Genomic DNA, 55,555 nt, shown 5'->3' with positions numbered 1-55,555 from the left:
GCGCGGGCGGCGCGGTGTTCCGGCCGGGCGCCACGAGCCTGCGGGACGCCTTCAACCGGGAGCTGGCGCGGATCACCGGTGATCCGGGGCGCTATGTCCAACTGATCGGGCGCTATGGCTTCACCGAGCGCGAGGCGCCGCCGCGCACCCTGCGCACCGCCGATCTGTGCGCGGGCCGGGGAGCGGCGTGAGCGGGTTCCTGGCGGAGAACCCGGCTCCGGCGGAGAGCTCGTTCCTGGCGGAGAGCTCGTTCGGGGCCGAGCTGGAGCGGGCGCTGCCGCGGCTCGGCGAGGGGCTGCTGGTCACGATCGAGGCGACGCTGCTCGGCGCGGCGCTCGCCCTGGTGCTCGCCTACGCGCTCGGGCTGCTTTCGCGCTCGCGGCGGCTGTTCGTGCGGGGCGCGGCGCGCACGGTGGTCGAGTTCTTCCGCGGCACGTCGCTGTACGTGCAGTTGTTCTGGCTGTTCTTCGCGCTGCCGATGCTCGGGTTCCGGCTCGAACCGCTGGCCTGCGGTGTGCTGGCGTTCGGCCTCAACTACGGCGCCTACGGGGCCGAGGTGGTGCGCGGCGCGATCGCGGCGGTGCCGCGGGCGCAGTGGGAGGCGGCCGTCGCCCTGGGCATGAGCCCGGGGCAGCGGCTGCGCCGGGTGGTGCTGCCGCAGGCCCACCCGCTGATGGTGGCGCCGTTCAAGAACCTCCTGGTGCAACTGCTGAAGGCGACGCCGCTGCTTTCGCTGGTGACGGTGCCCGATCTGACCTTCGAGATCGACCAGTTGCGGTCGGCGACCGGGAACACGGCGGCGGCGTATCTGCTGCTGCTCGCGGTGTACGGGGTCCTGGCCGGGGTGCTGAGTCTGCTGATGAACGCGCTTGAGCGGGCCGCCCGGGCGCGGCTCGGCGCGGGAGGTGCGGCGTGATCTGGGACGGACAGGCCGCCGTGGACGCGCTGCCCGTGGTCCTGAAGGGCTTCGGGATCACGCTGCTCGCGACGGTCCTCGGGTTCGCGGTGGCGGCGGTGCTCGGTCTGGTGCTCGCGCTCGTGGGCCGCACCGCCCCGCGCTGGGTCGCGGCGCCGGTGAACGGCGCCGCCGCCTTCGTACGGTCGACGCCGCTGCTCGTGCAGCTGTTCGCGGCGTGGGTGGTGATCTCGTCGCTCGACGCGCTGGCGCTCGGTGTGCTCGTCCTGGGCGTGCACTACGCCGCGTACCTCTCCGAGGTGTACCGCACGGGCATCGACTCGGTGCCGAAGGGCCAGTGGGAGGCGTGCACGGCGCTCTCGCTGCCCCGCCGGCGGGTGTGGCGGGCGGTGGTGCTGCCGCAGGCGGTGCGCAACGTGCTGCCGCCGCTGGGGAACTACGCGGTCGCGATGTTCAAGGAGACACCGCTGCTCTCGGTGATCACGGTGCACGAGATGGTGCACGAGGCGAACACCTTCGGCTCCACCCATTTCGCCTATCTGGAGAGCTTCACGCTGGCCGCCGCGGTGTTCCTGCTGGCGAGCTGGCCGACGTCCGTGCTCGTACGACGACTGGAGGCACGCCTTGCAGAAGGAGCATGACCACCACCTGGACGCCGAGGCGGTGCGCTTCGACCGGGTCACCAAGCGGTTCGGGGACCACACGGTGCTCGACGGGCTGGATCTGACGGTCGGGCGGGGCGAGCGGGTCACCCTGATCGGGCCGAGCGGCTCGGGCAAGACCACGATCCTGCGGCTGCTGATGACTCTGGAGCGGGTGACGGAGGGCGTCATCCATGTGGGGGGCGAGCCGTTCTCGCACATGCCGGGGGCCGGGGCCGGCGGGCTCGTACCGGCGAGCGAGCGGTATCTCGCGGACCGGCGGCGCGGCATCGGCATGGTGTTCCAGCACTTCAACCTGTTCCCGCACATGAGCGTCCTGGAGAACGTCGTCGAGGCGCCGGTGCACGTGCTCAAGGAGGGCCGGGAGGAGGCGGCGGAGCGGGCCCGGGCGCTGCTCGGCATGGTCGGCCTCGCCGACAAGGTCGACGCCCGCCCGACCCGTCTCTCCGGCGGGCAGCAGCAGCGCGTGGCGATCGCCCGCGCGCTCGCGATGCGCCCGGAGATCCTGCTCCTGGACGAGGTGACCTCGGCGCTCGACCCGGAGCTGGTGGCGGAGGTCCTGGACGTGCTGCGGGACGTCGCGCGGGACACCGACATCACGCTGCTGTGCGTGACCCATGAGATGGGCTTCGCGCGGGACGTGTCCGACCGGATCCTGATGTTCGACCAGGGCCGGATCGTGGAGTCGGGGCGGGCCGGCGAACTGCTCGACGCGCCCCGGCACGAGCGGACGCGGGCGTTCCTCAGCGCGGTCCGCTGAGGAATGCCCGCGTCCGGGGGCCGGTCAGGTGTGTTCGGCGGGGGCCTCGGCGAGGAGTCCTTCCCGCAGCCGGGCGAGGGAGCGGGCGAGCAGCCGGGAGACGTGCATCTGGGACACGCCGAGCCGGTCGCCGATCTCGGACTGGGTCAGCTCCTCCACGAACCGCAGGTGGAGGAGAAGCCGGTCCCGCTCCTCGAGCAGTCCGACGAGCGGGGCGAGGGTGTGGAAGTCCTCGAAGAGCGCGAGCGCCGGGTCCTCCTCGCCGATGAAGTCGGCGAGCGAGGCGTCGGCGTCGTCCTCGTCGCCACCGTAGGCGGCGTCGAGGGAGGCGGTGTGGTAGCCGTTCGCGGCGATCTGCGCCTCGACGACCTCGTCCTCGGAGAGCTCCATCCGCTCGGCGAGCTCGGCGACCCGCGGCGCGCGGCCCAGCCGGGAGCTGAGCTCGTCATGGGCCCTGGCGAGCTCCACCCGGGCCTCCTGGAGGCGGCGCGGGACGTGCACGGCCCAGGTGGTGTCGCGGAAGAAGCGCTTGATCTCGCCGACGATGTACGGCACGGCGAAGGTCGCGAACTCCACCTCCCGGGCCAGGTCGAAGCGGTCGATGGCCTTGATGAGTCCGATGACGCCGACCTGGACGATGTCCTCCATCTCGTCGCCCCGGGCGCGGAAGCGCTGCGCCGCGTACCGGACGAGCGAGGTGTTCATCTCGATCAGGGTGTTGCGGACGTACTGGTGCTCCTCGGTGCCCTCCTCGCGCACCGCCAGCTCGCGGAGGAAGACCTTCGTCAGGGCGCGTGCGTCCTGGGGCGCGATCTCGCGCGGTGCCTCCAGAAAGGGCAGGTCCTCATACGTGCCGGCCGTCGTCGTCGCCTTGACCCTCTCGGTCCGCACGGGGACAACCTCCTGTTTCTCGCGGATCGTTCGTCTGTGGCGCTTCGCCTACCCCCGCTGCGCGGGGGCACGCATGGCGAGTTCGGGCGCGACGAGAACGGCGGTGACCCGCTTGCCGCACGGCGCGGGCTCGGTCACCACGTACCGGCACAGCGCGGTCACGATCTCCATGCCGTGGCCGCCGACCCGCTCGGGGTCGGGCGGCCGGAGCACCGGTCCGGCGGTGGATCCGTCGAGCACCGATATCACCAGCGTGGCGTCGCTCCGTGCGAGTTCGAGGCGGAGCGGGCCGGGGGCGTGCTTGACGGCGTTGGTGACCAGTTCGCTGACGACGAGCAGCGCCGTGTCGGTGTCCACGTCCGGGTCGGTGCCGGCACTCCCGCGCAGGAAGCGAGCGGTGGCGTCCCGCGCCACGGTGACCGTACCGACGCCCCCGTCGTACCACCACCCGGCCTCGGCGGCGTGCTCGGTCATGGCCCTTCCCGCTCCTCTCTTCCCTCGTCTCCGTCGGCGGATGCGTCGCTCCTGCCCCGCCTTTCCGTTCCCACACCTCATGCCCCGCCGGGCGGGGGAAGCCGGAGCAGGTCTGGCGGACGGCGGCCAGACGCTGCGGCGGCCAATACGGCGGCACGCTCTCCCGTACGGGCGGAGGGCGAGGTGCTGCTCGTGCTCGCCGTGGACGCCGCCGCGGCGGACGCAGTCGGGACAGACGGCTGTCTGCCATCGGTGAACACCACCCCGAGCGGGCGCAACGGTCATTACCGTCCAGTCGCATGACGACGGTCACAACCCGTACGGTCGAGTACCCGGCCGACGACCTGACGATGATCGGACACCTCGCGCTCCCGGCCGGTACCGGGCGCCGGCCCGCGGTCCTGATCGGACCCGAGGGGATGGGGCTCAGCGATGTCGAGCGCCGGCGGGCCGAGGCTCTGGCCGGGCTGGGGTACGTGGCGCTGGCATTCGACCTGCACGGCGGACGCTATTTGGGTGACCCCGAGGAGATGTTGGCCCGGTGCATGCCGCTGCTCGCCGATCCCGACCGCATGCGAGGCATCGGTCACGCCGCGCTCGACGTATTGCGTGCCGAACCACGGGCCGACCCCGGCCGGACCGCCGCCGTCGGCTACGGCACCGGGGGCGCGGTCGCACTGGAACTCGGTCGCGATGGCGTCGACCTGCGCGCGATCGGGACGGTCAACGCGCTGACCACGGGCCGACCGGGCGAGGCGGCACGCATTCGCTGCCCGGTGTGGGCCGGGGTCGGGTCGGAAGACCCGATCATGCCGCCCGCGCAACGGGAGGCGTTCGCCGCGGAGATGCAGGCCGCGGGCGTCGACTGGCGCCTCGTGGTCTACGGAGGAGCCCTTCACGCCTTCCACCATCCGCCGGTCGACCACCCCACGGTCCCCGGCGTCGGCCACCACCCACGGCACGCGGAGCGAGCCTGGCGTGACGTGGTCGCCCTGCTCGCCGAGTGCCTGCCCGTCACGGATTGATCCGATCGGCTCCTGGTACTCACTCCTGAGTCCTGCACGGTGAGCTGCCGGTTCAGCTCCTGGTGGTGCCGGTCGGTCCGGGCGGGAGGCCGCGCGGATGGCGAGTTCACGCCACGGAGGCGGGGGTTCCGCATTTCTGCGGCCTCCTCGGGCAGCACACACCCGAGCCCGCGGCCGGAACCACGGCCGCCGACACGAGGAGCGACCATGCCGAGCCGCCAACCGGCCGACGAGCCGGTCTTCATCGCCGACTTCTCCGCACCGGACCAGTGGGTGGCGGGCCGTTCGTGGGCCTATCCCGACGGCGGACCCGTCAACCCCCGGGACAACAAGCTGGACCACCTGGTCGAGGACCCCGCGTACAGCCGGTCCGGGGTCTTCCGGGCGAGCCGCCGGCGGGACGGGCTGTGGGACGCGGGGCTGCTGACCACCGAGGGCAGCCGGGAGGGCTTCGAGGTGCGGACGGGCGACGTCCTGGAGGCGCGGGTGCGGCTGCCGGAGGAGATGGGCGCCTGGCCGGCGATCTGGACCTGGCGGGACGGCGGCCAGGAGGTCGACGTCTTCGAGTACCACCCGGACAACCCGGATCTCCTCGAACTGTCCAACCATGTCCGCGGCACCCACCTCTACCACCGCTCGCCGGCGGTGCGGCCGGGCGGAACGATCCGGCTGCGCACCGAGTTCGGCGCCCGGTCGGTGGTGTGGTGGGTCGACGACGAGGAGGTCTTCGCGGACCGGCGGGGCGTCGGGCGGTCCTGGCACGCCGGTCTGATCGTCAATCTGTCGGTGTGCGCGGGCCGCTACCACCCGGCGCCCGACCCGGACGTCGACGAGATGTCGTACGAGGTGAGCGGCCTGCGGGTGTTCCGGCCGGGCGGCGCCGGTCACCACCAGTAGGCCGGGTACCTCGGCGCGCCGCGGCGCAGCCGGGAGACGGCGAACTCCATGAGGACGAGCACGATCGACGCACCCAACAGCAGCGGCACGAAACGGACCGGCGCGGGCTCCTGAAGGACGATCACGACGGCGGTCGCGCAGGCGGGCGCGTGCGGGGTGCGGGCGAGGAAGGTGAGGGCCAGGGTCACGCCGGTCGCGATCGCGGCGGCCCAGGCGGTCGGTCCGGCCAGGGCCAGGATCGCGTAGCCCACCCCGGCGGCGAGCAGATGGCCGAGGACGACGCTGCGCGGCTGCGAGAGCGGGAGCGTGGGAGCGCTGTGCACGAGCGCGGCGCTCGCGGCGAGCGGCGGTATCAGCACCGGCTCGTGGATGACCGCGCCGATCGCGACGAGCCCGAGCAGGACGACTGTCACGGCGCCGATGCTGTGGAACGCCGCCGCCGGCGCCGGGCGGGCCGGGGCCCGGGCGACGATCCGGGGCCTGGGCCGGGAGTCGGTCCCGCTCTCGGAGTCGGTCTCGGTCGTGGGTGCGGCAGTGTCGGTGCTCATGGTGACGTGTGTGGTTTCCGGGCAGGCGGCCTCGAGCCGGCGGGGAGGGCAGGGATCGGCGGGCAGGCGTACGAGACGCTGTGGTCGACAGTCGGCCCGCCCTTGCGCCCACGCCCGCATCGCCCCGATACGGGCGACACGACCACCCCGATGGTATACAAAACGTTGAAGCGCCGACGAGCCGGATCCCACGGACCGAGACAGATGCGTCGCAGGTCACAGCCCTACGTCCATCAGCATCCCCTCCATCCGCGCCCGCCCGAGCCCGGGATGGGCAGCCGCCGCCTCGACCACCTTGGGGTCTTGGTCTGCCAAAAGCACGTCGAGCAGGCCCTCCGGGAGACGTGGGTGCCGGGCCGCCTCGGCGCGTACGAAGGCCTCGGGGTCGGCGGCGAGCCGGCGGAGGTGGTCGAGCGGCAGCTCGGGGTCCCGCAGCACGACGAACCGCGCCCCCGCGCCCGGCGCGTCCACCAGGGTGCGCAGCCGGTGCCGTGGGAAACGGGGATGGTCGACGATCAGCTGCCGGGTGTGATACGCCTCGCCGTGCTCCCGGAGCAGCGCCTCCAGGACCTCCGGCGGCGCGTCGGGCCGTCGGGCGGCGATCCGCCGGACTCCGACGTCCGGGTCGGCGTCGAGGCGTCGCCACGCCTCGGCCGGCAGATCCGGGCAGGCGGCGAGGGCGCGCCGGAACCTCGCGTGGGGGCAGTCCAGGTAGGTCAGGCGCTCCCCGAGCGGGACTTCGCGCAGCCAGTCGGGCTGCGCCATGTTCCAGCAGAGCGCCACCATCGCCGGAATACTGCCCGCCGCACTCTCCGCTGCGACCAGCGCGAACAGGTGGTCCCGCGTCGCGGGGTCGACATGGCGGCTGAGGGCGAGGCTGATCCGTACGCTCGGGTCGGTCGAGTCGAGGAGCTCGGTGACCATGCCGGCGGTCAGGTACGGGTTCCCGGCCACCGTCCGTACGAGCCGCTCGTCCCCGCTGTCCACGAGCGTGGTGAAGGCTTCCCACGTCAGCGGCACGCGGCCCGCCAGGTGGCCGCGCACCGCAGGGTCGGCAAGGAACCGGTCCACGGATTCCGGCGGGACGCCCGGCTTCGCCTGCTCGGTCGCGGCGGCCCGGACCTCCGGGGCGGGGTCGGCGAGGAAGCGCTCCTGTACGTCGAGGGGGCGATCGTGCCAGCAGCGCGCGACCACCGCGCGCACGGCGGGGTCCGGGTCGACCATGAGTTCCGTCCGCGGCCGACCGTAGGCCTCCTCCAGATGATCGAAGCCGATCTGACTGCCGCCGGCCACGATGTCGCGGACAAAACTCGCGTGCGCGTCGCGGACCGCAGGGTCGGGGTGGGCGGCGATCAGGCGGCGCGTCGCCGGGGAGATGCGGTCGCCGTACATCAGGGTCGCGGCATCCGCTCCCCCGTGCCTCAGCATCGCCTCGGCTACGGCGTCCGGGAGCCGTCCTCGGCGCGACGTCAGCCCGTGCCGTCCTGCGTCGTGCGCGGCCAGGCGGACCAGCAGGTCCTCGGGGGCGGCCGGGTTGCGGCCCAGGCCGGAGAGTTCGGGGTGGCGGAGGCTCGTCATGGGTCCCAGACAAGCAGGCGCCGGTCGGCGGCGGGGCGCATCCGCGGAAGGACGGAGGAGAACGGAGGAGGGCTTCCGGATGGGGCATGCGCCACTGACATAATCCGCACATGCGTACGGGCGAGCCGATCAGTCACCGACCGGATCTGGGCCTGGTGGTGGTTCCGCCGGGCGACGCCAAGGTGTCCGTCTCGTTCGCCGTGTTCGACGACTCCGTTCCCGCGCTGCGTGCCTTCGTGCTGTCGCGCCTCGGCGGAGCCGGCGCCGTGGAGCGGGCGCCGCGCGGGGCACGGTGTACGCGGCTCGTGCCGGTGGTCGTGGGGCTCGTGCCGCGACCCGACAACACGTACAACCCGCGCGCCGTGTCGATCACCGCGTTGCCGGTGGACGGCGGTTCGGCGCACGCGCGGCACCTGGGGTACGCGTACGACAGCTTTCTGCACTTCCAGGGCGCGGACATCCACCGGCTTGCCGAGGCCTCGCCCGTGCCGATCGGCTGTCACGGGTGGATCGAGCTGGAGCCGGTCGATCCGGAAGAGGCGGCGGACCGGCAGGAGTTCGACCCGGACGGGGACGGGGCGCCGGGCCGGGACCGGCCGTTCACGCTCGCCGAGCAGATCGCGGCGGGGCACTGGATCGGGGCCGTACGGCTCAACCTGCCCGACCGGGACGAGCTGCGCGCGCTGGTCGACGCCTTCGACCCCGCCGGGTTGCCGGACGCCCGGCCCGAGCCCGAGCACGAGTCCGCCGACGCCGCACCGGGACCCGCCCCCGCACCGCTCCCCCACGACCCGGAGGCCGAGCGGCGGGTCGCGGCCTGGGCCCGTTATCGGGCGCTGCCGCACGACTTCGCCGGGCTGCGCGCGGTCAGCCGGACCGTGCACGGGCGGGAGTCGGTGCTCGTCGTGGACCGGGCGGGGCTCACGGCGGGCGAGTTCCATCTGCCGGACGGGCCGCTGACGCTGCTCGACGAGCGGGTACGGCCCGAAGCGGTGGCGGCGCTGCGCCGGCACGGGGTGCGCCCGCCCGAGGCGCCGGACACCGACGGGTTCCCGGACGCGACCGTCGTCGTCGGCAGCGGCGGACCCGGCGGCCCGGTGTGGTCGCTGCGGGTGGTCATGGACGGAGTCGCGCGCCGCGATCTGCCGGAGGCGGGCACGTACGACCCGGGTTCGGGCACGCTGACCGTGTACGCCGACGCGTACGCCGAGCCGATGGCGGCGCTCGTCCGCCGGCACGGGGCGGAGCCCCGGAGCGTGGTCCGCCGGGCGCCCGACGCCGACACCCGGGAGCACAACCGGCGCGCCGGGTCCCCGGCCACCCAGGCGGGGCCGCTGCGCAGCCCGGCCCGGCTGACGGCGAGCGCCCTCGCGCTGGTCCCGGCCCGGCACCGGCCGTGGCTGAACGCGCGGACGGTGTCCCCCGGTGAGCGCCCACCTGCGACGGCCGGCGCCGACAACTCGTACTACGTGCGCGAACTGACCGCGATGTTCGGGGCGCTCGCCGCGCCACGCCGTACCGCGCCATGCCGGCTGTGCGCCGCCCCGGCCCTGGAGACGGCGACGGGGCTCGCGTACTGCTTCGGCTGCTGCCGGCTGGCGCAGCGCGGGGTGATCAGGGACAACGACACGGACGGGCCGTGGACGGACGCGGTGATCCACGCGGTGCGCCGGCTGGCGGAGCTGGAGTTCTCCGGGCCGCCGTCGCTCGCCCAGCTGGGCCGGGTCACGGTCACCGAGCCGCGGCTCGCCGACGAGGCGATGCTGTGCCGGTTCCTGGTGCCGCGGCCGTTCGCGCGCCTCACGACCGCGCGCCCGGCGCGGCCGACCCGCGGCTGGAGCGACTGGCTCCGCCTGGCGGGCGTGCTGGACGGCGGGGTGCGGCAGGGACGGGGCACGGTGAGTGTGGCGAGCGACGGGCATCTGTGCCGGTCGCTGTTCGAGCGGCACGTCGACGACTTCTTCCATCACCACCGGGTGCCGCACGAGCCCGAACCGCACTACCCGCGGCACGAGGAGCTGAACACGACGGGCCTGCGCGCGGACTGGCTGCTCGCGGACGGCACGTACGTCGAGGCGCTGGGTCTGCTGGGGCAGGAGACGTACGCCGAGAAGGCGCGGCGGAAGGCGGAGTTGGCGCGGGTGTCCGGGATCCGGCTGGTGACCGTGACCGACCGGGACCTGGAGCGGCTCCCGGAGATCTTCGCCGAGTGGATTCCGAGTGGATTCCGTCGGCCGGCCGGCCGACGGCCTGTGGGAGGGTGAGGGCGTGACCTCGACCGAGACGAACGACCACCGGGGAGCCCAGGACGTGGACGTGGCCAAGGACGCGGATGTGGCCAAGGATGCGGACGTGGCCAAGGACGTGGACGTGGCCAGGGACACGGACGGCGGCCGGGTGCTGCTCGGCTGCATGGGCCTGGGCGGCGACTGGGACGGCGAGGGGTACTCCCCCGCCGACGTGGACGCGGCCGAGGCCGTGATCCGGGCGGCCCTGGAGAGCGGGATCACCGCCTTCGACCACGCCGACATCTACCGCCGCGGCAAGGCGGAGGCGGTGTTCGGCGAGGTGCTCGCCCGTACGCCGGGGCTGCGCGAGCGGATCACGCTCCAGTCCAAGTGCGGCATCCGGCTCGCGGACGGCGACCGGCCCGGCCTGTACGACCTGCGCGGGCCGAGCATCGTCCGCCGGGTCGAGGAGTCCCTGGCCCGGCTGCGCACCGACGCCCTCGACCTGCTCCTGCTCCACCGGCCCGACCCGCTCGCCGAGCCCGCCGAGATCGCCGCGGCCCTGGAGTCACTGCACCGGCAGGGCCTGGTGCGCCGGTTCGGCGTCTCCAACATGAACGCGGCGCAGATCGCCCGGATCCAGGACGCCCTGGACGGGCTCGGCTCGGGCCTCCGGCTGGTGGCGAACCAGCTGGAGATGAGCCTGCTGCGGCGCGACTGGCTGGAGGACGGCGTGCTCGTGAACACGCCCGCCGCGGCCGGCGTCGGCTTCCCGGCCGGCACGGTCGAGCACTGTCTGCGCCACGGGATCGCGCTGCAGGCGTGGGCACCGCTGGCGCAGGGCCGTTTCACGGGGCGTCAGGAGACGCCGGAGGAGCACGCCACCGCCAAGCTCGTCGCCGAGCTCGCCGCGGCCAAGGACACCACACCCGAGACGATCGTGCTGTGGTGGCTGCGGCGCCACCCGGCCCGGATCGTCCCGGTGATCGGCACCACCAGCCCCGGCCGGATCCGCGCCTGCCGCGACGCCGCCCTCGCCGAACCCGGCCTGGACCACGACGAGTGGTACCGGCTGTGGATCACGGCCCGCGGCGCCGCGCTGCCGTAGGGCCCGCGGGTTCGGCCCCTGCCACGCACACGACCTACGACCCACGACCCACCACCGAGGAGTCCGTCCCGATGACCGCCGACACCACTCCCGAAGGCCCCGAGGGCCCCGAGGGCCCGGCCCATGTGCTGCTCGCCGGCGCGCCGGACTCCCCGGTGCTGCTGCACGTGCCGCACTCCTCGCGCGTGGTGCCGCCGGAGGTGCGGGCCGGGATCGTGCTCGGGGACGCCGAGTTGGAGCGCGAGCTCGACCACATCACGGACTCCCACACCGAGGAGATCGCGGCCGTGGCCGCCGCGTCGGCGGGCACGGCGCCCTGGCGGTTCGTCAACCGGCTGTCGCGGCTCGTCGTCGACCCCGAGCGGTTCCCCGACGAGCGCGAGGAGATGCTGGCCGCCGGGATGGGCGCGGTGTACACGCGCACCACGCACCGCGCCGAGCTGCGCCCGGCCGGCTTCGACCCGGCGCCGCTGCTCGGGCGGTACTTCGAGCCGTACGCGGACGCCGTGACCCGGGCCGTGGACGCGCGGCTCGCGGCGACCGGCCGCGCGGTGATCGTGGACGTGCACTCGTACCCGACGGCCGCGCTCCCGTACGAACTGCACGGGGACGGGCCCCGGCCGCCGGTGTGCCTCGGCACGGACGCCTTCCACACCCCGCCGGCGCTGCTGTCGGCGGCGCGGCGGGCGTTCGCCGGGTTCGGCGGCATGGGCACGGACAGTCCGTTCGCCGGGACGTACGTGCCGCTCGCGCACTACGGGCGGGATCCGCGGGTCTCGGCGCTGATGGTGGAGATCCGCCGCGACGGCTACATGACCGAGCCGGGCGGTCCGGCCGGGCCCGGCGTGCGGGCCCTCGGCGTGGCCCTGGCGGCCCTGGTGGACGCGGTGACGGACGAGGTGCTCAGCGCGGGCCCGGGCGTTTCCTGAACCCCCCTCCGGCCCCCGCGCAGCCCGGGGCGGCCGGAAGGGCGGGATGATCGGGCGGGATCGGGCGGGATCGGGCCGGAGCCGTAAAATGGGGCGGGTGAGCGCACGCAGGTACGAGCTGGTGTTCTCCGACGGCGCGGGCGAGGCCCGTGACGTCGTGGTCGTCGAGCGGACCCCGGCGGCGGGCCCCGGAGGCCATCCGGTCTACACGGACCCGACCGGGATCATCCGGGCCGAGATCAGCGACCGCGACGAGGTGCGGATGCTCGCCTCGGGCGGGCATCAGGAGACGCCGCAGGCCGTCGTCGCGCGGCCGCTGCCGGAGGCCCCGGACACCGCGCCGCCGAATGTCGCCTAAGCTGCCGTGATGACCACTTTCGACCCCTCTTCCGCTTCCGCTTCCGCTCCCTCTCGTCACGTGCGCGTCACCATCGAGCTCATCGCCGAGATCACCGACGAGGAGGCGCTCAAGGCCGCCGCGCTCGACCAGGTCCGGGACGACGCCTACCTGGAGGACGCGGAGCGCGCCGAGGCCATCGAGGCCATCGGCATCGACCCGTCCGGCTCCCTGGCCCACTTCATCGACCCGGTCGCCCTCCTCGGCTCCGTGCCGGGCGTCGAGCTGGCCGCCGCCACCTGGGAGTCCGCGCGTACGGACTACGACCCGGACGAGGAGACCTGGGAGGAGCACGACCTGGCCTGAGGCCCGTTCCGGGGCCGGGAACCCTGGCCACGAACCGTGGCGGGGAACCGTGGAGGGCGCTCCGCCGTCCCCCACGACCGGGCGGCGCGGACTCGACCTGAGCCCCGCGCGCCTGGTAGGAGAACCCTGCACGGTTCGTACGGCGAGGGGGCACCATGAGACCGCTGGAGGCGGGGGATCCGGAATCGGTCGGGGACGGCCGGTACCGGTTGGTCGGGCGGCTCGGACAGGGCGGCATGGGGGTGGTCTATCTCGGCCGCTCCCGGTCCGGCCGGGCCGTGGCCGTGAAGGTCGTACGTCCGGAGCTGGGCACCGACCCCGAGTTTCTGCGCAGGTTCGCGCAGGAGGTCGCGGCGGCGCGGCGGGTCGGCGGCTTCCACACCGCGCCGGTGGTCGACGCGGACCCCGAGGGGCGGCCGGCCTGGCTGGTGACCGCGTACGTGCCGGGGCCGACCCTGCGCACGGTCATCGATCACGTCGGGGCGCTGCCCGAGGACACCCTGAGCGTGCTCGCCGCCGGGCTCGCGGAGGCCCTGGAGGCGATCCACCGGGCCGGGGTGGTGCACCGGGACCTCAAACCGGCGAACATCGTGGTCGCCGAGGACGGCCCCCGGGTCATCGACTTCGGCATCGCGCGGGCCCTGGACGGCTCGACCGCGCTCACCCGCACCGGGCTCCAGGTCGGCACGCCCGGCTATCTCGCGCCGGAGCAGCTGACGGGCGGGGCGATCACCCCGGCCGTGGACATGTTCGCGCTGGGGGTGGTGCTGTGCCAGGCGGCGGGCGGCTCCCCGTTCGGCGAGGCCGCCTCCTCGGCGGCGTGGCTCTACCGCGTGGTGCACGAGGAACCCGATCTGTCCGCCGTCCCCGCCGCGCTGCGCGGCCCGGTCGGCGCCTGCCTGGCGAAGGACCCGGCGCGGCGGCCGACGCCCACCGCCTTCATCGACTCCCTGACGGTCCACCACCCCGCCGACGAGGGCTGGCTCCCGGACGCGGCGACGCTGCTCCTGGCGACGGTGCCGCAGGTTCCTCAGGTGCCGGCCACCGTGGCCGCCGCCACCACGGAGGTCACGCCGGAGCCGGTGCTGGTTACGGAACCGGAGCCGGTGCCGGTACCGCAACCGGAGACGACTCCCACGCAACTGCCTGAGCCGGAACCCGAACCTCAACCAGTCCCTGAGCCGGCCCCCGAGCCGGAGCACCCGACACGGCCCTTGGACACGGATACGACCGCGGACACGGATCCGGGTACCGGTACGGGGCGGAGGCGCGGGGTCGCGCTTGCCGCCGCGCTCGTCGTGTGCGCGGCCGTCGTCGCGGGCGTGGTGGTCTGGCAGCCCTGGGATCGTCACCGGGCCGAAGGCAACAACGGCGGGGGCGGCAAGGCGTCCGCCGGCTCCTCCACTCCCTCCCCCGCCGCGCTGCCGACGGCCCCGCTGCTGGTGCGACAGGACACCGCGCCGGGCTGGCCCGGGAAATGCCACGGGGTGATCGCCGAACGTCCGGCGGCGACGGACACGCCGCGGCGGCTGCTTGCCGACTCGTCCGGTCCCGGGGACTGCGACATGCTGCCCCAGTGGGCGCCGGACCGGGCCTCGTTCGCCTTCACGCGCCGCAACTCCGAGGGCACCGCGGTGTGGACGGCGAAGGCCGACGGCTCCGGCGCGCGCCGGATCACCTCGATCGCCGGCGGCCGGGTGTCGTGGTCGCCGGACGGCACCCGGCTCGCGGTGCTGCGCGTGTCGGACGGTGTGCAGCAGCTCTACGAGGTGACGGTCGCGGACCGCTCGGTCCGCCGGCTCACCCACAGCGCCACCCGTGTCGAGGACCCGGCCTGGTCCCCCGACGGCCGCTCCATCGCGATCTGTCTGGAGGCGGGCCCCGGCAACATGCAGATCCATCTCGTCGACCCGTCCGCCCCGGAGAGCGAGCCGCGCCAGGTGACCCGGCTGCCGCACACCGCCGTGGACCCGGTCTGGTCGCCGGACGGCAAGACCTTCGCGTACACCGCGGGCACGGACCGGAGCCCGGCGAAGGGCGACATCCGGCTGGTCTCCGTCGACGGCACCGGCGACCGCCCGCTGGTGACGACGTCCGCCCACGAGATGGACCCGGCCTGGTCGGCCGACGGCCGGTGGGTGGCCTTCGTCCGCGGCCCGTACGCGACGCCCGCGATCTACGCCGTGCGCGCCGACGGCACCGGCGAGCGCCGCCTCACGACCGGCACCCTGCCGGAGGGCCACCCGGCCTGGCGCTGACGGCGGGACCATGGGCCGGGACCATGCCTTAGCCTCGGGCGCATGGGTGCGGTGCTTCCTCTCGTGGCGATCTTCGGCGGCCTGCTCGCGGTGCTCGGCGGCTGTGCGTGGCTGGCCGTCTGGGTGCGGCGGCGCGGCACGGCGGGCGGCGGCGCCCGCGCGGCGCTTGCCGCCTGGGAGGAGGCGTACCGGATCACCTCCTACGAGGCGTACCAGGAGATCACGGCCGAGGCCCGCCGCAAGACCCCGCTGCCCTCGCCGGACGGTCCGGGCGGCCCGGGCGGCCGGTGGCGCGCCCGCCTCCGGCTGACCCGGCGCGAGCGCTGAGCGAGCTCGCGCGGGGACGGCGCCCGGACCGGGACCGGTTCAGCTGGTGATGGAGAACGGGTCTCCGTAGACGCTCCAGTACAGCGGGGTGTTGAGGTCGAAGTTGTTCTCGTTGAGGAAGCGGCGCTGGGCGGTGCTGACGCGCGTGGTGTCGCTGTGTGCCTCCTCCTTGCGCATCTCCTCCTCACGGGCGTCGAGGAAGGCGTTCAGGTACGTCTTCTCGTTGCCGCCGCGCGAGGGCGGCGTCGCCCGGGACATCGCGACCGCGCGGATCGAGCGGAAGCCGTCCTCGCCGTGCATGACGGCGGCGTCGTAGTAGGCGAACTGGCCCAGCGCGCGCAGGCCGTCGGACTTCGCCTGGGAGACGGCGGGGTTGAAGTAGACCCGGTCGCGCTCCTCCTCCTGGGTCTGGGTGAAGACGGAGTCCTGGGCGGCCTGGCGCCAGGCGGAGGTGAAGCCGGGGTCGAGGCCCTCGTGGGAGTCGGTGCCGTTCACCTTGCGCAGTGCGGGCAGGTAGGGGGCGAGCGGGTTGCTCGGCTTCTTCGCGGTGTAGCGCTCGACGAGGTCGAGCATGTCGCCGGTGCCGGAGCAGAAGCCGATGATGCCGGCGGTGTAGCCGCGGCCGTCGTCGATGTCCTCGATGTAGGCGAACTGGGCGCGCCAGTCGAGGGAGGAGTTCTCGAAGGAGGAGACCAGCTTCATGGCGATCTCCTTCTTCCGCGGGTCGTCGAGGTTGGTGCCGGTCGTCGGGGGCGGGGTGGTCGAGCCGGTGCCGTAGGCCTCGACCTCCCAGAGGGAGTAGCCGTACGGGGTGGCGCGCTGGGTGCCGAAGACGCGGAGGTAGCGTCCGGTGCCGTCGACGGCGAGGTCGTCGGTGCCGCCGTCGCCGGTGGTGGTGGCGTACACCTGGCGCCAGGTGGAGCCGTCGTCGGAGAGCTCGACGCGGTACGCCTTGGCGTAGGCGGCCTCCCACTTGAGGACGACCCGCTTGACGGCGGTGCCGGCGCCGAGGTCGATCCGTATCCACTGGTTGTCCACGCCCTCGGCGCTGGCCCAGCGGGTGGTGGTGGAGCCGTCGACCGCCTTGGTGCCGGTGAGCGAACTGGTCTCGTTCGACGAGGTGGTGACCGACTTGCCCTGCGCGAGGTTCCCGGTCGCGGCGCTGGCGGACGGCAGGAGCCCGGACAGGGCGGGCAGCAGGAGGCCGGTCGCCGCGGCGGCGACGAGGGCGGCGGTGCGGTGGCGTCGGAGGGCGTTGATGGTGGGGGGCATGTGGCTCCACTTTCTCGGGGTGGTCCCGTGTTCAGGTGGACGGATTCCTGACCAAGAACAGTTAGGAAAGCTTCCTAACTTGAGGCTGGAGCGTATGGGGCGCCGTGGCGCGCCGCAAGAGGAAGGACGGCAAAGGGAGTTGAAACACCGTCACCGCACCGCGCCCAAGACCTGCGCGGCAGTCCCGGAACCCGCTTGACCTGCGCTTTCGTCCACCGCACACTGGGCCGACCCCGGAGACGGCCCCAGGAGACACCCCGGGGACGGCAAGGGAGGGGGAATCCAGGGAGGGGAATCTCATGAGCACGCTCGACGACTGGCAGGACCGCTGCGAGCAGCTGTTCGTCGCAGGAGGCCACGCGGACGTCCGGCGCGCCGCCCGGGAGGGGATCGAGGAGCTCGGGCCCCACCCCGATCTGTACTGCTGGCTGGCGCTCGGGCATGTCGCCGAGGACGAGGACGACCACGACGACGAGGCCGAGCGGACGTTCCGGACCGGGCTCGCGCTCGATCCGGACCACCTCGGGCTGCTGGCCGGCTACGCGGAACTCTGTCTGCGCGCCGACGGCTTCGACCGGCCCGGGCGGGCCGGCCGCGCCGCCGGGCTGACCCGGCGGCTCAAGGAGCTCGCGCCCGACTCGGCCGAGGCCGGCCGGGTCGAGGCCGTCGAACGCTGGACCCGGCGCGGCTACTGGGACGACATCAGGATGCGTACGGCGGCGCGCGCGGCGGAGACCGACGACCGGCGGCGCGCCACCGAGGCACAGGCCCGTACGCTCGGCGAGGACCTGTCCCGGGGCGGTGCGACGGCGCCCGTCGACCCCACCGACCGGGACGCCCTGGTACGGGCGGCGACCGTCGAGGCGCTCGCCGGGCCGTGGAACGCGCCGGTGCGCTTCCTCGGGCGTCACCGTTCGGCGGCGTGGGTGGTCTCGGTGGCGCTCTGTCTGGTCACCAACGCCGTGCTCCGGCAGACGGGTGTGGTGGACTCCTTCAGCTTCTGGGGCTACCTCTGGCTGCTCCCGGTCCTGCTCGTCGACCACCGGTTCAGGGCGGTCCGCAAGGAGGCCGAGGCCCGCCATCTCGCCGCGCTCGAGGCCTCGTTCGCCGAGCGGAGCTGATCGCCAACCTGACCGCGGACCTGACCGCGGACCGGATCAGGGGCCCATCCGCGCGGGCCGGTAGGGTCGCGACGGGGGCGCCGGACCAGGCGGTGCCGTAAGCATCAGGGGGTTGTGTGAAGCGGGCCGTGGTCATGGGCGGCAGTTACGCGGGGCTGTTCGCGGCGCGCGTGCTGAGCGAGTGGGCCGACGAGGTGATCGTCCTGGAGGCCGACGGGATCGGCGCGGACGGGACGGGCCGGCGCGCGCCGCACCGTCGGCAGCTGCACGCGCTGCTTGCCATGGGTCACGCGCAGCTGGAGCGCTGGTTCCCGGGGCTGACGGCCGAGCTGGTCGCGGCCGGCGCGTGCCTCGGCGAGGGCGACGACGTGCGGTTCTACGTGGACGGCAGGCTGAAGGCGCCGGCCGAGGGGCGGCGGATGCTCGGGGTCACCCGTCCGTTCCTGGAGGCGGCGGTGCGCCGGCGGGTCGGCGCGCTCCCCGGCGTACGCCTGGTGCACGGGCAGGCCGCCGGCCTGGTCCTGGAGGGCGGGCGGGTGCGCGGGGTGCGCACGGCCGAGGGGGACGTCCTGGACGCGGAGTTCGCGGTCGACGCGACGGGACGGTCCAGCCGGCTCGGGCACTGGCTGGCGGAGGCCGGCTGGGCGCAGGCACCGGTCGAGCGGATGCGGGTGGACCTGGGGTACGCGACCGCCGAATTCCGGCGCGGGGACGAGCTGGGCACGACGGTCGTCGCCCACAACACGCCCGGTCCGGCGAGCGACTACCAGCCCACGCTCTGCGAACCCGGCGCGCTGGCCGCGGTGGAGGGCGACCGCTGGTCGGTGGTGCTCGCGGGGTACGCCGGGTACCGGCCGGGGTCCGAACCGAAGGAGTTCCTCGCCCGGATGCGGCGCGGCATCGAGCCGCTGCGGACCGTCGCCGGCACCTGCGAGATGGCGGGTGAGGTGGCGACCTTCCACTTCCGGGAGAGCGTCCGGCGCGACTACGGGCGTCTGGACCGCTTCCCCGGCGGCCTGGTCGTGGTCGGCGACGCGCTGGCGAGCGTCAACCCGGTGTACGGGCAGGGCCTGACGCTGGCCGCCCTGCAGGCCAATTCCCTGGCCGCGCACCTTCGTTCGGGGGCGGGGGCGGACCCCGGCACGCCCGCGTGGGGGTACTTCCGGCGCGCGGGGGTCGTGGTCGACGCGGCCTGGCAGCTGTCGACCACCGCCGACCTCGCCCAGCCGCACGTCACCGGCCCCTATCCGCCCGGCTACCGGCTGCTGCGCTGGGCGGGCGACCGGCTCACGGAGGCGTCGGTCCTCGACTCCGAGGTCAACACCACCTACCTCAAGGTGGTCAACATGCTCGAGCACCCGCGCACCCTCACCCGCCCCGCCGTCCTGCTGCGCGCGGCCCGGGTGCTGCTCGCCGCGGACGGGCGCCGGTGACGCCGTACCCGTAGGCAGACGCCGAACCCGTAGCAGACTGAGGCGGGCCGCACCGGAAGGTGGTGCGGCCCGCCCGTGCGGCGCGTCCGCCGCTTCTCAGAGGCGCTGCCAGAGCGCCGGGACGTTGGGCGGTTCCCAGCCCGTCTGGGCCTGGTGGCCCTGGAGGCAGCGATAGGTCGCGCCGCCGTACGTGACGGTGTCACCGGCCGCGTAGACGGTGCCCGCCTGCCAGCTGCCGCCCGGCTCGGGGTCGCCGGGGCCGGGGTCGCCGGGGCCCGGGTCGGAGCCGGTGGTCTTCAGGGTCAGGCCGTAGTTCTGCAGGATCGGGTTGAGCGGCTGGAAGTACGTGGTGCCGCCGCTGGAGCAGTTGCCCGAGCCGCCGGAGGTGACGCCCTGGGCCTGGCTGCCGGAGATGTACGAGCCGCCGGAGTCGCCGGGCTCGGCGCAGACCGTGGTCCGGGTGACGCCGGAGACGGTGCCCTCCTGGTAGGTGACGCTGGTGTTGTGCTGCTGGATGGTGCCGCAGTGCCAGCCGGTGGTGGAGCCGGAGCGGCACACGGAGGCGCCGACGGGCTGCAGCACGGAGCCGGTGACCTGGACGTTGGCGCCGCCGGCGCCCTTGACGTACGGGGTGGCGGTCCAGCTGGAGTTGGCGGCGACCCAGGCCATGTCGTTGCCGGGGAAGATCGAGGCCTGGAAGGAGCCCTGGGCGACCTGGTTGAAGCCGGTCGTGGTGGTGCCGGCGCGGCCGCAGTGTCCGGCGGTCGCGAAGCCCTGGGTGGTGCCGCGGGTGACCGGGAAGCCGACCGAACAGCGCCCGCCGCCCATGTAGTACGCGTCGCCGCCGCGCAGGTCGTAGAGCGGGCGGGGCGCCTCGGCGGCGCGGACCACGGTGACCAGGTCGCGGGCCACGCCGGTGGCCGCGAGCAGCCGGTCGGCGGCGCCGGCCCGGGCCTCCTCGACGACGAGCCGGTTGGCGCGGACGTCGACGTAACGGACCGGCGCGTCGGCGGTCGCGGCCCGGTCGAGCGCGGCCTGGGCGCGCTCCAGATCGGTCAGGCTGTGCGCCACCAGACGGGCCTTCGCCCCGGTCGCGCGTATCGCGGGCAGGTCGGCGGCGCGGGTCGTGGCCACGGTGAGGGCGGCGGACTCGGCCCCGTCGACCCATGCACCGGCGAACGCGCCGCCGATGTCCTGCCGGACCCGGGCGGCGGTCGCCCCGGCCGCCGCCTCATGGGCCAGTCTGCTGAGCGCCTGCGGCCGGCTCAGGCCCAGGTCGCGCTCCATGGCGTCGAGGACTTCGGGCTGGGCGGCGGAGACGCCGAGGGTGTCGGCGGCGGTCTTCGCGGTGGGGGCGGATGGGGTCAGGGCCGTGGCGGGGGCGGCCTGGAGCGCGGCCAGCGCCAGTCCGGCGGCGGCCAGCACGGTGCCGGCCGCGCGGACGGAGCGTCGGAGCATGCGGATCTCCTCGGTTTCGTGGGGGAACTCCCGAAACCGTAGAAATCCCGTGGCCCGCACGGGAGTTGTCAGTCGGCCCCTGCCATCGCGTTATGGCCCGGTCGGGCCGCGGGTCGCGCTGCGCGCCAGGGCGTCGGCGTGGGCGGCGCGGGCGTGGGCGAGGACGTCGGGGGCGCGGCGGGCGGCACGGGATTCGGGGTGCCAGCCGAGGAGATGGCGCCAGATGAGCGGGGTGCCGGTCAGGGGGCGGGTGACCAGGCCGGGGGTGGCGGGGAAGGTCGCCCGGCACAGGCCGACGGCGCGGCCCACCTGGACCAGGTGGACGCAGGAGGCGGTGTCCGTCTCGTAGACGCAGCCCGGGGTGAACCCGGCCCGTACGCAGGCGGCGGCGAAGCAGTCGCCGAAGCAGCCGTCGCCGGGCACGTCGGTCCAGGCCTCGTCGGCGAGGTCGGCCAGGTCGATCTCGGCGCGGTGGGCGAGCGGGTGGCCGGCGGCGAGCATGACGTGCACGGGGTCGCGGGCGACCTCCGTCCAGGCCAGCCGTCCGGCCTCCGGCGGGCTGCTCTCGCCGCAGACTCCGACGAGGGCGAAGTCGAGCCGTCCGGCGGCCACCCCGCCGGCGATCTCCCGCTCGGACCAGGAGGTGTACGTGGTGACGGGCGCGCCCGGTCCGCCGCGGGCCAGCCGGTCGACGAGCCCGCCGAGCAGCGGCCCGTGGGTGCCGCCGAGCCGGTGTCCAGTGGCGCCCTCCCGGGCGAACCGCACCGCCTCCTCCTGCAGTTCGCACACGGCGGGCAGGACCACCCGGGCGCGTTCGAGCACCAGGTCCCCGAGCGCGGTGGCCCGGACCCCGGCCCGCCCGCGCTCGAACAGCGCGCCGCCGAGCGCCCGCTCGATCCGCTTCAACTGCGCGCTGAGCGCGGGCTGCGCGAGCCCGAGCGCGGTGGCCGCCCGGGTGAGGCTGCCGGCGTCGGCGATCGCCCGGATCGTCTTGAGGTGCCTCAACTCCAAGTCCATGAGCCAAGCTTGACGGCAGCGGACAGTAAAGGTCCAGACCAGTGCGGGGAGTTGGTACTCAGGGCCCGGTCCCTGCCGGACCTCGGCTCATGCGTCAGCGCTCCTCGCGGAAGTCGACGTGGGCGCCGAGGACGGGGTCGTACTTGCGCAGGATCAGGCGGTCGGGGTCGTTCTGGCGGTTCTTGCGGGTCACGTAGGTGACGCCGGTGCCGGCCGTGGACCGGAGGGTGACCACGGGGCGCTGGGTGGTGCGTGCCATGCGTGCTGCTCCTTACCGGCTGCCGCCGACGAGCTCGGTCGACTCGGGCGGGCCAGCCTCGTGCGGTGTAACCACGCCCCCGTCCCCCGCATTCCCGTGCTTCTCCGCCCCCGCTTCCCCCCTCCACCGGGGTCGTCTCCGAGAGGGTACGCTGCGGCCGAAAGCCGCTCCCTCGTCCGCCCCGGAGCCCTTCCAGGCCCTCTCCTCCCCCGGCCGTCACCCTCCGGGGTCACAGGAACGCGCCACAACGGATAGGGTGCCGAGCGATAAACCGGGATCCGCAGTTCCGCACGGGGAGAAAGATACTGATGAGTGGTCAGCAGCCGGGCAGCGCCGGCGACGCCGCGGGGGTCTTCCAGCCGCTCGACGCCGACGACCCGACGACCGTCGCCGGTTACCGTCTGGCCGCCCGCCTCGGCGCCGGCGGCATGGGCAAGGTGTATCTGTCGTACACGCCCGGGGGCCGCCCCGTCGCCATCAAGGTGATCCGGCCGGAGTTCGGCGAGGACGCCGAGTTCCGCCGCCGGTTCGCGCAGGAGGTGCGCTCCGCGCAGCGCGTGCAGGGGCTGTTCACCGCGCCCGTCATCGACGCCGACGCCGAGGGCACCAAGCCGTGGCTGGCGACGGCGTACGTGCCGGGGCCGTCGCTCGCCGACGCCGTCGTCGCGCACGGGGCGATGCCGGACGAGACGGTGCTGCTGCTCGTCGCGGGCATGGCCGAGGCGCTGCAGGTGATCCACGGCGCCGGGCTCGTGCACCGCGACCTGAAGCCGTCGAACGTGCTGCTCGCCTCCGACGGCCCCCGCGTCATCGACTTCGGCATCGCGCACGCCGCCGACGCGACCTCGCTCACCGGCAGCGGCGTCACCATCGGTACGCCGTCCTTCATGGCCCCCGAGCAGGCGGCCGGCCGCCGGGTCACCCCGGCCACCGACGTCTTCGCGCTCGGCCAGGTCGCCGTGTACGCGGCGACGGGCGTGCCCGCGTTCGGCGAGGGCACCGGGCACGGGGTGCTGTACCGGATCGTGCACGAGCAGCCCGATCTGAGCGCGGTCCCGGAGCGGCTGAGCCAGCTGGTCACCCGCTGCCTCGCCAAGGACCCGGAGGAGCGGCCGTCGATCGCCGAGGTGATCCGGCTGTGCCAAGAGGCCAACGCGGGGACCGTGCTGCGCCGCCCCGAGGACTGGCTGCCGGGCGCGGTCTCCGCCGACATCACGGCCCGCGCCGCGACCCCGGCGCCCGTGCAGGCGCCCCCGCAGCCCATGCAGGCGCCCCAGGCCTCCCAGGTTCCCCAGGCACCGCCGCAGCCGCCGACGGCCGCGCCGGCGGTTCCCGCGGCCGGGTACACGCCCACCGCGCCGGCCGGCCCGGCCCCGGGCCACGCGCCGACGGCCCACGCGACGCCGCCCGTCGGGTACGCCCCGACCGCCCCGGCCGGCGCCCCCCGGTACGCCTCAGGGGCCGGCCGCCGCGCCGCCGCACCCGGGCCACGCCTACGCCCCGACGCACACCGGCGCCGCCCCGACGCCCACGCCGGGCCCCGCCCCCGTCCCGTACCCGGGCACGGGCTCGTACCCGGCCGTCACGGGCAGCTTCCCGAACGCGCAGGGACACCCGACGCCGTACCCCGGCACGCCGGGCGCTCCGGGCGGGCAGCCGCCGGCCAAGCCCAAGAGCACCGCCAAGCGGACGCTGATCGTGGCGCTGGCCGCCGCGCTCGTGTTCGGCGGGGGCGGCGCGGGCGCCGTCTACTTCCTCACGAAGGGCGACAACAAGGGCGGTAGCTCGGCGAGCGGCGGCAACAAGGCAGGCGGCCAGAGCACCGGCAAGGCGGGGTCGAGCAGTGCGCCGTCGAACGGCTCGTCGTCGGGCGACGGTTCCGGCGGCTCGTCGGCGTCCGCAAAGCCGTCCCAGAAGGCCGACCCGACGCCGGTCGACTACAAGAACATCAACCTCACCGCCGGGTACCACCTGACGCTCGGCGACGAGGTCGTCCGGCCGCAGGAGGGCCAGGACAGCAACTACGAACTGTCCTACAGCACCGGCGGACACCTCGACGCCGAGGCCACCGGCGGCAAACTGGTGCTGCTCGACCCGGGCCAGGAGGGCACCCTCGACGTGTGCCGGGCGGAGACCCGCTTCACGAACAAGGTGTACGACAGCCAGCTGTCGCCCGGCCGCCAGATGTGCGTCATCACCGGCACCGGCCACATGGGCCTGGTCACGCTCAAGGCCTTCTCGCCGGACGACTCGCCCAGCACCTACGTGACGCTCGACCTCACGGTCTGGCGCAACGGCGCGGTCTAGGCCGTGTCTTTCGGATCAGGGTCGGATAGGCCGCGGCGTCTGGTGCGGTGCATCGCAAGGCGGCGGAGCGTCGCGATAGCGGAGCTATCGGGGCGCTTCGGCAACGCGGCGAGGTGCCGTGCCAGGCGTCGCGGACCCGGCCAAGATCCGGAAGACACGGCCTAGGCCCCACCCCGGCCCGCATCCGAGCCGGTGTCTCGCCCGGGCGGTCCGTGACCGCCCGGGCGAGCACGGCGCTGCCGCCGAGGACCGCGCCCGCCGGGGCCTCAGGCCGGGACCGTGAGCTCCATCGCCGCGAGGCGGTCCGGCTCGGCCACGACCTCGATGCCGGTGATGAGGCCGTCGTCCGCCACCGCGAAAGTGAGGACGAGACGGAGACGCCCCTGGGGGGCCATCGCGAGGGCGAAGGCGCCGTCGACGAGGGCGAGGCCGGTGAAACGGGCGCGGCCCATGGCCGCAAGCGCGCCCTGGGCGACGGTGCGGCCGCCGCTGACGGTGATCGGTTCGGGGGTCGGGACGACCAGCCGGTCGGCGTGCAGGACGACGTCGGGGTGGAGGAGGCCGACCAGCGCCTCGAGGTCGCCGCCGCGGGTCGCGGCGAGGAAGGCCTCGACGACGCGCCGCCGCCGCAGGAGGTCGGGGCTAGCGGCGGCCGGGGCGGTGCCGCCCCTGACCCGGCGGCGGGCGCGGCTGGCGAGCTGGCGCACGGCGGTCGGGGTGCGCTCAAGGAGGGTCGCGATGTCGTCGAAGGGTACGGCGAACAGGTCGTGCAGGACGAAGGCGAGCCGTTCGGCCGGGGCGAGGGTGTCGAGGACGACGAGCAGGGCGACGCCGACGGAGTCGGCCGTCACGGCCTCCTCCTCCGGGTCGTACCCGGGCCGCCAGGACCCGGGTTCGCCGGGCCGGGCGTCGAGGGGGTCCTCGCGGCGCCGGTCGCGGGACCTGAGCATGTTGAGGCAGACTCGGGAGACGACGGTGGTGAGCCAGCCGCCGAGGTTCTCGACGCCGGCGACCCCGGCCTCGTTCGCCCGCAGCCAGGCCTCCTGCAGCGCGTCGTCGGCCTCGGCGAGCGAGCCGAGCATCCGGTAGGCGACCGCGCGCAGATGCGGCCGGTCCTGTTCGAACCGTTCCGTCAGCGCCGCGCCGTCGTCCGTCGCCCGCATGTCCCGCCGCTCCCCCACTCGCCCCATCTGCGTGAACGCCTCATCAAAGCACGGCTGTTCAGCCCTCGGGGACGGGGGTGCCCTGGTGGTAGTAGAGCCGCCAGCCGGTGTCGCCCGCGCCCTTGCGCCACAAGGAGCTGCGGCGCGCCCGGCGGCCGGCGATGACGCTCTCGTACGTCAGGTGCACGAGGTCCGGGGCGAGGAGCACCCCGCGCAGGGCGGAGACCTCGATGCGCGGGCTGTCCGCCCCGCCGTGCAGGGTGGGCAGGGCCGCGACCATCTCCTCGTACGTCCAGCGCCGTCCCGAGGCGCCGACCTCGACGAACTCGGGGTCGAAGAGCCGGACGCCGTCGGCGGAGGCCCGTACGGCGGGGTCGTGCAGGCGCAGTTCACCGTCCGTCGCCGCGGCGACGGCGGCCCGTTCCTCGGCGGTGCCGGTCGTGTCGATCATGACCGCATCCTCTCCCTCCCCCGCCCCCTTGGCAACGAAATTCCGTACCGACGGGTAGGCGTGCGCGCCGTCTTGCTATACGGTCCGTCCAACAGCTTGCTAGACACCGCGTCTAACAAGCACCCCGCGAACGGCGCCCGATTCCCGCCCCCGAGGTCCTCAAGGAGCCGCACCATGGCCAGCAGCACCGTCCAGCCGGCGGACCAGACCCGGCAGCCCGAACGAGAGGCGGCCCGCCGGCTGCTCGAGTCCTCCGCGAAGCTGTCCTACGACCCCGCCACCGAGGTCGACTGGGACACCCCGCTGGACGAGGACTTCCACGGGATGAGCCCGGAGTGGAGCACCCTCTACGGCACCCGCTACTGGCAGGAGCTGACCGAGGCCCAGCGCAAGGAGCTGACCCGGCAGGAGTCGGCGTGCGTGGCCAGCACCGGCATCTGGTTCGAGATGATCCTGCAGCAGATGGTGCTCCGGGACATGTACGCCAAGGACCCGACGGACCCGCGCTTCCAGTGGGCCCTGACGGAGATCGCCGACGAATGCCGGCACTCGATCATGTTCGGACGCGGCGCGGCCAAGCTCGGCGCCCCCGCCTACCGCCCGGGCCGCTTCGTCCGCGAACTCGGCCGGGCCTTCAAGACGCTCGCGGTCGGCGAGGCCGCGTACGCCTCGATCCTCGTCGCCGAGGAGGTGCTCGACGTCATGCAGCGCGACTGGATGCGCGACGAGCGCGTGGTCCCCTTCGTACGGACCATCAACAACATCCATGTCGTGGAGGAGTCCCGGCACATGAAGTTCGCCCGCGAGGAGACCCGGGCGCGGCTGCGCGGCGCCGGCCGGCTGCGCCGCCGGGCGCAGGCCCTGGTGGTCTCGATCGCCTCGTACTTCATCGTCACCAGCATGGTCAGCCGCGAGGTGTACGAGAAGGCCGGGCTCGACGTCGAGCGGGCGCTCGCCGAGGCGAAGGCCAACGAGCACTACAAGTCCATGATGCGGTCGAGCTGCGCGGGGCTGATGGAGTTCCTGGCCTCGGCCGGACTGCTCACCCGCCCGGCGGTGGCGGTCTACCGGCGCGCCCACCTCATCTGACGCCCCCCCGCCACCAGTCCCCCGCCCCCTCCCGGAGTCCGCGAGCTGACGACGCCATGACCTACGCGATCACCCAGACCTGCTGCAACGACGCGACCTGCATCGCCGTCTGCCCGGTCAACTGCATCCACCCGACCCCCGAAGAGCCCGACTTCGGCCGGACCGAGATGCTCTACATCGACCCGAAGTCCTGCATCGACTGCGGTGCCTGCGCCGACGCCTGCCCGGTCGACGCGATCTTCCCTGCGGACGCGCTGCGGCCCGGGCAGGAGGCGTACGCGGCCGTGAACGCGGCCTTCTACGAGGACCGCGCGCCGCGCGAGGCACCGGCGGGCGGGCCCGTCTTCCACGCCTGGGGCGCCCCGGCGTTCGCGCGCAGCCTGCCGTCCGACTTCGGGCCGCTGCGGGTCGCGGTCGTCGGCACCGGGCCGGCCGGCATGTACGCCGCCGAGGACCTGCTCCTGCACACCGGCGCCGAGGTGACGCTGATCGACCGGCTGCCGGTCGCGGGCGGTCTGGTGCGCTACGGAGTGGCGCCCGACCACCCGGCGACCAAGCGGATCGGCGACACCTTCGCCCGCTTCCACACCCACCCGCGGGTCAGCATGTACCTGGGCGTCCAGGTCGGTACGGACGTCACGCACGAGGAACTGGCCGCGCACCACGACGCCGTCGTGTACGCGGTCGGCGCGGCCGGCGACCGGCGGCTCGGCATCCCCGGCGAGGAGCGCACCGGCAGCGTCTCGGCGACCGCGTTCGTGGCCTGGTACAACGCGCACCCGGAGGTCGCCCCGGACGCGATCGACCTGTCGGGCACCGAGCGGGTCGTGGTGGTGGGCGCCGGGAACGTCGCGCTCGACGTGGCCCGCATCCTGGTCGCGGACCCGGAGACCCTGGCGGCCACGGACATCGCCGACCACGCGCTCGCGGCGCTGCGCGCCTCCGCCGTGCGCGAGGTGGTGCTCCTCGCCCGGCGCGGCCCCGAGGACCTGTCGTGCACCGCGCCCGAACTCCTCGCCCTCGGACAGCTGCCGGGCGTCCGGCTGGTCGTGGACGACCACGACCCGCGGGTCTGGACGGCCGTCGAGGCGGCCGAGCCCCGGGACAAGGCGGCGCTGCTGCGGGGCGCGGTCCGCGAGCGGGTGGACTGGGCGCGCCCGCCGGGCGGGGAGCGGCGCATCGTGTTCCGATTCCACTCGGCGCCGGAGGAGGTCCTTGAGGGAGCGGTACGGGTCACGGGCGGGGCGGGCCCGGCCGGCGGGGCGGAGATCCCGGCCGGGCTCGTGCTCCGGGCGGTCGGCTACCGCGGACTGCCGGTGGCGGACCTGCCGTTCGACGAGACGACCGGCACGGTGCCGCACACCGGCGGCCGGGTCGAGGGCCGGCCCGGCACATACGTGGTCGGCTGGATCAAGCGCGGCCCCTCGGGCGGCATCGGCGCCAACCGCACCTGCGCGGCGGAGACCGTGGGCACCCTGCTCGCGGACGCCGTCGCCGGCGTGCTGCCGAAGCCGGCCGGCACCGCCCGCGGCTTCGACCGGCTCGCCCGGGGCCGGGCCCGGCACGTGGTGGACGCGCGCGGGCTCGCCGCGATCGAGCGGGCGGAACGAGCCCGCGGCGAGGAGGCCGGCCGGCCTCGGGTCAAGCTGGGCTCGCTGCCGGAACTGGTCGCGGCGGCGCGGGGACGGCGCCGCGGGGACGGCTGAGCCGACGGCGGCGGGCGCGGAGGGCGGACCCGCGCCCCCGTTGCCGTACCGCCCGCGCATCGGGGTGCGTACGGGGGCTCCCGTACGGGCTTCGGCGTGGCACCCGTATCGAGGTGAATGATCCCGATATGAGTGCACGACATGAGTACGAGTGAGAATTCGCCTGTGGTCGTGGGGGTCGACGGTTCCGAGCACAGTCTGCGGGCCCTGGAGTGGGCGTTGCAGGAGGCGCGGAGCCTGTCCGCCCCGCTGACCGTCGCGCATGTGCGCTCGGAGGCGCTGCAGCTGGGGAGCGCCCGGATCGCCTCGCTCGGCCCGTCGCCGGAGCTGCCCGACACGGTCGTGGACGCACTGGCCGCCGAGGTCGGGCCGCGGGCCGAGGGGCTTGAGGTGGGGTACGCCTCACTGGACGGCTCCGTCGTGGACGCCCTGGTGGAGGCGGCCGAGCGGGCCCGGCTGCTCGTCGTCGGGTCGCGGGGGCGCGGCGGCTTCAAGAGCCTGCTCCTGGGCTCGAACAGCCGGTCGCTCGCCGCGGCGGCGCCCTGCCCGGTGGTCGTGGTGCCGCACGAGGCGCGGGCCGCGTCCCTGGAGAGCGGGGCGGCGGCGGGGCGGGTGCTGCTCGGCCTGGAGACCGACGAGACCGCCGACGAGGTCGTGGAGTTCGCGTTCGAGGCGGCGGAGCGGCGCGGGGTGCCGCTGGAGGTGGTGACCGCGTATCCGGTGCCGCCGTCCCCGGCGCTGCTCATCGGCGCGCCGGCGCCCGCGCTCCAGGTGCCGCCGCCGATGCCGGACGAGACCCCGGATCTGGTGGAGAGCACTTCCCGGCGGCAGGGGGAGCGGCTGCTGCCGTTCACCGAGCGCCGTCCGGAGGTCGAGGTGATTCCGACGGTCACGCCCGCCGATCCGGCCGGGCGACTGGTCGAGGACTCCCTGGAGGCGGGGCTCGTGGTGGTGGGTCGGCACCGCCGGCACCGGATCGAGACGCTGCTGATGGGCTCGGTCGCGCACGCCGTGCTGCATCACGCCCACTGCCCGGTCGCTGTGGTGCCGCCGGCGCCGAAACGGTGAGCGGGCCGAAGCGGTGAGCGAGCAGCCGGCGCGGGTGCGCGGGCGGGAAAGGGAGGTTTTCACCTCTTCAGGTGATGGCGGACATGGAGAAACGTGTCTGCCTCCGGACGTGCCGGGAACCTCGTTGCACGGGGACCGATCCAGTGGAGCGTGTCCATGCATCTGATCCGAACCGGCGAGGCCGATCTCGCCGTGCGGTCGAGCGAGGGCCTGACCACGGCCGAGCTGTACGGAGAGCTCGACCTGGTGCTGGTGCAGCGCGTCCGGCCCGAACTCGACGTGCTGGCGCGCGAGGCGTCCGCACTCACCGTCGATCTGCGCCACGTCACGTTCTGCGACGCGTCGGGGCTCGGGCTCCTGGTGCGCTGCGCGCAGCGGGTCCGGGAGCGGGGCGCGGCCTGGCGGCTCGTCTGCGACCAGCCGATGATCCTGCGCCTGGTGCGGCTCGCCGGCCTCGACGACGTGCTGTGCCCGTCGCCGCCGGCCGCTCCGCCGCCGGGGCCGCAGGCCGCGGCTCAGCCGGGGCGGCTCCGGGTGTAGTCCGGGAGTCCGGGTCCGGGAGTCCGGGTCAGGGGAGTCCGGGTCCGGGAGTCCGGGTCCGGGAGTCCGGGTCCGGGAGTCCGGGTCCGGCGTTCGTGGCCGGGAGTCCGGGTCCGGCGTTCGTGGCCGCCTCTGGTGGCGGCCTCCGAACGCCGGACCGGGTGTCAGGCGGGCAGCAGTTCGCCCGCGCCGCCGGGTTCCAGGGACTGGCCCGGGAAGCCCGCCGCCGGGAGCGGCGCCGGCGGGCGCATGCCCGGGAGGCGGAGCTCAATGATGCCGCGGACGGCCGGCCACTCCTCGTCGAGGATGGAGTAGAACGCGGTGTCGCGGACCACGCCGTCCAGGCCGCGCGAGTGGGCACGGCGGACGCCCTCGCAGCTCGCGCCGAGCCGCTCGATGGCGACGCGGGAGCGGGTGTTGCGGGCGTCGGCGCGCATGGAGATCCGGCGCAGGCCCCAGGTCTCGAAAGCGTGCCGCAGCATGAGGTACTTGGCCTCGGTGTTGACGCCGGTGCCGCGGGCCTCGCTGGAGATCCAGGTGTTGCCGATCTCGGCGGCGTCGGGCACCGCGGTCAGGGGGTCGCCGTTGGGCACCCCGGTGACCGGCGGCCAAATCACCGGCCCGCGCCAGTAGTCGAGTTCCAGGAAGCGGGTCGATCCGAGAACCCGGCCGGTATGGGGGTCGACCAGGGCGAACGGCAGGGCCCGGCCTTGCGCCTGTTCGGCGAGAGCGCGGGCGATGTAGTCGCAGGAGGCATCAAGGCCGTGGGGCACGGACGTGTACGCATAGGCCGCACGATCCAGTGCGCCCGCCCAGGCGATGCCCTCGGCGTGGCGCATGGCCAGCGGCTCCAGGCGCACGGTGCGCCCGGTAAGGACTACAGGTACTGGCACGGGTCCTCGGGTCTTTCACGGGCAGGGGTCATCGCACGCCGGATCGCGGCGGCGACGCAAGGGAGGGGTTCCCGGCCCGGTGACGACCACCTTGCCCAAGGGGAAATGGGCAAGTGAAACGGTTCGCCATCGGTGGCGGGAGGAACAGTATGCAGCCCCGGGGCCCCTGAGAACAGAACCCCACACGAACCCGCGCGCACGGCTGAGTGAATGTCCGGTTCACCCCATCCCTCATTCGGCCCAGCGGAGGGTTTCGGAAGCTTTACGAGAGCCTCCGGGGGCCTGGCGGCCGGCACCGGAAAGGGCTCCGGCGACCGCACTGTGCAGCGGTCGCCGGAGCCCGTGAAATGCCTGGTCAGCGCCTACGAGGCGGCTTCGGCGCAGGCGGGGTGGCCCCAGCCGTCGGGGTTCTTGGTGATGGTGTCGCCCTTGGCGTACGCCTGGCCGCAGCGGCAGCGTCCCGGGAAGCGGGCCTTGAGGCTGGGCGCGGACGAACCGGAACGCGTACCGGAGCCACCGGAGCGCGTACCGGCGCGCGGCGAACCGGGGGCGCCGGTGGCCTTGCGGGGACGCTTGGCGGCGGCGGGGCGGGCCGAGCCGGGCTCCGGCGGGGGCAGCGGCGAGCCCTCGTCCGAGCCGGCGGGCTGCTGACTGCGGGCGGTGTGGCTCGCGGCCCGGTCGGCGGCGTCGTTCAGCGGGTCGCCGTCGACCTGGTGGGCGGGGGTGTAGACGAACTCCACGCGCCGGTCGGTGAGCAGTTCGTCGATCCGGACGACCAGCTCCTTGTTGGCGACGGGGGTGCCGGCCGAGGTCTTCCAGCCCTTGCGCCGCCAGCCGGGCAGCCAGGTGGTGACGGCCTTCATCGCGTACTGCGAGTCCATCCGCACCTCGGCCGGCACGGCGGGGTCGATGCGCTCCAACAGGCGCAGGAGGGCGGTGAGTTCGGCCACGTTGTTGGTGGCCGTGCCGAGCGGTCCGGCCTCCCAGTGGGCGATCTCGCCGTCCTCGGTCCCGATGACCCAGGCCCAGGCGGCGGGTCCGGGGTTGCCCTTGGAGGCGCCGTCGCACGCCGCGATGATCTTCTCTGTCATCCCTCGATCCTGACATGCCGGGCACCGTGCCCCGGACCACCGGCGGCGGCAGCGTCCGCCGCATCGGCATCGGCATCGGCCCCGACATCGGCACCGAGTCGGGTCGCCTCGGCGAGAAGGGCGTCGCGGCCGATGGCCTCGGCGCGGGTCGAGGGGACGGTGCAGGCGTGGGCGCCGGCGATGCTGCCGTGGAGGGCGCAGATACGGGCGGGGGCGCCGGCCAGCCAGGCGTGCAGGAATCCGGCGGCGAACGCGTCGCCCGCGCCGTTGCTGTCGACGACGGGCGCGGTCGGGGTGACGGCCGGGACGTGCACGAGCGGCTCGTCGGGGCCGGTGAGGAGGTACGCGCCGGCGGCCCCGTCGGTGGCGACGGCGATGGAGGCGCGGCCGCGGGCGAGGAGGTCGCGCAGGGTGCGCTCGGGGTCGTCGAGCGCGGTGGCGGAGACGAACACCAGGTCGGCGGCGAGGGCGAACGGCTCGTGGTAGGCGTCGCGGCCGTCCCAGTCGTGCAGGTCGGTGGAGATCGTGACGCCGGCGGCGCGGAGCTCGGGCAGGGCGTGGGCGCAGGGCTGGGTGATCGAGACGTGGGCGTGCCGGCTGCGGGCGGCGAGCGCACGCACGGTGCCGGGCGGCAGCCGGTCGGCGTCGCTGCCTCGGGTGGCGTCGTAGAGGGAGAGCCGGCGCCCGTCGGGGCCGACGAGGTTGACGGCCCGCTTGGTGCCGGTGGGCTGGGGCACGTCGGTGAGGGCGATGCCGTGCTCGCGGTGGAGGGCGCGGACGAGGTCGCCCTCGGGGTCGGCGCCGAGCAGGTCGAGGTGGTGGATGCGCAGGCCGAGGCGGTGCAGTCCGAGCGCGACGAAGTCGCCGGTCTGGCCGGCGCGGGTGACGATCCCGGTGCCGATCATGTGGCTGTCGGCGAGCGGCAGGGGCAGCTCGGGCACGTAGACGATGGTGTCGACGCCGGCGCCGCCGAGGACGAGGACGTCGATGTCCCGGCCGGGGGCGGCGTCGGGGGCGGCGTCGGGGGCGATGGAGGCGTCACTGCTCATGCGGGGCAGTCAAACAGCGGCCCGGACCGCCGCGCAAGATCTTGCAGGGGATTGCTGCAAGTTGCGGGGTCCGGGCCCGGGCCGGTTCGTGCCGACGAGAGGCAGCGGCCGTCGGTGACGATCAGCGGCCGGCGAGTTGGACGTCCAGCCACTCCAGGACCTCGGGCGTCACCGCGTCGGTGATGTCGGCGTACTCCTCGTGCTTCTTCAGGAATTTCGCGACGTACGGGCAGACGGGCACGATCCGCTTCTTGGTGGCGCGCACGTCGTTCAGCGCCTGCTCGACGAGGATCGAGGCCAGGCCCTGCCCGGCGTACGCCTCGTCGACCTCGGTGTGGAAGAAGACGCGCTGCTCGCCGCGGTCCCGGAAGGCGGTGAGCCCGGCGCGCTGTTCGTCGACCAGGATCTCGTAACGGTGCCGGGGCTCGTTTAGGCGGACGACGGGGGTGCCTGCGGGCTGGGTCATGAGGAACCTTCCTGTGGTGACCGGGGGTTGGGGTGGGAGTGGGGGGTGGGATGTGGGGGTCAGATTGTGTGCGTACGGGAACGGGTCAGCCGTGCCGGGGCCCGGCGGTGGCGGGTGCGACCGCACCGAAGGCGCGGGCCACGGCGTCGCGGACGGCGGCCTCCGTGGGTGCGGGCCGGCCCTGTTCGGCGGCCATCTCGGCCAGTGAGGTCATGGCGACCTCGGGCAGTCCGCAGGCCGTGAAGCGGGTGAACTCGTCGAGGTCGGAGGAGATGTTGAGGGCGAAGCCGTGGCTCGTCACCTTGTTGCGGATGCGCATGCCGATGGAGACGAGCTTGTCGTGGCGGGGCGTCCACACGCCGACCAGGCTCTGGGCGCCGGGCGGGGTGTCGCGCCGTACGGTCTCGAAGCCGAGCGAGTCCAGAGCGGCGACGAGCCCGTTCTCCACCCAGCGCACCACGTCACCGGGCCCGCGCTCCCCCAGGTGCAGCACGAAGTAGCCGATGAGCTGGCCCGGCCCGTGGTAGGTGGCCTGGCCGCCGCGGTCGACCTCGACGAGCGGGATCGGCGAGTCGGCGCGGGGCAGCTGGTCGACGGGCGTGCGCGAGCCGTACGTGATGACCGGCGGGTGGGTCAGCAGGACCAGCCGGTCCGGGATCTCCCCGGCCCGCCGCCGCTCGACCCAGCCCCTCATCTCCTCGCTCGCCTCGGTGTACGGCACCTCGCCCAGATCGATCCGCTCAAGCCCGGACTCGCCGACGGACTCGTTCATGTCGTCTCTCCTCCCTCTCCCGGAATTCCGCGGGGCGGCGCGGCCCCGATTTCAGGGGCCTTCGAAGCTCAGCAGGTCACCCGGCCGGCAGTCCAGTTCCCGGCAGATCGCGCTGAGTGTGGAGAAGCGGATCGCCTTCGCGCGCCCGTTCTTCCGCACCGAGAGGTTGACCACCATGACGCCGACCCGGGTCGCCGGCTGTGCCAGGGTCATCTCCCGGTCCGCCGGCAACCGGTCCAGGCGGACCGCGATGCGGTAGTCCTCATCCGGTGGCATCAGACGAGCCCTTCCGTGGCGGCGCGAAGCCTCGCGCCACGGCGGAAGGCTTCGGCGAGGGCCGCGACGAGGAGGCCCAGCAGGATGACCTTGAACTCGAGAGTGTACGAGAGGACGACCGCTTCGCCGACGCGTGTCCCCGTGACCAGCCGGCTCGTGGTGACGGCCGCCACCGAGGGGCCCAGGACTCCCATGGCCCGTGTCAGGGCCGGTGCCGGTGCCGGTGCCGGTGATACGGGGGCCTCAGCCGGGCTTGCGCAGAACCCGGGAGAGGCGTTCGCCGAGCGCGCGGTCCAGGGACGCCGCGGAGTCGATGCCCAGGGCGGCCGCCAGGTCGCGGACATGGAGGTCGGCGAGGGCCTCGGTGAGTTCGGCGAACGCGTCGGCGGCGGCCCGGCCGCGGTGCAGGCCGACGGCGACGGAGGCGATGCCGATCAGGGCGGCCGGCCACCACCACACGCCGAGGACCAGATACCCGCCGCCCCAGGCGCACAGGCGCGCCGCCGCGCCGAACCTCAGGCGGGCGGCGTGCAGTTCGGCGCGGGTGCCGTCGGCTGCGAGGAGCCAGAGGCGGGGCCAGGCCGCCGCCAGGTCCAGGCGGTAGGCGCGCCACAGCCGTTGCCCGGGTGCGGCGAGCCGGTCGCCCATGCCGAAGGGGTGGCGAGGCGAGGCGGCGGCGATGCGGTCCCGCTCGGCGAAGCGGCTCTCCGCGAGCCCGGCGAGCCGGTCGGCGTCGTCCGCCCCGGCGAGACGGGCCCGGCCGGCCGTGACCAGGGCGGCGCGGAACGCGGCGTCGGCGGCCCGCCATCTGCGCAGCCGGCGGTCGGCGAGGCGCCGCAGGAGGTGCCCGCGGGGCTCGGCGCACCAGAGGAGCTCCACCCCGGCGCCGAGGGCCTGGGCGGCCGCGCCGATCGCGGCCGCGACGAGCAGCACCCCCAGGGCCACGAGGGCGACGGTGCCGATGCTCCGGGACGCGGGGGAGGCGGCGAGCGTGTCGAGCCAGGTCCGCAACTTCCCCACGTCGGCCGCGTGTTCGTGGCCGAGCACCGTCGCCGTGGTGACGGCGGCGACGAAGAGCAGTCCGGGCAGTGCGAGCAGCGTCAGCCACCGCTCCGCGATCCGGCCCCCCAGCGCGCTGAGGAAGGCGCTGGTCACCGGAGCGACAGCGGGTTCAGCGGTCGGCCGAGGAGGCCGCAGGCGGGCTGATCGGGGGCGCCGTCGTCCGGCGCCTCCACGCGACCGCACCGGCCCGCGGGACAGGCCAGGAAGTACAGCGCGGGATGCGCCGGTCCCGCCACCGGCAGACTCTGGAACACGGGGCCGGTGGACGGGGGCGTCGTACGGTACGAGCCGAGTCCGGCGCTGTGGCCCGCGGCCAGCAACAGCTCTTCCAACTCGTCGAGGTGATCGCCGAGTTGCTGGAGGGAACGGCCGTCGCGCAGGGCGGCGGCGATGGCCTCGACGAGCCGCGCCCCCGGCTCGCCGAGCGCGTCGAACTCCGGTGAGGACGAGGGATCCGCGAGCCGGCGGCAGAGCTCCTGCAGCCGTGCGTCGCCCGGGTCCGTGTTCGTCGCTCCGTCGGCCGTGTTCGCCACGCTCCCGCTCCCCCTCGGACGCCGCTTGCCGCTTGGCGCCGATTGTATGTCCCAACCCCGGCGATCCGAGGGCTTCTTGGCTATCGTGAACACAGGCCGGTACGTGCGGGGACTCGCGAGGGCGCGGGACGCGCGGAGGGTGCGGAGGACGTACGGTCCGGGGCGGCGTCAACCGGGGGTGGTCGTGGTCAGCGCGGCGGATGCGACGGGAGCCGGAGGACCCGGCGGCACACGGCCCGGTGGCGATCAACTGCTGCTGCGCCATCTGAGAACGGGCGACCGCGACGCGCTCGACGAGGCCATCCGGTCGTACCGCCGGGAGCTCGCGGCCACGGAGCCCGGCGACGCCTCCGTGCCGGGCCGCGCCGGAAATCTCCTGATCGCCCTGCACCGGCGGTGGCAACTGACCCTCGACGCCGGTGATCTGAGCGCGCTGGTCGCCTTCGGTCATGAACGGGTGTCCGTCGATCCTGTGCGCCCTCAGGACGTGGTCGTCCTCGCCCTGACGTACCGGCGATGCTTCGACCTCTACGGGCGGGCGAGCGATCTCGACCGGGCGGTCGAGCTGTTCGACCGGGCGGCCGGCCTGCCGCAGGACGCCACGACCGGCGCGCAGACGCTGGCCGCGCTCGGCGAGGCCCTGCAGGAGCGGCACGACAACGGCGCGCGCGGCGGCGAGGTCTCCCGGCGGGCCGGACCAGCCGACGACACGCCTGATGGGACCGCCGACGGGACGGATCTCGCGCGGGCGACGAGCGCCTTGCGGGGCGCGCTGGAGATCCTGCCGCCCGGCTCGCCCGACCGGCCCGGCTACCGCAACAACCTCGCCACGGCGCTGCACAGCGCCTATCTGCACAGCGGCGACACCGCGGCGCTGCGCGAGGCCCTGGACCAGTGGCGGACGGCCCTGCGGGAGAGCCCGCCGGGCAGCGAGGTGCGCCCGCTCGTCCTTGCGAACCTCTCCCAGGGACTGCGCAGCCGGCACGATCACGACACCGACGAGGCGCACCGCGCCGAGATGCTGGAGGTGCACCGCACCGCCCTGGCCGAGAGCCGGGCCGGCCACCCGAAACACCCCGCGCGGCTCGCCGGTCTGGCCGTCGCCCTGCGGCTGGCCGCCGAGGGCAACGGCGATCCCGGGCTGCTCCATGAGTCCGTCCAGCTGCTGCGCGAGGCCCTGCCGCTGTACGACGCCGGCGCCCCCGAGCGGGCCATGGGGATGAACACCCTCGGCAACACCCTGCACCGGCTGGCCCAGTCGACCGGGGACGCGACGGTGCTCGACGAGGCGATCGCCGTCCTCCGGTCCGCCCTGGCCCAGCAGCGGCCGGGCACCGGCCCGTACGCCGACACCCTGGCGAATCTCGCCGTCACCCTGCGGGAGCGCGGCCTGCAGACGGGCGACCTGGAATCCCTCCGGGAAGCCACCCGACTGGCCCGGACCGCGCTCGACGCGGCTCCCGCCTCCCCCACCGCGCAGGCCGCCCGCCTCGCCAACCTCGGCGTGGTGCTGCAGAGCTGGCACGGCGCGACGGGCGACCCGGCCGCCGCCGACGAGGCGGTCGACACCGCCCGTCGCGCCCTGGCCCTGGCCCCGCGGACCGGAGCGGTCCGCGCGGACCGGCTGAACCACCTGGCCAACGCCCTGCGCGGACGGTTCGGCGGGCGCGCCGACAGGACGGACCCCGCGACGGCCGACCCCGGCGTCGCGGACCCCGACGTGACGAACCTCGACGTGACGAACCCCGAAACGGCACACCCCGACGTGGCGGACCTCGACGAGGCGGCCGCCCTCCTCGAGGAGGCCGCCGGGCACATCCCGTACGGCGATCCGGCACTGGCGCTCGTCCTCTCGAACCTCGGATCCACGCGCCTGACGAAGCATCACCACAGCCCCCGCGAAGGGCTGCTTGAGCAGGCGGTCAGCGACCTGGGCCGCGCCGTCTGGTCCGCCCCGGAGGGCGATCCGGCCCACGGCACCTATCTGCACACGTACGGCGACGCGTTACGCGCCCTGCACCACCAGGACGGCGACCCGGCCGTGCTGCGGGCCGCCGAGGACGCCTACCGGCAGGCCGCCGGTACGAGGACCCTGCCCGCCTACGAGCGGGTTCTCGCGGCCTGGGACTGGGGAGCCGCCGCGGCGGCAGGCCTCCGCTGGAGCGAGGCGCTGCGCGGCCATGAAGCGGCCCTGGAGCTCCTGCCGTTCGCCACGTCCGGCCGGCTGGCCCGCGGCGACCAGGAGCGCGGCCTGTCCCGGGTGCGGGGGCTCGCCGCCGAGGCCGCCGCCTGCGCGGTCAACGCGGGGCGTGCGGAGCACGCGGTGTCGCTCCTGGAACAGGGCCGGGGCGTCCTGCTGAGCCGGGCCATGGACACCCGGGACGGGATCGGGCGGCTGCGCGGCGCCCATCCGGGTCTCGCCGAGCGGTTCGTCTCGATCCGTGACCGGCTCGACGCGCTCGAAGCCGTCGACGCGGCGGAAGCGGCTCTGGGCCGGCTGCCGCCCGCCACCGCGGACCAGCGGCACACCCTGGCGAGCCGCCTAGAGGAGCTGGTGGCGGAGATCCGCCGGGCACCGGGCTTCGCCGACTTCCTCGGCGCACCGGACGAGAACGCGCTGCTCGCGTGCGCGCAGGACGGCCCGGTGGTGCTCGCCTACTGCAGCGGCTACCGCAGCGACGCCCTCGTCCTGCGTCCGGAGGGCGTCCTGCTCGTACCCCTGCCGCAGGCAACGCCGGACGCGGTCGGCGCACAGGCCGACCGGCTCCGGCGCGCGCTCGCCGACGCGATGGACCCCGCCCGCGACAAGGCCGCCCAGCGGACCGTCGCCCAGGTCCTGGCGTGGACCTGGGACCACGTCACCGGCCCCGTACTCGACCGGCTCGGCCTCTCCGGTGCTCCCGTGGTTCCCGGGGCCGGGGGCGGGGACGGGGGCGAGCTGCCCCGGCTGTGGTGGTCGCCGGGCGGGACGCTGGCCGCCCTGCCCCTGCACGCGGCAGGCCACCATGACGAGGCCGTCGACGTCGTACCGCAGGGTACGAGTGAGCCGGGGCCGGCACCGCGGACCGTCATGGACCGGGTGGTCTCCTCCTACACGCCGACCGTCCGGGCGCTCCGGTACGCCCGGGACCGGGCCGCCGCCCCGCGCCCGGCCGGCCGGCTCCTCGCCGTCGCGCTCCCCGACACGCCAGGAGCCCGGCCGCTCGGCGGAGCACGACGCGAGGCGGAGACGCTGCGCGCGCTGCTGCCGACCGATGTGCTGTACGGGGAGGAGGCCACCTTCGACCGGGTCATGGCCGCCCTGCCGGATCACCCGTGCGTCCACTTCGCCTGCCACGGAGTCAGTGAACCCGCCGCCCCCTCGGCGGGCCGGCTCCTGGTGCACGACCATCCGACCCGGCCGTTGACGGTCCGGCAGATCGCCCGGCTCGACCTGCCGGCCGCGCGGCTCGTGGTGCTCTCGGCCTGCGAAACGGCGCGCGCCGACGGGCACCTGGCCGACGAGTCCATCCACATCACCTCCGCCTTCCAGCTCGCGGGGTATCCCCAGGCCGTCGGCACGCTCTGGCCGGTGCACGACGTCGTGGCGGTCCGTGTCACCCGCCTCCTCTACCGGCGGCTTCGTACCGACGACGGCGACGGCGGGCCGGCCCTTGACGACAGCCGGACGGCGGCCGCGCTGCACCAGGCGGTCCGGGAGTGCCGGGCCGCGTTCGCCGCCAGCCCGAGCCTGTGGGCCGCCCACGTACACGCGGGCGCCTGAGGCGCCCCCGACCGAAGGAGACAGTCGCGATGAGCCGGTGGTGGCGGCGCAAGGCCGCCCAGGAAGATCAAGAACAGCAGCAGCGACAGCGCCAGGGGCAGGGGCAGGAACAGGGACAAGAGCAGGGACAGGGACGGCCGGTCGGCGGGCACATCACCCTCACCGAGGTGACGGACGGCGGTCCCGAGCAGGAGATCGTGCGGGTCGAGATCTCCCCCGAGGAGTGGCACACCATGCGCGCCCGCGCCGCCATCGAACGGCTGGGCCCCGAGCACCCGGACGCGCTCGACGCCGTACGCGAACTGGCCCGCGTGCTGGGCTCGACGCCCGGTCGCGGCGAGGAGGCGGTGGCGTACTACCAGCAGGTGGCCCGGGGCCAGTGGACGGTCCTGGGCCCCCACCACGCGGAGACCCTGCGCACCTCTGCCGAACTCGCCGCCCTGCTCCACAGGACCGGTCAGCTGCAACTCGCCGAATCGGCCTGGCGCGACACCTTCCGCGGGCAGTCGGAGACCCTGGGGCGCGATCACCCCGACACCCTGCGCAGCGCGGCCGGGCTCGCGGTCGTCCTGGAGGACCTCAGGCGCGCACCCGAGGCAGAACCGCTGGCCCGGGACGTGCTCGAGCGGCGCACCAGGCTGCTCGGACCCGACCATCCGGACGTGCTGACCGCCGCCAACTCCCACGCGGCCTCGCTGATCAAGTGCGCCCGCCATCAGGAGGCGGAGCGGGCACTGCGCGGCCTCGTGCCCCGGCTTGAGCGGCGTTACGGTCCCGACCACGAGCGCACCGCGGCGGCCCGGGCCAACCTGGGTGCCGTGCTCGTACGGCTGAATCGCCACGCCGAGGCGGAGACGCAGCTCCGGGCCGTCATCCGGTCCTTCGAGGCGACCGTGGGACCCCACCACGAGAACACCTTCACGGCGCGCAACAACCTGGCCGCCGTCCTGCACGCCATGGAGCGGTACGAGGACGCCGTCCCGGTGCTGCGCGACGTCCTGGCCGGCCGGGTCGCCCTGAACGGCGAGGACCACCCGGTCACCGTGTCGACCCGGGACAACCTCGCCAACGTCCTGATCGACGTGGGGCGGTACGCCGAGGCCACCGCGCTCCTGGACCGCTGCGTCCGCGACTACCGGCGCATCTACGGGCCGGGGCATCCCCGCGAGCAGGCGGCCGAGGAGAAGCTGGCGTGGCTTCGGGACGACAAGCGGTAGGCGGCCGCCCCGCGCAGTGGCGGGAGACCCGGTTCAGTCGCAGCAGTCGCAGCAGCACTTGCACGGGTTGCAGCAGCCGCCACCACCGCCGCCACAGCCGTCGCCCGACCCACCGCCGGAACCACCGGAGCCGCCGAACCCGTGCCCGCCACCCGAACCACCCGAGCCGCCGCCCGAGTTGCCGCCGCCCCGCCCGCCGAACCAGCCGTCGCCGCCGGAACCGTCCCGGCTCGAACCGCCGCCGCTGTTGCCGTCGCCGAACTGTATGGGCTCACCGTCGTCCGTGCCGTCGTCGTCGCTGCAGCGGCAGCAGCTGTAGCAGAGCCGGCAGTCCGGGCACAGCCTGCGCCACTCGTGACACCGCCGGCACTGCCCCTCCTGCGGCCGGCCCGAGGCCATCGCCCCGACGCCGCAGGCCGCACCTTCACCGGTCTGCGGGGCAGATTCCACGGGCGTTTCCGTCGGCGTACGACGTCCCAGCCAGGGCACGATGCGCAGGCCCCGCGCCCGCCGCCCCGGCTGCTGCTGGTGCTGGTGCCGATGCTGGTGGTGGCGATGCCGGGGGTCGAAGACCCGGTCGACGGCACGTTCCAACTCGCCACCCAGCAGCGCATGTACCAGCCGTCCGTCGACGAACACGGCGTCGGACAGGGCGAGTCGGATGCCGTGGACGGCGTCGTCGCACAGCCGGCGCACCTCGGCGCGGTCCGCGCCGGTCACGGCGATCGGGTTCCACGCGCCCGACGCCCGGTCCGCGTCCAGGTCCTCCACCGCGTCCAGCAGATGCGCGAGCCGGCCGAACAGACGGCCCGCTTCCGCCAGCGGTTCGGCGTTGCCCGGACGGTCCGTGAGCACCGCGGTGTACGCGAAGGCGGCCGCGGTCGCCGTCTCGGTCGGCTCCGTGACCGTAAGCAGCGAGCCCCCGTGGCCGGTCGACCGCTCGACCTCCGGCTGACGCTCGACCGCCCCGAGCAGCACGGCGGTGTCGAAGCCGAGCCGTTCGCCGCCCGCGGCGCCCGCTCGGTCCCAGCCGTGGGCGATCCGGCGCGCCGCAAGGGCCACCGGGCGGCGCCCCAACAGACCGTCGCCGTCGGCCACATGGTCACGTATCTTCGCCGCGGCGAGCACCAGCGACACCGTCGCCGCCAGCCGCGCGCCCTCCCCCTGCGCCACGTCCGCCGACCGCATCCCGCGCAGCGGGCACGGGCCCGCTCCGCGCCGCCAGTCCCCGGTGCGCTCCGACTGCGCCTCGGTCAGCACCGAGACGATCAGGCCGTCGTAGTTGGTCGCGACCCTCGCGAACTGCCCGTACTCGCTGCGCAGCGCCAGGCACAGCCCGCACAGATGCGCCATCCACTCGACCCGCAGGCCCTCGCCCAGGCGATGGCGGCACGGCCTGATGATTCCGAACACCGATGTTCTCCCCCGTAGGAACTGCCGTCCGGGCGCATCCGCCCGGACGGCCGACATCCTAGGTGTTACGGCGTCAGGCGCGGCACCTGGCGGCGGCCAGGGCGTCCTTGACCTCCTGCGCCACGCGGGCCGCGTCGTCGGGGTTGTTCACGACGTCGGTGCGGTTCATGTCGATGACGAGGACGTCGCTGGCCGAGTAGTGCTTGTGCACCCAGTCGTCGTAACCGGACCACAGCGTGCGGTAGTACTCGACGAGGGCCTCGTCCTGCTCGAAGTCACGGCCGCGCAGCCCGATGCGGTGCAGCACGGTCTCGAAGTCCGCCTTGAGGTAGACCATGAGGTCGGGTGCCTTGCGGTACGGCAGGCCGTCGATCTCGCGCATCATCTCTTCCAGCAGCCCCTCGTACACCTGCATCTCGAGGGAGCTGATGCGGCCCAGGTCGTGGTTGACCTTGGCGAAGTACCAGTCCTCGTAGATGGACCGGTCGAGGACGTTGTCGCCCTGCTTGTACGCCTCCTTGATCGCGGCGAACCGCGTCTGCAGGAAGTAGAGCTGGAGCAGGAAGGGGTAGCGCTTCGCCTGTATCTCCTCGGGGCTCGCCGTGTAGAAGAGCGGCAGGATCGGGTTGTCGTCCACGGTCTCGTAGAAGACGTGGCTGCCGAGCTCCTTCGCGAGCAGCTCGGCCACGCTCGTCTTGCCGATCCCGATCATGCCTCCGACGCAGATCACTGACATACCTCACTTCTCCCTGGGATTTCTGTTCGCGGCGAGAGCCGGGCTACCCGCACCGCCCGGGCACGTTGCGGCGGTCACTCGATTCCCCAGGATCTTCATGATCGGCGTCATGTGGTCCATCGCCTCGTGGCCGCTCAGAAGCATAGATGACCGAAACCCCCGGGTCAGCGCGGGTTGCGGCGGGCCTTGAGCGGGGTCGTGGGGAGCTCCGGGGCCGGGAGGCGGTCGCCCGGGTAGCCGTGGACCTCGCCGAAGCGGTCGCCGGTCATCCAGTCCTCCCTCGCCTGGCGGATCTCGGCGTCGGTGCGGGCGATGAAGTTCCACCACATGATGATCTCCTCGCCGAAGGGGGTGCCGCCGAGGAGGACGGCGCGGGCGCGGTGCGGGGAGGTGTTGGTGAGGGTGAGGGAGGTGCGGCCGGGGGCCGTGTAGCCGAGTTCGGTGGGGTGGAGGACGGTGGCGTCGAGTCGGATGTCGCCCTCGTCGACGAGGAGGCCGTGCTCGAAGGCGGGTTCGGTGTCGAGGGTGACGGTGGCGCCGGGGTCGAGGAGGAGTTCGGCGCCGAGCAGCGGGGTGAAGGTGCGGACCGGGGAGGTGTCGCCGGCCAGGGTGCCGAGGAAGACCCGGAGTTCGGCGCCGTCGACGCGGACCGGCTTCGGGGCGTGGTGCTGGAAGGCGCGCGGGGTGTGGCGGTGGGCGTCGGGGAGGGCGAGCCAGAGCTGGACGCCGTGCAGGACGGTGGTCTCGGGGGTGGAGACCTCGGAGTGGCTGATGCCGTGGCCGCCGGTCATGAGGTTGATCTCGCCCGGGCGGACGTACGCGTGGGTGCCCAGGCTGTCGCGGTGCTCGATCTCGCCGGTGAACAGCCAGCTCACGGTCTGCAGCCCGGTGTGCGGGTGCGGGGCCACGTCCATGCCGCCGGACTCGGCCACCAGGTCGGGGCCGTAGTGGTCCGCGAAGCACCACGCGCCGATGAGGGTGCGCGACCGCTGCGGCAGGGTCCGTCGTACGGTCATGGCGCGCGGGCCGCCCAGCGGGACGTCCCGGGCCGTGAGGACCTCGACCTCGTTGGCACCCATTCCCGACCCCTCTCACCGAACAAGATAGTTTCCGATTCAACAATCATGGGTGATAATAGTCCCGAGGACAACCCGGGACGACGGCGAGGGAGCAGACGGTGAGCGAGCAGCGGGTGTACGTCGACAAGCAGAGCCCCGCCGCCTACCAGGCGCTCGTGAAGACGGCCGAGGCCGTCCGGACGACCGCCGCCGAGGCGGGCCTCGACCGCGTCCTGGTGGAGCTGGTGAACCTGCGGGTCTCGCAGCTCAACGGCTGCGCGTACTGCCTGGACGTGCACACCCGCGCCGCGCTCCGCGCCGGCGAGACCACCCGCCGGATCGGCGTGCTCGCCGCCTGGCGCGACACCGAGCTCTTCACCCCGCGCGAGCGCGCCGCGCTCGCCCTCGCGGAGGCGACCACCCACCCGGCGGACGCCCTCGCCCAGGAACACGCCTACGCCGAGGCACGGGAGGCGCTGACCGAGAACGAGCTGTCCGCGGTGATCTGGGTGGCCATCACCATCAACGCCTTCAACCGGGTCTCGATCCTCAGCAAGCACCCGGTACGGGACACCCCCGTCCGCCGCTAGCTCTCCCCTCTCGCTAGGGGGCGGTCGCCCACACCGCGTCCGGGGTCGAGAGCCGCCACAGCACGGCGGCGGCCGTCGCGAGCAGGCCGAGGCCGACGCCGAGGACCAGTGGAATACCGGAGCCGAACAGGAGCAGACCGCCCGTCAGTCCGCCCAGGCACAGGGCGATCACCGACAGGGCGCGGCGGCCGCGGCGGTGTGCCGCTCCGCCGACCTGGGCGGTGTCCGCGACAAGGCCGGTGAGGGTCTGGTTCACCACGGTCGTGGTCTCGTCCGGGACGCCCAGCCGGCGGGCGACGGAGTTCTGCAGCCCCATCGCGAGGGCGAGCGGCACGATCACCAGGAAGCGGGCGGGCCTTCCCTCCAGGCTGCCGACCACCACGGACACGACGAGCGCGGCGGCGAAGAGCGCGGCCTGCACGGTCATCGCCCCGGCGATCAGGCGCCCGCGGTGCGCGGCGAGCCGTCCACCGAAACGGCCGCCGGCCGCCGCCCCGGTGACGAAGGCGGCGAGCGACACGCCGGAGGCGAGGACGGAGTGTCCCTGGGCGCCGGCGAGGGCGAAGCCGAGGAACACCACGTTGCCCGTCATGTTGGCGACGAAGACGTGACCGAGGCCCAGAAAGCTGACCGCGTCCACTAGGCCGGTCAGCACCGTGAGGGCGAGGAGCAGTGGGGGCAGCGGGCCGTGCCGGTCCCCTTTCGGCGGGACCAGTGCGCGGGCCGCGTCCACGAGCAGCGTACGCATCCGCGTCAGGCTCCTTCCGCGAGGGGAGCGCGGCCCGGCGGCTCCGCGCCCGTCCATGATTCACCGCGGAAGGGCCCGGCTCAGTCCGCCGCGTACGTGTCCACGACCTTTCCCTTCTGATCGGCCACCAGATAGCCGGTCGCGTGGTACGCGTTGAGGAGGTAGAAGCGCATCGAGGGCCGGTCCTCGTTGAAGGTCCAGCGGTCGACGATCACATAGCGCTGCGAGGGGTTCTCGACGTTCAGTTCGCGCTCGCCCCGGGCGATCAGCGCGGGCAGCGTGTCCCAGGCCATCGCGGCGACGTCGAAGGGCTGCTCGTCCGGGGCGTCGATGGTCCCGCCGGGGCCGGTCTTCGTGACGACGCCGTCGCGGTACGCGTAGTTGTCGTACGTCTTCGCCCCGGGCTTGGTCGGGATCTCGGCGGACGCGTGCTCCTCGTAGACGTTGAACTCCTTCATGGTGGTGGTGCCGGTCGCGTCGCGGAACGCCTTGAGCACCGCCCGTACGTTGGCCGGGGTGAGCAGGCTGCCCTGCGGCGCGGGGGCGGCGGAGCCGGTCGGGGTGGCGGTGGGCGTCCGGGTGGGGGTGCCGGTCGTGCCTCCGCCGGGCGTACGGGCCGCCGTCGACGGCGTCGATCCGCCCTTGGCGCCGGCGTCCGCGTCGGTGCCGTCGCCGCGGTCGGGCAGCAGCTGCACCACTCCGAGCACCACGGCGGTGACGAGGACCGCGGCTCCGGCGACCAGCACGGCCCGGCGGCCGGCCGTGGCGGTGGTACGGGTACGGGGCGGGGCCGCCGGAGCGGTCGGCGCGCCCCACGGGGACGGGCCGGGCGCCGGAGCGGGCGAAGCCGGGGTGCCGTAGGCGGGGTGGGCGTACGGCGCCCCGAACCCGGCCGGTGCCGGAACGGGAGCCGGTGCCGGTGCCGGTGCCGGAGCCGGAACAGCGCCCGGGGTCGGTGCCGGGGTCGGGGTCTCGGGCGCCTCGGCCTCCGCGAGCAGCCGGTCCAGGAGCGCGCCGTCCGGCCGGGCCGCCGGGTCGCGCACGAGGACCTGGGCGAGGACCGGGGCCAGCGGCCCGGACCGTACCGGCGCGGGGATCGGGTCGTCGAGCACGGCGACGACCGTGGCCAGGCTGGTGGCGCGGCGCAGCGGGTGGTGGCCCTCGGCCGCCACGTACAGGAGCATGCCGAGGGACCACAGGTCGGAGGCCGGGTTGCCCTCCTCGCCGCGCAGCCGCTCCGGGGCGATGAACTCGGCGGAGCCGATGACGTCGCCCGTGGAGGTGAGCCGCGAGGTGGTCTCGCTGAAGGCGGCGATGCCGAAGTCCGTGAGGACGGCGCTGCCGTCCTCACGGAGCAGGACGTTGGCGGGTTTCACATCGCGGTGCTGGATGCCGGCGGCGTGGGCGGCGCGCAGCGCGGACAGGACCTGGCGGCCGAGGGTGACGGCCTCGGCGGGCGCCATAGGACCGTCGGCCAGCCGGTCGGCGAGCGACCGGCCGGGGACCAGCTCCATCACGATCCACGGGTGGGCGCCGTCGCCCGGCTCGACGATGTGATGGATGGTCACGACGTGCGGGTGGGAGAGCCGGGCGAGGGCGCGGGCCTCGCGGAGCGCCCGCTCGCGCAGCTGGGCGGTGAAGCCGGGGCTCGCCTCCTCGACGGCCGGGTCCGGCGGCCGGACCTCCTTCAGGGCGACGTCCCGGTCGAGGGCGACGTCCCGCGCCCGCCACACCGTCCCCATGCCGCCGCTGCCCAGTCGGCCGACCAGCCGGAACCGCCCGTCCACCAGCGGTCTGTCGTCCTCACTCGTTCCCATGGGCGGTCATGCTAAAGCCTGTGCATGACACCGCCCACGTCACCTCTGACGCTTCTCCCGATCAGTCCTCGGCGGGCAGGCTGTCCATGAACGAGCTCACCGAGAAGACCGCGCGGCCGGGGCCGGCCGGGCCGTAGCCGGGGGGCGAGCTCAGGCCGTTGGACTCCATCGTGGCGCGGTAGGCCTCCAGGAGGCGGATGTGGTACTCCAGGGGCGCGCCGGCCGGGTTGGCCTTGCCGAGCGGGGTGGTGGGCTCGGGGCACCAGGTGGTGAAGCGGGGCGTGATGCCGCGCGACATGAAGTACTCCAGGCCCTCCGTCGTGGAGGCGATGGCCTCGTCGACCGTGGTGAAGCCGAAGGGCTCGGCCATCTCCACGCCGGCCACGAAGTTGGGGATGACGTTGCGCGGCCCGAAGACCTCGGCCGAGTCGAGGATCCGGCGGTGCCACTCGTCGCGGCCGACGTAGCGCTCCTTGCCCGGGCAGTACAGCTCGAACAGCCGCTTGTCCCACACCTCGTAGTTGGGGTGGTAGATCTGGATGCCGTAGTCCTTGAAGCGCTGCACGTCGGCCTTGGGCAGCGCCTGGGCGACGACCTTGCCGATCCAGCGGCCGGGGAAGCGCTCCTCGATGGCCTGCGCGTACTGCCCGTAGAAGTCGGCCTCGTCCTTGCCGCCGACGCGGGAGGTGACGGCGCCGCCGGTGAGGGTGTAGGCGGTGGAGGCGCCGGCCGTGTCGTACTTGTCGATGATCGCGAGCGCTTCCAGCACCTCCTCCACGTCCTTCACGCCCGTGTAGGGGCGGCCGGCGGCCTTGTGCTGGCGCCAGTTGTGGTTGATGTCGCAGTACTGGCACTCCTCCTTGGCGCCGAAGTACTGGCAGACCCGGAAGACCGTCAGATAGATGAGGTAGCCCCACTGGATGGTGGGAGCGACCTCCATCACCGACTTCCCGCTGGAGAGGGTGTGGCGGTAGTACTCCGGCATCGGCGGCAGGCCGACGTCGGCGATCCGGCGCCCGTCGAGGTAGAGGCCGAGCATGCCGTCGTCGCCGGCCGCGACGCGGTACGGGGAGGCGGGGTTGACCCGCACCGAGACGACCGTGCGGCGCAGCTCGTACGGGCCGCCGGTGAGGACGATCTCCTCCGGCGGGCGGCGCAGGGCGGCCTGGCCGAGCTCGGGCAGGGTGCGGTGGTCGAAGGAGAAGATGAAGTACGACTTCGGCTTGACCTCGCCGGCCGCCTCGTCGCCCGAGTCGGTGAGGGCCGAGTCGTCGAAGGCGATGCCGCCGCGCAGCAGGTCCTCCTTGATCACCGCCTCCTTCGGGACGTGCGGGAAGCGGTGCATGAGGTCTTCGACCTCGTCGGTGCGGCGGATCATGCGCGAGTACATCTCCTCGGTCGGGCGGTCGGTCGCGAGCCGGTGGGCCGATGACCACCCTAGGACGGCGCCCGGCGGCCCGGCATCCGGCCCCGGTCGCAGGCGGCCTCCGCCGCGCGACCGAGGCCGGTCCACGACTCCAGGGCCGCCCGCGACCGGGGGTCACGACCGGTGCTCAGAAGTTGCCGTAGTTGACCTGCCAGGTCGGCAGGCCCATCCGGCGCCACACCGCGACCACCCGGTCGCGGTCGTCGAGCGACACGCGCACCGCGTAACGCGACCGGACGTGCGCGTCGAAGAGCTCGGCCTTGACGAGGTCGTCGGAGCGCCCGTCGTCGGAACCGCGCATCCACAGCTCGTCGTACGGCACCTCGTGGCGGGCGAGCCAGGCCTCGGTGAGCTCCCGGTGGTCCTCGCTGCGCCCGGAGAGCAGCACGATCCGGTCCCGGTGCGCGGCGCGGAAGGCGCGCAGCGCGTCGCGCACGGGCGGGTTGAGCAGATCGAGGTCGCAGCGGGTGAAGTCGTACGGGCCGCGGTCGCCGCGCAGCGCGAGGGTGCCGTCGATGTCGCACAGGACGGCGCTGGGCAGTGCGGGGTCGGGGACGTACGGGGTGACGCCGGGGCGCTCGTTGAGCCAGGCGTCGGTGAGCCGCCAGCCGCCGCGGCGAGCCTTGGTGTGCTTGTCGGCGAGGATCCGGATGATCTCCTCGCCGACCGGCCGCTCGCGGGCGGCGTCGCGGCGCACGCACTCCTCGACGGGCACGTCGGTGAAGTCGTGCACGACGAAGACCGCGTCGCGGCCGGTGAGGGCCGCTTTGAGGCGCCGCGGGATGTGCGGGGTGAGGTGGGTGTTGTCGACGACGACGTCGAAGCCGTCGTCGACGGCGGCGCGGATCGCGGCGTCCTGGATGCCGAGCACGGTCTGCTCGTGGGCGCGGGAGCGGCGGTCGCCGCCGGTGGTGCCGCCGGGCAGGTCGAGCATCCCGCGCAGGTCGTCGAGGTTCACCCGGCGCATCCGGCCCTCGGACCGCTCCTGCAGGGCGCGGGCGGCGGTCGTCTTGCCGGAGGCCGGCAGTCCGGTCATCACATGGACCACGGGCACGGTCAGTTCTCCTCGTCGGTGGCGAACGGGTCGGCGTTCTCGGGGCGCAGCGCGCGCCAAGTCATCAGGTCGGTGCGGCGCCCGTCGAGGCGCAGGAACATCGCGGAGCGCAGCTGCCGGTCGGGCAGTGCGCGCGATGCGCGGGCGAAGGCGGCGCGGTCGCCGGCGAGGTGCGCGAGCGAGGCGTACGCCGCGTCGACGGCCTGCTCGCGGGCGGCGAACTCGGTCTCCAGGCGCTCGACGACGGACCGCACCCAGGCGTCGAACTCGTCGGGCACCTGCTCCAGGAGCGCGTCGAGCGGGCGGCCGCCGTCGGCGCGGATGCCGCCGAGTTCGGCCATGGACAGGCCGAGGCCGCTCGCCAGGATCTTGGCGGAGGTGCCGGCGAAGCGCTGGATGCCGTGGCCGCGCCAGATGTCGCGCTCGGTGACTCCGGTGACGACCTTGTGCAGCCGCACGTACTCGGCGATCTTCGCCTTGGCGCGGACGCCGGACGCGAAGCGCAGCACGAAGCCCTCGGCGTCGGTGCCGGTGGCGGCGCTGCCGTCGGGCAGCGTGTTCGACGCGGTCAGCTTCAGCAGGGCGTCGAGGTCCATCGGCGGGTGCAGGGTGACGACCGAGCCGATGCCCCGCCAGGCGCCGGCGGCCTCGGCGAGCGGCGTCTCGGTGCCGTCGGGGCCGTAGGCGGCGAGCAGCACGAGGTCGCGGCGGTCGCCGTAGTCCACGACGATCCGGTTCTCCGGGTAGAGGATCTCCATCAGGTACGTGGTGCCCGGGACGAGCGCCGAGGTGTCGGCGGCGTCGAGGCGGCGCTGTGCCCAGGTGGCCTGGGTGCTGGTGAAGGATCCCTTGGAGGCGACGCGCCAGCGGTCCTCGTAGTGGAAGAGGACGCCGAGGCTGCCGTCGACCTTGTCGTACACCTCGAAGGGCTCGTCGGGCAGCGCGGGCGCGTAGGCGCGGCCGTGGGTGTGCTCGGAGACGTTGAAGAACTTGGGCAGCGGCAGGGCGACGACGCGGCCGGTGCGGTCGTCGGCGACGAGGCCGCGGCAGCGGACGGTGACCCGGTTCCAGACGCCCTCGTACTGGCAGGCCCGTGTGTACGTGTAGATGGACAGCGGCAGCTCGGGGTGCGGCTTGCGCGTCACGTGGCCTGCTGCGACCGCCGCCGCCAGTTCGTCCGGCGGCAGCAGCGCGTCGAGAGTCAGGTGCGCCTGGCTCATGGGTTCCCTCCCGTGTTCAAGGAGGCCCATTCTTCTGTGCGCCCGCCGCGCCGACCAGCGAATTAGCGGGCGGGCCGATCTTGCGGCGGGGGCGAGGGATAGGACACATCCCGGCGGCGCGGGCCGGAGCGGACCGCGACCGGTCCGTGACCGATCCGGGACGGCCGGGGCCGGTCGGGGCCTCCGATACCGGTGGAAAAGGGCACGAGCTCCCCTGCCGGGCGGCTGTCCAGGCGGGCGTCCGGCTTCCGGACCCGGCCCCTCGGCCGGGGCGGGGCCCCGTAGACTCGCCGCCCGAAGGACGTCGCAGAAGCCGAGGAAGCGAGCGCAATGAACTACGCGGACACCACCGCCCCGATCTACGCCGAGCTCATACGGGAGCAGGGCGACGTGCCCGGTGAGGTCCGGCGGACCGCCGAAGAGGTGATGCGCGACCTCAGCCGCGTGATCCAGATGCCGCCGGCCGGGCTCGGCCCGAACGGCGGGCAGATGGCTCCGATGGCGCAGGTCTCGCCGATGGCCCCGCTGCAGTAGCCGGCGCTTCCGCTCCTCGCGGGCGCTCATTTGGTATACAAAAAACGGTATACCAAGTGGGCGCCCTTTCGTGTGCGCCCGCGCCGCCCCCGAGCCGAGGAGTCCGCCCGTGCCCTCCCTGTCCTCCCCGACCTCCCTGTCCGCCACATCCGCCACGTCCGCCGCGTCTCCTCGCACCGCCACCGTCTTCCGCCGGGTCCGCCCGCTCGGCGGCCCGGTCACGGACCTGGTCGCCGTCGACGGGGTGCTGGTGGACGCCGTACCGGACGGCACCGCGGTCGAGGTGGTCGACGGCGGCGGCCGGATGGCGCTGCCCACTCTGGTCGACGCGCACATCCACCCGGACAAGACCTCGTGGGGCGAGTCCTGGTACAGCCGCCGGGCGGCGGAGGGCATCGCCGGGTTCGTGGCCGGGGACGTGGAGCTGTCCCGGGCGCTGCCCACGCCGGTGGGCGAGCGCGCGTACCGCCTGATGGCCCACGCGGCCGCCCAGGGCACCCGGGCGATGCGGGCGCACGCCGACGTCGCGCCGGCCTTCGGCCTGTCCGGCCTGGCGGGCATCGCCGAGGCGCGCGAGCGGCTGCGCGGCATCGTGGACGTGGAGCTCGTGGCCTTCCCGCAGCACGGCGTGGTCCGGGAGCCGGGCACCCTGGAACTGCTCGCGGAGGCGGCCGAGGGCGGGCTGATCACCCATGTCGGCGGGATCGACCCGGCCGGTTTCGACGCGACCGGGGACCCGAAGGCCGCCGACGGCGACCAGCTGGGCGCGGTCTTCGGGCTCGCCGAACGGCACGGTCTCGGCCTCGACATCCATCTGCACGACCGCGGCGAGACCGGTCTGGTCCCGCTCCGGGACATCGCCGCCCGCACCAAGGCGCTCGGCCTGCGGGGCAGGGTGAGCGTGGCGCACGCCTTCGCGGTCGCCCAGCTGTCCGGCCGCGAGCTCGACGAGACGGCCGACCTGCTCGCGGACGCCGGGGTGTCGCTGACCACGGTCGCGCTGTCCGCCGTCACGATCCTGCCGTTCCGGCGGCTCGCCGAGCGCGGGGTGCGGGTCGGCCTCGGCTCGGACGGGGTGCGGGACAACTGGAGTCCGTTCGGCAACGCCGACATGCTGCACCGGGCGTGGCTGGCCGGCTGGGCCCTCGACGCCCGCCTCGACGAGGACCTCGAGGCCTGCTTCGAGCTGGCCGCGCACGGCGGCGCGGAGCTGCTCGGACTGCCCCGCGCCGACCTGCGGGCGGGCGCGCCCGCCGACTTCATGCTGGTGGAGGGCGAGTGCCTGCCGCAGGCCGTGGTGGACCTGCCGCGCCGTGAGCTCGTGGTGCGGGCGGGCCGGGTGGTGGCTCGCGACGGAGCCCTGGTCTGAGTCAGCTGTCGCGGCCTCCGAGGGTCCGCCACAGGAAGGTGTGCTCAAGCGCGCTGTTGTACGCGGTCTGTTCGTGGTCGGTGGCCCCCGCGTGGCCGCCGGCCAGGGTCTCGTGCAGCAGCACCCGGTGGCCGAGCTCGCGCAGCCGGGCGGCGGCCTTGCGGGCGTGTCCGGGGTGCACCCGGTCGTCGCGGGTCGAGGTGGTGAGAAGGACCGGCGGGTAGGGCCGGCCCGCCGCCAGCCGGTGGTACGGCGAGAGCGCGGCGAGGTGCGGCCGGTCGGCCGGGTCGTCGGGGTCCCCGTACTCGGCGATCCAGCTGGCCCCTGCCAGCAGCCGGTGGAAGCGCAGCATGTCGAGCAGCGGCACGTGCGCGACGATCGCGCCGAACAGCTCGGGGCTGCGGACCAGCATGGCGCCCATGAGCAGGCCGCCGTTGCTGCCGCCGGTGATGCCGAGCTGCTCGGGCGTGGTGATGCCCCGGGCGACCAGGTCGCGGGCGACGGCCTCGAAGTCCTCGTAGGCGCGCGGCCGGTCGGCCTTGAGGGCGCTGCGGTGCCAGCGCGGCCCGTACTCGCCGCCGCCCCGGATGCCGGCCACCACGAAGGTGCCGCCGCGGGCGAGCCAGGCGCGGCCGCGCACGGTGTCGTACGAGGGGGTGAGGGAGACCTCGAAGCCGCCGTACCCGTTGAGGAGGGTGGGCCGGGGGTCCTGCCGGTCCCCGGGGCCGACGACGGTGTACGGGACGCGGGTGCCGTCGGCCGAGACGGCGAAGTACTGCCGGGCCTCCAGGCCGTCGGCGTCGAAGCGCTCGGGGGCCTGCTTGATGGTCTCGCCCGGTCCGCCGATCTCGCCGCGGTGCAGGGTGGGCGGGACGAGGTGGCCGGTGACGGACAGGAAGTACTCGTCGCCGGTGTCGGGGTCGGTGTCGGTGAGGGCGGCCGAGGAGAGCGGCGGGATGTCGGCGAGCTCCTGGCGCTTCCAGCCGGCTCCGGTGCCGGTGCCGGCGGTGGCGGGGTCGGCGGGCGGGGTGAGGACGTGCAGACGGCTGGCGACGTCCTGGAGGGTCTCGACGATCAGATGGTTGCGGGTCCAGGAGTGTCCGGCGAACGCGGTGCGGTCGTCGGGCGTGAACAGCACCTCGGGCTCGCGCCGCCCGGCCAGGAAGGCGTCGAAGCGAAAGGCGAGGAGCGCGCCCGCGGGCTGTCCGAGCCAGGGCGCCTTGGGGGTGACGAGCAGCCACTCGCGGTGCACGGAGCTGTCGGCGTCCTCGGGCAGGTCGAGGCGGCGCAGCTCGCCGTCGTCGTCGATCAGATGGGTCTCGTGGTGCCAGAAGTCGCGGTAGCGGACGACGAAGTCGCGCTCGAAGCCCTCGGTGGGGTCGTGCCAGGCGGAGACGACGAGGTCGGACTCCTGGCCCTCGTGGACGAGCTCGGCGGCGTCGAGCGGGGTGCCGCGGCGCCAGCGGCGCACGGTGCGGGGGTAGCCGGAGGCGGTGAGGGAGCCGGGGCCCTCGTCGGTGCCGACGAAGACGTGGTCCTCGTCGATCCAGCCGATGTCGGTCTTGGCCTCGGGGAGGGTGAACCCGTCGGCCACGAAGGCCCGTTCCGCCAGGTCGTACTCGCGTACGACCACGGCGTCGCCGCCGCCGCGCGCGAGGCTCACCAGGGCCCGCCGGTACGCGGGCCGCAGCACCTGCGCGCCCGCCCAGGTCCAGTCCTCGCCCTCCTCGGCGGCGAGCGCGTCGAGGTCGAGCAGGACGTCCCACGCGGGCGCGTCGGTGCGGTACTCGTCGAGGGTGGTGCGCCGCCAGACGCCCTTGGTGTGCTCGGCGCTCTGCCAGAAGTTGTAGAGGTACGGTCCGCGCCGCCGGGTGTACGGGATGCGGTCCGGCGCGTCGAGGACTTCGCGCAGCTCGGCGACGAGGCCGGCGAAGCCGTCTCCTCCGGCGAGCTCCGCCGCCGTCTCGGCGTTGCGCTCCCGCACCCAGTCGAGGGCGCGCTCGCCCTCGACCTCCTCCAGCCACAGATACGGGTCGTCGCTCACGCCCGGTCCTCCTGCTCGTCGTCGTGCTGCTCGTCGTCTTCCCCGGCCGGGATGGTCCAGCGCAGGACGGTACCGCCGTCGGCGGCGGGGTGGAGGGTCACGGGGTAGACCTGCCCGTAGAAGCGCTCTCCCGCGTGCCGCGCCGCGTGGTCCCCAGGATTCCAGCCGATCCCGAGCACCCGGCAGCCGGCCACCTCGATCACGCCGGCCTCCAGCGGGTGGTCCCAGCCGGCCCG

At 74.3% G+C, this 55,555-nt stretch carries 53 protein-coding genes and 1 pseudogene (2 of these 54 only partly in view); 25 read left to right on the top strand and 29 right to left on the bottom strand.

Features of this window, described 5'->3' with window-relative positions:
* The 4 genes in view from ehuB to ehuA are tightly spaced (at most 44 nt apart) and all read left to right on the top strand, a layout consistent with a single transcriptional unit that may run on beyond the window.
* Positions 1 to 191 carry the final stretch of an ectoine/hydroxyectoine ABC transporter substrate-binding protein EhuB gene (ehuB, locus tag JAO84_RS35310; RefSeq protein ID WP_370416523.1) on the top strand. Its footprint begins 727 nt before the window's first position, so 191 of the gene's 918 nt are visible here — the last part of the coding sequence; the start codon falls outside the window, past its left edge; it ends in the stop codon at positions 189 to 191.
* Positions 192 to 235: 44 nt separating this feature from the next.
* Entirely contained in the window at positions 236 to 916 is a 681-nt protein-coding gene (gene ehuC, locus JAO84_RS35305; protein ID WP_370416951.1) for an ectoine/hydroxyectoine ABC transporter permease subunit EhuC, read from the top strand.
* Positions 916 to 1,557 carry an ectoine/hydroxyectoine ABC transporter permease subunit EhuD gene (gene ehuD, locus JAO84_RS35300; protein ID WP_265867315.1) on the top strand — a complete coding sequence of 214 codons (642 nt, stop codon included), beginning with the start codon at positions 916 to 918 and terminating at the stop codon, positions 1,555 to 1,557. Before ehuC ends, ehuD begins: the two co-directional genes overlap by 1 nt.
* Complete coding sequence (gene ehuA, locus JAO84_RS35295; RefSeq protein WP_370416522.1) at positions 1,541 to 2,338, top strand: ectoine/hydroxyectoine ABC transporter ATP-binding protein EhuA; 798 nt, start codon at positions 1,541 to 1,543, stop codon at positions 2,336 to 2,338. The genes ehuD and ehuA overlap by 17 nt, the downstream gene beginning before the upstream one ends.
* A gap of 24 nt (positions 2,339 to 2,362) precedes the next feature.
* Here ehuA and JAO84_RS35290 read toward each other — a convergent pair whose 3' ends face one another.
* Together JAO84_RS35290 and JAO84_RS35285 are read right to left on the bottom strand one after the other, a co-directional pair.
* Positions 2,363 to 3,229: a SigB/SigF/SigG family RNA polymerase sigma factor gene (locus JAO84_RS35290; protein ID WP_370416521.1), complete on the bottom strand. Its 867-nt coding sequence runs from the start codon at positions 3,227 to 3,229 to the stop codon at positions 2,363 to 2,365.
* A 48-nt stretch (positions 3,230 to 3,277) separates the two neighbouring features.
* Positions 3,278 to 3,703 (bottom strand): ATP-binding protein, encoded by a 426-nt coding sequence (locus JAO84_RS35285; protein WP_370416520.1) that lies wholly within the window; start codon positions 3,701 to 3,703, stop codon positions 3,278 to 3,280.
* 299 nt (positions 3,704 to 4,002) lie between these two features.
* Here JAO84_RS35285 and JAO84_RS35280 point away from each other — a divergent pair, with 299 nt between their 5' ends.
* Both JAO84_RS35280 and JAO84_RS35275 read left to right on the top strand, forming a co-directional pair.
* Positions 4,003 to 4,728, top strand: a complete 726-nt coding sequence (locus JAO84_RS35280; RefSeq protein ID WP_370416519.1) for a dienelactone hydrolase family protein — start codon at positions 4,003 to 4,005, stop codon at positions 4,726 to 4,728.
* Between the two features lie 207 nt (positions 4,729 to 4,935).
* Positions 4,936 to 5,625: a beta-glucanase gene (locus JAO84_RS35275; protein WP_370416518.1), complete on the top strand. Its 690-nt coding sequence runs from the start codon at positions 4,936 to 4,938 to the stop codon at positions 5,623 to 5,625.
* Here the strand turns inward: JAO84_RS35275 and JAO84_RS35270 are convergent.
* Both JAO84_RS35270 and JAO84_RS35265 read right to left on the bottom strand, forming a co-directional pair.
* The gene (locus tag JAO84_RS35270) at positions 5,613 to 6,173 is read right to left on the bottom strand and encodes an HPP family protein (protein ID WP_370416517.1); all 561 of its coding nucleotides are present in this window, start codon (positions 6,171 to 6,173) and stop codon (positions 5,613 to 5,615) included. The two genes, JAO84_RS35275 and JAO84_RS35270, sit on opposite strands and share 13 nt — an antisense overlap.
* Before the next feature lie 216 nt (positions 6,174 to 6,389).
* Positions 6,390 to 7,751 carry a hypothetical protein gene (locus JAO84_RS35265; protein WP_370416516.1) on the bottom strand — a complete coding sequence of 454 codons (1,362 nt, stop codon included), beginning with the start codon at positions 7,749 to 7,751 and terminating at the stop codon, positions 6,390 to 6,392.
* Between the two features lie 110 nt (positions 7,752 to 7,861).
* Between JAO84_RS35265 and JAO84_RS35260 the strand changes: the two genes are divergently transcribed.
* From JAO84_RS35260 to JAO84_RS35230, 7 genes are all read left to right on the top strand, one after another.
* A complete protein-coding gene (locus tag JAO84_RS35260) occupies positions 7,862 to 10,015 on the top strand; it encodes a hypothetical protein (protein ID WP_370416515.1) in 2,154 nt (717 codons plus the stop codon).
* 148 nt (positions 10,016 to 10,163) lie between these two features.
* Positions 10,164 to 11,087, top strand: coding sequence for an aldo/keto reductase family oxidoreductase (locus JAO84_RS35255; protein WP_370416950.1), 924 nt, complete (start codon positions 10,164 to 10,166; stop codon positions 11,085 to 11,087).
* Positions 11,088 to 11,158: 71 nt separating this feature from the next.
* Positions 11,159 to 12,016, top strand: a complete 858-nt coding sequence (locus JAO84_RS35250) for an N-formylglutamate amidohydrolase (protein ID WP_370416514.1) — start codon at positions 11,159 to 11,161, stop codon at positions 12,014 to 12,016.
* An 88-nt stretch (positions 12,017 to 12,104) separates the two neighbouring features.
* Entirely contained in the window at positions 12,105 to 12,374 is a 270-nt protein-coding gene (locus tag JAO84_RS35245) for a DUF6296 family protein (RefSeq protein ID WP_265867293.1), read from the top strand.
* A gap of 60 nt (positions 12,375 to 12,434) precedes the next feature.
* Positions 12,435 to 12,719, top strand: coding sequence for a hypothetical protein (locus JAO84_RS35240; RefSeq protein WP_265867294.1), 285 nt, complete (start codon positions 12,435 to 12,437; stop codon positions 12,717 to 12,719).
* A gap of 155 nt (positions 12,720 to 12,874) precedes the next feature.
* Positions 12,875 to 14,977 carry a protein kinase gene (locus JAO84_RS35235; RefSeq protein WP_370416513.1) on the top strand — a complete coding sequence of 701 codons (2,103 nt, stop codon included), beginning with the start codon at positions 12,875 to 12,877 and terminating at the stop codon, positions 14,975 to 14,977.
* 42 nt (positions 14,978 to 15,019) lie between these two features.
* On the top strand, positions 15,020 to 15,304 hold the full coding sequence (locus JAO84_RS35230; RefSeq protein WP_370416512.1) for a hypothetical protein: 285 nt from the start codon (positions 15,020 to 15,022) through the stop codon (positions 15,302 to 15,304).
* A gap of 39 nt (positions 15,305 to 15,343) precedes the next feature.
* Here JAO84_RS35230 and JAO84_RS35225 read toward each other — a convergent pair whose 3' ends face one another.
* Positions 15,344 to 16,576, bottom strand: a complete 1,233-nt coding sequence (locus JAO84_RS35225; protein WP_370416511.1) for a chitosanase — start codon at positions 16,574 to 16,576, stop codon at positions 15,344 to 15,346.
* A gap of 299 nt (positions 16,577 to 16,875) precedes the next feature.
* Here JAO84_RS35225 and JAO84_RS35220 point away from each other — a divergent pair, with 299 nt between their 5' ends.
* Together JAO84_RS35220 and JAO84_RS35215 are read left to right on the top strand one after the other, a co-directional pair.
* Positions 16,876 to 17,697 carry a hypothetical protein gene (locus tag JAO84_RS35220; protein ID WP_370416510.1) on the top strand — a complete coding sequence of 274 codons (822 nt, stop codon included), beginning with the start codon at positions 16,876 to 16,878 and terminating at the stop codon, positions 17,695 to 17,697.
* A 116-nt stretch (positions 17,698 to 17,813) separates the two neighbouring features.
* A complete protein-coding gene (locus JAO84_RS35215; RefSeq protein ID WP_370416509.1) occupies positions 17,814 to 19,130 on the top strand; it encodes an NAD(P)/FAD-dependent oxidoreductase in 1,317 nt (438 codons plus the stop codon).
* Between the two features lie 96 nt (positions 19,131 to 19,226).
* Here the strand turns inward: JAO84_RS35215 and JAO84_RS35210 are convergent, their stop codons facing one another.
* From JAO84_RS35210 to rpmG, 3 genes are all read right to left on the bottom strand, one after another.
* Positions 19,227 to 20,588, bottom strand: coding sequence for a carbohydrate-binding protein (locus JAO84_RS35210; protein WP_370416508.1), 1,362 nt, complete (start codon positions 20,586 to 20,588; stop codon positions 19,227 to 19,229).
* A 90-nt stretch (positions 20,589 to 20,678) separates the two neighbouring features.
* Positions 20,679 to 21,605, bottom strand: coding sequence for a LysR substrate-binding domain-containing protein (locus JAO84_RS35205; protein WP_370416507.1), 927 nt, complete (start codon positions 21,603 to 21,605; stop codon positions 20,679 to 20,681).
* Positions 21,606 to 21,699: 94 nt separating this feature from the next.
* The gene (rpmG, locus tag JAO84_RS35200; protein WP_265867302.1) at positions 21,700 to 21,864 is read right to left on the bottom strand and encodes a 50S ribosomal protein L33; all 165 of its coding nucleotides are present in this window, start codon (positions 21,862 to 21,864) and stop codon (positions 21,700 to 21,702) included.
* A gap of 308 nt (positions 21,865 to 22,172) precedes the next feature.
* Between rpmG and JAO84_RS35195 the strand changes: the two are divergent.
* A pseudogene (locus JAO84_RS35195) lies at positions 22,173 to 24,171 on the top strand (serine/threonine-protein kinase).
* Between the two features lie 266 nt (positions 24,172 to 24,437).
* On the opposite strand, the gene JAO84_RS35190 reads toward JAO84_RS35195, so the two are convergent.
* Positions 24,438 to 25,334 carry a sigma-70 family RNA polymerase sigma factor gene (locus JAO84_RS35190; protein WP_370416506.1) on the bottom strand — a complete coding sequence of 299 codons (897 nt, stop codon included), beginning with the start codon at positions 25,332 to 25,334 and terminating at the stop codon, positions 24,438 to 24,440.
* 58 nt (positions 25,335 to 25,392) lie between these two features.
* Complete coding sequence (locus JAO84_RS35185; RefSeq protein WP_370416505.1) at positions 25,393 to 25,785, bottom strand: DUF4440 domain-containing protein; 393 nt, start codon at positions 25,783 to 25,785, stop codon at positions 25,393 to 25,395.
* Positions 25,786 to 25,959: 174 nt separating this feature from the next.
* On the opposite strand from JAO84_RS35185, the gene JAO84_RS35180 reads away from it, so the two are divergent.
* The 4 genes from JAO84_RS35180 to JAO84_RS35165 all read left to right on the top strand — a co-directional run bounded on the left by JAO84_RS35180 (position 25,960) and on the right by JAO84_RS35165 (position 30,188).
* Positions 25,960 to 26,874 (top strand): diiron oxygenase, encoded by a 915-nt coding sequence (locus JAO84_RS35180; protein ID WP_265869165.1) that lies wholly within the window; start codon positions 25,960 to 25,962, stop codon positions 26,872 to 26,874.
* Positions 26,875 to 26,930: 56 nt separating this feature from the next.
* Positions 26,931 to 28,580, top strand: a complete 1,650-nt coding sequence (locus JAO84_RS35175; RefSeq protein ID WP_370416504.1) for an FAD-dependent oxidoreductase — start codon at positions 26,931 to 26,933, stop codon at positions 28,578 to 28,580.
* A gap of 171 nt (positions 28,581 to 28,751) precedes the next feature.
* Positions 28,752 to 29,648: a universal stress protein gene (locus JAO84_RS35170; RefSeq protein WP_370416503.1), complete on the top strand. Its 897-nt coding sequence runs from the start codon at positions 28,752 to 28,754 to the stop codon at positions 29,646 to 29,648.
* 156 nt (positions 29,649 to 29,804) lie between these two features.
* Positions 29,805 to 30,188: an STAS domain-containing protein gene (locus tag JAO84_RS35165; protein WP_370416502.1), complete on the top strand. Its 384-nt coding sequence runs from the start codon at positions 29,805 to 29,807 to the stop codon at positions 30,186 to 30,188.
* A gap of 164 nt (positions 30,189 to 30,352) precedes the next feature.
* Here the strand turns inward: JAO84_RS35165 and JAO84_RS35160 are convergent, their stop codons facing one another.
* The 9 genes from JAO84_RS35160 to JAO84_RS35120 all read right to left on the bottom strand — a co-directional run bounded on the left by JAO84_RS35160 (position 30,353) and on the right by JAO84_RS35120 (position 36,330).
* The gene (locus JAO84_RS35160) at positions 30,353 to 31,081 is read right to left on the bottom strand and encodes a GNAT family N-acetyltransferase (protein WP_265869170.1); all 729 of its coding nucleotides are present in this window, start codon (positions 31,079 to 31,081) and stop codon (positions 30,353 to 30,355) included.
* Between the two features lie 362 nt (positions 31,082 to 31,443).
* Positions 31,444 to 32,172 carry a ribonuclease H gene (locus JAO84_RS35155; protein WP_370416501.1) on the bottom strand — a complete coding sequence of 243 codons (729 nt, stop codon included), beginning with the start codon at positions 32,170 to 32,172 and terminating at the stop codon, positions 31,444 to 31,446.
* Positions 32,169 to 33,221: an adenosine kinase gene (locus JAO84_RS35150; protein WP_370416500.1), complete on the bottom strand. Its 1,053-nt coding sequence runs from the start codon at positions 33,219 to 33,221 to the stop codon at positions 32,169 to 32,171. Before JAO84_RS35150 ends, JAO84_RS35155 begins: the two co-directional genes overlap by 4 nt.
* A gap of 121 nt (positions 33,222 to 33,342) precedes the next feature.
* The gene (locus tag JAO84_RS35145; protein WP_370416499.1) at positions 33,343 to 33,687 is read right to left on the bottom strand and encodes a GNAT family N-acetyltransferase; all 345 of its coding nucleotides are present in this window, start codon (positions 33,685 to 33,687) and stop codon (positions 33,343 to 33,345) included.
* A gap of 85 nt (positions 33,688 to 33,772) precedes the next feature.
* Entirely contained in the window at positions 33,773 to 34,459 is a 687-nt protein-coding gene (gene lipB / locus JAO84_RS35140) for a lipoyl(octanoyl) transferase LipB (protein ID WP_370416498.1), read from the bottom strand.
* 51 nt (positions 34,460 to 34,510) lie between these two features.
* Positions 34,511 to 34,735 carry a helix-turn-helix domain-containing protein gene (locus JAO84_RS35135; RefSeq protein ID WP_370416497.1) on the bottom strand — a complete coding sequence of 75 codons (225 nt, stop codon included), beginning with the start codon at positions 34,733 to 34,735 and terminating at the stop codon, positions 34,511 to 34,513.
* Positions 34,735 to 34,929, bottom strand: a complete 195-nt coding sequence (locus tag JAO84_RS35130; RefSeq protein WP_370416496.1) for a hypothetical protein — start codon at positions 34,927 to 34,929, stop codon at positions 34,735 to 34,737. Before JAO84_RS35130 ends, JAO84_RS35135 begins: the two co-directional genes overlap by 1 nt.
* Before the next feature lie 49 nt (positions 34,930 to 34,978).
* On the bottom strand, positions 34,979 to 35,890 hold the full coding sequence (locus tag JAO84_RS35125; protein ID WP_370416495.1) for a hypothetical protein: 912 nt from the start codon (positions 35,888 to 35,890) through the stop codon (positions 34,979 to 34,981).
* Positions 35,887 to 36,330 (bottom strand): hypothetical protein, encoded by a 444-nt coding sequence (locus JAO84_RS35120; RefSeq protein ID WP_370416494.1) that lies wholly within the window; start codon positions 36,328 to 36,330, stop codon positions 35,887 to 35,889. Before JAO84_RS35120 ends, JAO84_RS35125 begins: the two co-directional genes overlap by 4 nt.
* A gap of 184 nt (positions 36,331 to 36,514) precedes the next feature.
* On the opposite strand from JAO84_RS35120, the gene JAO84_RS35115 reads away from it, so the two are divergent.
* Both JAO84_RS35115 and JAO84_RS35110 read left to right on the top strand, forming a co-directional pair.
* Positions 36,515 to 40,093 carry a CHAT domain-containing protein gene (locus JAO84_RS35115; protein ID WP_370416493.1) on the top strand — a complete coding sequence of 1,193 codons (3,579 nt, stop codon included), beginning with the start codon at positions 36,515 to 36,517 and terminating at the stop codon, positions 40,091 to 40,093.
* A gap of 29 nt (positions 40,094 to 40,122) precedes the next feature.
* Positions 40,123 to 41,310: a tetratricopeptide repeat protein gene (locus tag JAO84_RS35110; protein WP_370416492.1), complete on the top strand. Its 1,188-nt coding sequence runs from the start codon at positions 40,123 to 40,125 to the stop codon at positions 41,308 to 41,310.
* Between the two features lie 33 nt (positions 41,311 to 41,343).
* Here JAO84_RS35110 and JAO84_RS35105 read toward each other — a convergent pair whose 3' ends face one another.
* The 3 genes from JAO84_RS35105 to JAO84_RS35095 form a co-directional block, all read right to left on the bottom strand.
* Positions 41,344 to 42,723 carry a DUF5685 family protein gene (locus JAO84_RS35105; protein WP_370416491.1) on the bottom strand — a complete coding sequence of 460 codons (1,380 nt, stop codon included), beginning with the start codon at positions 42,721 to 42,723 and terminating at the stop codon, positions 41,344 to 41,346.
* A 73-nt stretch (positions 42,724 to 42,796) separates the two neighbouring features.
* On the bottom strand, positions 42,797 to 43,459 hold the full coding sequence (locus tag JAO84_RS35100; RefSeq protein WP_370416490.1) for a deoxynucleoside kinase: 663 nt from the start codon (positions 43,457 to 43,459) through the stop codon (positions 42,797 to 42,799).
* A gap of 164 nt (positions 43,460 to 43,623) precedes the next feature.
* Positions 43,624 to 44,538, bottom strand: coding sequence for a pirin family protein (locus JAO84_RS35095; RefSeq protein WP_370416489.1), 915 nt, complete (start codon positions 44,536 to 44,538; stop codon positions 43,624 to 43,626).
* A gap of 98 nt (positions 44,539 to 44,636) precedes the next feature.
* On the opposite strand from JAO84_RS35095, the gene JAO84_RS35090 reads away from it, so the two are divergent.
* Entirely contained in the window at positions 44,637 to 45,107 is a 471-nt protein-coding gene (locus JAO84_RS35090) for a carboxymuconolactone decarboxylase family protein (RefSeq protein ID WP_370416488.1), read from the top strand.
* 13 nt (positions 45,108 to 45,120) lie between these two features.
* Here the strand turns inward: JAO84_RS35090 and JAO84_RS35085 are convergent, their stop codons facing one another.
* The 5 genes from JAO84_RS35085 to JAO84_RS35065 form a co-directional block, all read right to left on the bottom strand.
* Positions 45,121 to 45,855: a YoaK family protein gene (locus JAO84_RS35085; protein WP_370416487.1), complete on the bottom strand. Its 735-nt coding sequence runs from the start codon at positions 45,853 to 45,855 to the stop codon at positions 45,121 to 45,123.
* Positions 45,856 to 45,935: 80 nt separating this feature from the next.
* The gene (locus tag JAO84_RS35080; RefSeq protein WP_370416486.1) at positions 45,936 to 47,672 is read right to left on the bottom strand and encodes a serine/threonine-protein kinase; all 1,737 of its coding nucleotides are present in this window, start codon (positions 47,670 to 47,672) and stop codon (positions 45,936 to 45,938) included.
* Between the two features lie 61 nt (positions 47,673 to 47,733).
* Positions 47,734 to 49,050, bottom strand: a complete 1,317-nt coding sequence (locus tag JAO84_RS35075; RefSeq protein WP_370416485.1) for a radical SAM protein — start codon at positions 49,048 to 49,050, stop codon at positions 47,734 to 47,736.
* A 175-nt stretch (positions 49,051 to 49,225) separates the two neighbouring features.
* The gene (locus tag JAO84_RS35070; protein WP_265863330.1) at positions 49,226 to 50,152 is read right to left on the bottom strand and encodes an AAA family ATPase; all 927 of its coding nucleotides are present in this window, start codon (positions 50,150 to 50,152) and stop codon (positions 49,226 to 49,228) included.
* A gap of 2 nt (positions 50,153 to 50,154) precedes the next feature.
* Complete coding sequence (locus JAO84_RS35065) at positions 50,155 to 51,372, bottom strand: RNA ligase (RefSeq protein ID WP_370416484.1); 1,218 nt, start codon at positions 51,370 to 51,372, stop codon at positions 50,155 to 50,157.
* A 330-nt stretch (positions 51,373 to 51,702) separates the two neighbouring features.
* Between JAO84_RS35065 and JAO84_RS35060 the strand changes: the two genes are divergently transcribed.
* On the top strand, positions 51,703 to 51,906 hold the full coding sequence (locus tag JAO84_RS35060) for a hypothetical protein (RefSeq protein WP_265863711.1): 204 nt from the start codon (positions 51,703 to 51,705) through the stop codon (positions 51,904 to 51,906).
* Positions 51,907 to 52,015: 109 nt separating this feature from the next.
* The gene (locus JAO84_RS35055; RefSeq protein ID WP_370416483.1) at positions 52,016 to 53,275 is read left to right on the top strand and encodes an amidohydrolase; all 1,260 of its coding nucleotides are present in this window, start codon (positions 52,016 to 52,018) and stop codon (positions 53,273 to 53,275) included.
* Between the two features lies 1 nt (position 53,276).
* Here JAO84_RS35055 and JAO84_RS35050 read toward each other — a convergent pair whose 3' ends face one another.
* Entirely contained in the window at positions 53,277 to 55,319 is a 2,043-nt protein-coding gene (locus JAO84_RS35050; RefSeq protein ID WP_370416482.1) for a prolyl oligopeptidase family protein, read from the bottom strand.
* On the bottom strand, positions 55,316 to 55,555 hold the 3' portion of the coding sequence (locus tag JAO84_RS35045; protein WP_370416481.1) for a hypothetical protein. The gene runs 657 nt beyond the window's last position; the window shows 240 of its 897 coding nt (coding positions 658–897); the start codon falls outside the window, past its right edge; the stop codon is at positions 55,316 to 55,318. Before JAO84_RS35045 ends, JAO84_RS35050 begins: the two co-directional genes overlap by 4 nt.

The organism is Streptomyces fradiae, assembly GCF_041270065.1.
Lineage (GTDB): Bacteria > Actinomycetota > Actinomycetes > Streptomycetales > Streptomycetaceae > Streptomyces.
Note: the sequence above shows the minus strand (reverse complement) of the source record. Positions and strands in the feature narration are given on the sequence as shown.

Bases quoted from the DNA above. Each gene is read 5' to 3' on its own strand.
- JAO84_RS35060 (WP_265863711.1), top strand. From the start codon at position 51,703: ATGAACTACGCGGACACCACCGCCCCGATCTACGCCGAGCTCATACGG.
- JAO84_RS35280 (WP_370416519.1), top strand. From the start codon at position 4,003: ATGACGACGGTCACAACCCGTACGGTCGAGTACCCGGCCGACGACCTG.
- JAO84_RS35255 (WP_370416950.1), top strand. From the start codon at position 10,164: ATGGGCCTGGGCGGCGACTGGGACGGCGAGGGGTACTCCCCCGCCGAC.
- JAO84_RS35075 (WP_370416485.1), bottom strand. From the start codon at position 49,050: ATGATCCGCCGCACCGACGAGGTCGAAGACCTCATGCACCGCTTCCCG.
- JAO84_RS35210 (WP_370416508.1), bottom strand. From the start codon at position 20,588: ATGCTCCGACGCTCCGTCCGCGCGGCCGGCACCGTGCTGGCCGCCGCC.
- JAO84_RS35285 (WP_370416520.1), bottom strand. From the start codon at position 3,703: ATGACCGAGCACGCCGCCGAGGCCGGGTGGTGGTACGACGGGGGCGTC.
- JAO84_RS35175 (WP_370416504.1), top strand. From the start codon at position 26,931: ATGACCTACGCGATCACCCAGACCTGCTGCAACGACGCGACCTGCATC.
- JAO84_RS35230 (WP_370416512.1), top strand. From the start codon at position 15,020: ATGGGTGCGGTGCTTCCTCTCGTGGCGATCTTCGGCGGCCTGCTCGCG.
- JAO84_RS35245 (WP_265867293.1), top strand. From the start codon at position 12,105: ATGGGGCGGGTGAGCGCACGCAGGTACGAGCTGGTGTTCTCCGACGGC.
- JAO84_RS35150 (WP_370416500.1), bottom strand. From the start codon at position 33,221: ATGAGCAGTGACGCCTCCATCGCCCCCGACGCCGCCCCCGACGCCGCC.
- JAO84_RS35080 (WP_370416486.1), bottom strand. From the start codon at position 47,672: ATGGGAACGAGTGAGGACGACAGACCGCTGGTGGACGGGCGGTTCCGG.
- JAO84_RS35265 (WP_370416516.1), bottom strand. From the start codon at position 7,751: ATGACGAGCCTCCGCCACCCCGAACTCTCCGGCCTGGGCCGCAACCCG.
- JAO84_RS35250 (WP_370416514.1), top strand. From the start codon at position 11,159: ATGACCGCCGACACCACTCCCGAAGGCCCCGAGGGCCCCGAGGGCCCG.
- JAO84_RS35235 (WP_370416513.1), top strand. From the start codon at position 12,875: ATGAGACCGCTGGAGGCGGGGGATCCGGAATCGGTCGGGGACGGCCGG.
- JAO84_RS35225 (WP_370416511.1), bottom strand. From the start codon at position 16,576: ATGCCCCCCACCATCAACGCCCTCCGACGCCACCGCACCGCCGCCCTC.
- JAO84_RS35180 (WP_265869165.1), top strand. From the start codon at position 25,960: ATGGCCAGCAGCACCGTCCAGCCGGCGGACCAGACCCGGCAGCCCGAA.
- JAO84_RS35145 (WP_370416499.1), bottom strand. From the start codon at position 33,687: ATGACCCAGCCCGCAGGCACCCCCGTCGTCCGCCTAAACGAGCCCCGG.
- JAO84_RS35110 (WP_370416492.1), top strand. From the start codon at position 40,123: ATGAGCCGGTGGTGGCGGCGCAAGGCCGCCCAGGAAGATCAAGAACAG.
- JAO84_RS35165 (WP_370416502.1), top strand. From the start codon at position 29,805: ATGCATCTGATCCGAACCGGCGAGGCCGATCTCGCCGTGCGGTCGAGC.
- rpmG (WP_265867302.1), bottom strand. From the start codon at position 21,864: ATGGCACGCACCACCCAGCGCCCCGTGGTCACCCTCCGGTCCACGGCC.
- JAO84_RS35270 (WP_370416517.1), bottom strand. From the start codon at position 6,173: ATGAGCACCGACACTGCCGCACCCACGACCGAGACCGACTCCGAGAGC.
- JAO84_RS35220 (WP_370416510.1), top strand. From the start codon at position 16,876: ATGAGCACGCTCGACGACTGGCAGGACCGCTGCGAGCAGCTGTTCGTC.
- JAO84_RS35190 (WP_370416506.1), bottom strand. From the start codon at position 25,334: ATGCGGGCGACGGACGACGGCGCGGCGCTGACGGAACGGTTCGAACAG.
- lipB (WP_370416498.1), bottom strand. From the start codon at position 34,459: ATGAACGAGTCCGTCGGCGAGTCCGGGCTTGAGCGGATCGATCTGGGC.
- JAO84_RS35155 (WP_370416501.1), bottom strand. From the start codon at position 32,172: ATGACAGAGAAGATCATCGCGGCGTGCGACGGCGCCTCCAAGGGCAAC.
- JAO84_RS35205 (WP_370416507.1), bottom strand. From the start codon at position 21,605: ATGGACTTGGAGTTGAGGCACCTCAAGACGATCCGGGCGATCGCCGAC.
- JAO84_RS35185 (WP_370416505.1), bottom strand. From the start codon at position 25,785: ATGATCGACACGACCGGCACCGCCGAGGAACGGGCCGCCGTCGCCGCG.
- JAO84_RS35065 (WP_370416484.1), bottom strand. From the start codon at position 51,372: ATGAGCCAGGCGCACCTGACTCTCGACGCGCTGCTGCCGCCGGACGAA.
- JAO84_RS35275 (WP_370416518.1), top strand. From the start codon at position 4,936: ATGCCGAGCCGCCAACCGGCCGACGAGCCGGTCTTCATCGCCGACTTC.
- JAO84_RS35085 (WP_370416487.1), bottom strand. From the start codon at position 45,855: ATGCGTACGCTGCTCGTGGACGCGGCCCGCGCACTGGTCCCGCCGAAA.
- JAO84_RS35130 (WP_370416496.1), bottom strand. From the start codon at position 34,929: ATGGGAGTCCTGGGCCCCTCGGTGGCGGCCGTCACCACGAGCCGGCTG.
- JAO84_RS35135 (WP_370416497.1), bottom strand. From the start codon at position 34,735: ATGCCACCGGATGAGGACTACCGCATCGCGGTCCGCCTGGACCGGTTG.
- JAO84_RS35260 (WP_370416515.1), top strand. From the start codon at position 7,862: ATGCGTACGGGCGAGCCGATCAGTCACCGACCGGATCTGGGCCTGGTG.
- JAO84_RS35095 (WP_370416489.1), bottom strand. From the start codon at position 44,538: ATGGGTGCCAACGAGGTCGAGGTCCTCACGGCCCGGGACGTCCCGCTG.
- JAO84_RS35100 (WP_370416490.1), bottom strand. From the start codon at position 43,459: ATGTCAGTGATCTGCGTCGGAGGCATGATCGGGATCGGCAAGACGAGC.